General features: G+C 57.2%; 45 protein-coding genes and 6 pseudogenes (1 of these 51 running past the window's edge). 22 read left to right on the top strand and 29 right to left on the bottom strand.

Features of this window, described 5'->3' with window-relative positions; genetic code table 11:
* Positions 1 to 52: 52 nt before the first annotated feature.
* Entirely contained in the window at positions 53 to 1,051 is a 999-nt protein-coding gene (locus PPUTUW4_RS10960; RefSeq protein WP_015094703.1) for an NADP-dependent oxidoreductase, read from the top strand.
* Between the two features lie 298 nt (positions 1,052 to 1,349).
* Here PPUTUW4_RS10960 and PPUTUW4_RS10955 read toward each other — a convergent pair whose 3' ends face one another.
* Complete coding sequence (locus tag PPUTUW4_RS10955; protein WP_015094702.1) at positions 1,350 to 1,787, bottom strand: NUDIX domain-containing protein; 438 nt, start codon at positions 1,785 to 1,787, stop codon at positions 1,350 to 1,352.
* A 250-nt stretch (positions 1,788 to 2,037) separates the two neighbouring features.
* Here PPUTUW4_RS10955 and PPUTUW4_RS10950 point away from each other — a divergent pair, with 250 nt between their 5' ends.
* The gene (locus tag PPUTUW4_RS10950) at positions 2,038 to 2,844 is read left to right on the top strand and encodes a lytic transglycosylase domain-containing protein (RefSeq protein ID WP_015094701.1); all 807 of its coding nucleotides are present in this window, start codon (positions 2,038 to 2,040) and stop codon (positions 2,842 to 2,844) included.
* A 141-nt stretch (positions 2,845 to 2,985) separates the two neighbouring features.
* Here the strand turns inward: PPUTUW4_RS10950 and PPUTUW4_RS10945 are convergent, their stop codons facing one another.
* From PPUTUW4_RS10945 to PPUTUW4_RS10925, 5 genes are all read right to left on the bottom strand, one after another.
* Entirely contained in the window at positions 2,986 to 4,305 is a 1,320-nt protein-coding gene (locus PPUTUW4_RS10945; protein WP_015094700.1) for an outer membrane protein transport protein, read from the bottom strand.
* Between the two features lie 163 nt (positions 4,306 to 4,468).
* Positions 4,469 to 6,370, bottom strand: a complete 1,902-nt coding sequence (locus PPUTUW4_RS10940; RefSeq protein WP_015094699.1) for an acyl-CoA synthetase — start codon at positions 6,368 to 6,370, stop codon at positions 4,469 to 4,471.
* Positions 6,370 to 7,326: a fumarylacetoacetate hydrolase family protein gene (locus PPUTUW4_RS10935; RefSeq protein WP_015094698.1), complete on the bottom strand. Its 957-nt coding sequence runs from the start codon at positions 7,324 to 7,326 to the stop codon at positions 6,370 to 6,372. Before PPUTUW4_RS10935 ends, PPUTUW4_RS10940 begins: the two co-directional genes overlap by 1 nt.
* Positions 7,327 to 7,501: 175 nt before the next feature.
* Positions 7,502 to 8,593 carry a VOC family protein gene (locus tag PPUTUW4_RS10930; RefSeq protein ID WP_015094697.1) on the bottom strand — a complete coding sequence of 364 codons (1,092 nt, stop codon included), beginning with the start codon at positions 8,591 to 8,593 and terminating at the stop codon, positions 7,502 to 7,504.
* 85 nt (positions 8,594 to 8,678) lie between these two features.
* Positions 8,679 to 9,293 carry a TetR/AcrR family transcriptional regulator gene (locus PPUTUW4_RS10925; protein ID WP_015094696.1) on the bottom strand — a complete coding sequence of 205 codons (615 nt, stop codon included), beginning with the start codon at positions 9,291 to 9,293 and terminating at the stop codon, positions 8,679 to 8,681.
* 348 nt (positions 9,294 to 9,641) lie between these two features.
* On the opposite strand from PPUTUW4_RS10925, the gene PPUTUW4_RS10920 reads away from it, so the two are divergent.
* The gene (locus PPUTUW4_RS10920) at positions 9,642 to 10,880 is read left to right on the top strand and encodes an NADH:flavin oxidoreductase/NADH oxidase family protein (protein ID WP_015094695.1); all 1,239 of its coding nucleotides are present in this window, start codon (positions 9,642 to 9,644) and stop codon (positions 10,878 to 10,880) included.
* Positions 10,881 to 10,898: 18 nt separating this feature from the next.
* On the opposite strand, the gene PPUTUW4_RS10915 is transcribed toward PPUTUW4_RS10920, so the two are convergent.
* Together PPUTUW4_RS10915 and PPUTUW4_RS10910 are read right to left on the bottom strand one after the other, a co-directional pair.
* Positions 10,899 to 11,546 carry a TetR/AcrR family transcriptional regulator gene (locus PPUTUW4_RS10915; protein WP_015094694.1) on the bottom strand — a complete coding sequence of 216 codons (648 nt, stop codon included), beginning with the start codon at positions 11,544 to 11,546 and terminating at the stop codon, positions 10,899 to 10,901.
* Between the two features lie 2 nt (positions 11,547 to 11,548).
* Entirely contained in the window at positions 11,549 to 13,207 is a 1,659-nt protein-coding gene (locus PPUTUW4_RS10910) for a bifunctional 3-(3-hydroxy-phenyl)propionate/3-hydroxycinnamic acid hydroxylase (protein WP_015094693.1), read from the bottom strand.
* Between the two features lie 385 nt (positions 13,208 to 13,592).
* Here PPUTUW4_RS10910 and PPUTUW4_RS10905 point away from each other — a divergent pair, with 385 nt between their 5' ends.
* From PPUTUW4_RS10905 to PPUTUW4_RS10880, 6 genes and pseudogenes are all read left to right on the top strand, one after another.
* Complete coding sequence (locus PPUTUW4_RS10905) at positions 13,593 to 16,490, top strand: AAA family ATPase (protein WP_015094692.1); 2,898 nt, start codon at positions 13,593 to 13,595, stop codon at positions 16,488 to 16,490.
* Positions 16,491 to 16,604: 114 nt separating this feature from the next.
* Positions 16,605 to 16,820: a hypothetical protein gene (locus tag PPUTUW4_RS10900; RefSeq protein ID WP_015094691.1), complete on the top strand. Its 216-nt coding sequence runs from the start codon at positions 16,605 to 16,607 to the stop codon at positions 16,818 to 16,820.
* 218 nt (positions 16,821 to 17,038) lie between these two features.
* Positions 17,039 to 18,457 carry a TolC family protein gene (locus PPUTUW4_RS10895; protein ID WP_227698121.1) on the top strand — a complete coding sequence of 473 codons (1,419 nt, stop codon included), beginning with the start codon at positions 17,039 to 17,041 and terminating at the stop codon, positions 18,455 to 18,457.
* 30 nt (positions 18,458 to 18,487) lie between these two features.
* Entirely contained in the window at positions 18,488 to 19,600 is a 1,113-nt protein-coding gene (locus PPUTUW4_RS10890) for an efflux RND transporter periplasmic adaptor subunit (RefSeq protein ID WP_015094689.1), read from the top strand.
* Positions 19,597 to 22,692 carry an efflux RND transporter permease subunit gene (locus PPUTUW4_RS10885; RefSeq protein ID WP_015094688.1) on the top strand — a complete coding sequence of 1,032 codons (3,096 nt, stop codon included), beginning with the start codon at positions 19,597 to 19,599 and terminating at the stop codon, positions 22,690 to 22,692. The genes PPUTUW4_RS10890 and PPUTUW4_RS10885 overlap by 4 nt, the downstream gene beginning before the upstream one ends.
* A gap of 254 nt (positions 22,693 to 22,946) precedes the next feature.
* Positions 22,947 to 23,232, top strand: a pseudogene (locus PPUTUW4_RS10880) (lytic transglycosylase domain-containing protein); the annotation flags it as partial.
* A gap of 124 nt (positions 23,233 to 23,356) precedes the next feature.
* On the opposite strand, the gene PPUTUW4_RS10875 reads toward PPUTUW4_RS10880, so the two are convergent.
* A complete protein-coding gene (locus tag PPUTUW4_RS10875; protein WP_015094687.1) occupies positions 23,357 to 23,791 on the bottom strand; it encodes a GFA family protein in 435 nt (144 codons plus the stop codon).
* A 71-nt stretch (positions 23,792 to 23,862) separates the two neighbouring features.
* Entirely contained in the window at positions 23,863 to 24,804 is a 942-nt protein-coding gene (locus tag PPUTUW4_RS10870) for a carbon-nitrogen hydrolase family protein (RefSeq protein WP_015094686.1), read from the bottom strand.
* Between the two features lie 103 nt (positions 24,805 to 24,907).
* On the opposite strand from PPUTUW4_RS10870, the gene PPUTUW4_RS10865 reads away from it, so the two are divergent.
* The 4 genes from PPUTUW4_RS10865 to puuE all read left to right on the top strand — a co-directional run bounded on the left by PPUTUW4_RS10865 (position 24,908) and on the right by puuE (position 28,036).
* The gene (locus PPUTUW4_RS10865) at positions 24,908 to 25,609 is read left to right on the top strand and encodes a helix-turn-helix domain-containing protein (RefSeq protein WP_015094685.1); all 702 of its coding nucleotides are present in this window, start codon (positions 24,908 to 24,910) and stop codon (positions 25,607 to 25,609) included.
* Positions 25,610 to 25,704: 95 nt separating this feature from the next.
* A complete protein-coding gene (locus PPUTUW4_RS10860; protein WP_015094684.1) occupies positions 25,705 to 26,157 on the top strand; it encodes a thiol-disulfide oxidoreductase DCC family protein in 453 nt (150 codons plus the stop codon).
* 113 nt (positions 26,158 to 26,270) lie between these two features.
* The gene (locus PPUTUW4_RS10855; protein WP_015094683.1) at positions 26,271 to 27,143 is read left to right on the top strand and encodes a GNAT family N-acetyltransferase; all 873 of its coding nucleotides are present in this window, start codon (positions 26,271 to 26,273) and stop codon (positions 27,141 to 27,143) included.
* Positions 27,143 to 28,036, top strand: coding sequence for an allantoinase PuuE (gene puuE, locus PPUTUW4_RS10850; RefSeq protein ID WP_015094682.1), 894 nt, complete (start codon positions 27,143 to 27,145; stop codon positions 28,034 to 28,036). The genes PPUTUW4_RS10855 and puuE overlap by 1 nt, the downstream gene beginning before the upstream one ends.
* A gap of 348 nt (positions 28,037 to 28,384) precedes the next feature.
* On the opposite strand, the gene PPUTUW4_RS10845 is transcribed toward puuE, so the two are convergent.
* The 3 genes from PPUTUW4_RS10845 to PPUTUW4_RS10835 all read right to left on the bottom strand — a co-directional run bounded on the left by PPUTUW4_RS10845 (position 28,385) and on the right by PPUTUW4_RS10835 (position 31,258).
* On the bottom strand, positions 28,385 to 29,758 hold the full coding sequence (locus tag PPUTUW4_RS10845) for an IS1182 family transposase (RefSeq protein WP_015094673.1): 1,374 nt from the start codon (positions 29,756 to 29,758) through the stop codon (positions 28,385 to 28,387).
* A gap of 179 nt (positions 29,759 to 29,937) precedes the next feature.
* Entirely contained in the window at positions 29,938 to 30,465 is a 528-nt protein-coding gene (locus PPUTUW4_RS10840) for a hypothetical protein (protein ID WP_015094681.1), read from the bottom strand.
* A 154-nt stretch (positions 30,466 to 30,619) separates the two neighbouring features.
* Positions 30,620 to 31,258 (bottom strand): hypothetical protein, encoded by a 639-nt coding sequence (locus tag PPUTUW4_RS10835; protein WP_015094680.1) that lies wholly within the window; start codon positions 31,256 to 31,258, stop codon positions 30,620 to 30,622.
* Positions 31,259 to 31,648: 390 nt separating this feature from the next.
* Here PPUTUW4_RS10835 and PPUTUW4_RS10830 point away from each other — a divergent pair.
* Positions 31,649 to 33,024 (top strand): annotated as a pseudogene (locus PPUTUW4_RS10830) (IS1182 family transposase).
* Positions 33,025 to 33,591: 567 nt separating this feature from the next.
* On the opposite strand, the gene PPUTUW4_RS28000 reads toward PPUTUW4_RS10830, so the two are convergent.
* From PPUTUW4_RS28000 to PPUTUW4_RS10820, 5 genes are all read right to left on the bottom strand, one after another.
* Positions 33,592 to 34,524 carry a radical SAM protein gene (locus tag PPUTUW4_RS28000; RefSeq protein WP_265102322.1) on the bottom strand — a complete coding sequence of 311 codons (933 nt, stop codon included), beginning with the start codon at positions 34,522 to 34,524 and terminating at the stop codon, positions 33,592 to 33,594.
* A 50-nt stretch (positions 34,525 to 34,574) separates the two neighbouring features.
* Entirely contained in the window at positions 34,575 to 34,874 is a 300-nt protein-coding gene (locus PPUTUW4_RS29130) for a hypothetical protein (RefSeq protein ID WP_144443085.1), read from the bottom strand.
* Between the two features lie 14 nt (positions 34,875 to 34,888).
* A complete protein-coding gene (locus PPUTUW4_RS27625) occupies positions 34,889 to 35,818 on the bottom strand; it encodes a radical SAM protein (protein ID WP_015094678.1) in 930 nt (309 codons plus the stop codon).
* Positions 35,819 to 35,820: 2 nt separating this feature from the next.
* A complete protein-coding gene (locus PPUTUW4_RS29125; RefSeq protein WP_144443084.1) occupies positions 35,821 to 36,648 on the bottom strand; it encodes a hypothetical protein in 828 nt (275 codons plus the stop codon).
* A 157-nt stretch (positions 36,649 to 36,805) separates the two neighbouring features.
* Positions 36,806 to 37,255: a PqqD family protein gene (locus tag PPUTUW4_RS10820; RefSeq protein ID WP_015094676.1), complete on the bottom strand. Its 450-nt coding sequence runs from the start codon at positions 37,253 to 37,255 to the stop codon at positions 36,806 to 36,808.
* 427 nt (positions 37,256 to 37,682) lie between these two features.
* On the opposite strand from PPUTUW4_RS10820, the pseudogene PPUTUW4_RS27995 reads away from it, so the two are divergent.
* The 4 genes and pseudogenes from PPUTUW4_RS27995 to PPUTUW4_RS10805 all read left to right on the top strand — a co-directional run.
* A pseudogene (locus PPUTUW4_RS27995) lies at positions 37,683 to 37,856 on the top strand (IS30 family transposase); the annotation flags it as partial.
* Positions 37,857 to 38,219: 363 nt separating this feature from the next.
* Positions 38,220 to 38,993 (top strand): class I SAM-dependent methyltransferase, encoded by a 774-nt coding sequence (locus PPUTUW4_RS10815; RefSeq protein ID WP_015094675.1) that lies wholly within the window; start codon positions 38,220 to 38,222, stop codon positions 38,991 to 38,993.
* Position 38,994: 1 nt separating this feature from the next.
* Positions 38,995 to 40,038 carry a ThiF family adenylyltransferase gene (locus tag PPUTUW4_RS10810; protein ID WP_041474833.1) on the top strand — a complete coding sequence of 348 codons (1,044 nt, stop codon included), beginning with the start codon at positions 38,995 to 38,997 and terminating at the stop codon, positions 40,036 to 40,038.
* 148 nt (positions 40,039 to 40,186) lie between these two features.
* Positions 40,187 to 41,560, top strand: a complete 1,374-nt coding sequence (locus tag PPUTUW4_RS10805) for an IS1182 family transposase (protein ID WP_015094673.1) — start codon at positions 40,187 to 40,189, stop codon at positions 41,558 to 41,560.
* Positions 41,561 to 41,973: 413 nt separating this feature from the next.
* On the opposite strand, the gene PPUTUW4_RS10800 is transcribed toward PPUTUW4_RS10805, so the two are convergent.
* From PPUTUW4_RS10800 to PPUTUW4_RS10785, 4 genes are read right to left on the bottom strand one after another with little or no spacing between them, the layout of a single operon-like run.
* Entirely contained in the window at positions 41,974 to 43,170 is a 1,197-nt protein-coding gene (locus tag PPUTUW4_RS10800; RefSeq protein ID WP_015094672.1) for an ABC transporter permease, read from the bottom strand.
* Positions 43,170 to 44,381: an ABC transporter permease gene (locus tag PPUTUW4_RS10795; protein WP_015094671.1), complete on the bottom strand. Its 1,212-nt coding sequence runs from the start codon at positions 44,379 to 44,381 to the stop codon at positions 43,170 to 43,172. Before PPUTUW4_RS10795 ends, PPUTUW4_RS10800 begins: the two co-directional genes overlap by 1 nt.
* Positions 44,381 to 45,067: an ABC transporter ATP-binding protein gene (locus PPUTUW4_RS10790; protein WP_015094670.1), complete on the bottom strand. Its 687-nt coding sequence runs from the start codon at positions 45,065 to 45,067 to the stop codon at positions 44,381 to 44,383. Before PPUTUW4_RS10790 ends, PPUTUW4_RS10795 begins: the two co-directional genes overlap by 1 nt.
* Positions 45,064 to 46,215 (bottom strand): efflux RND transporter periplasmic adaptor subunit, encoded by a 1,152-nt coding sequence (locus PPUTUW4_RS10785; protein WP_015094669.1) that lies wholly within the window; start codon positions 46,213 to 46,215, stop codon positions 45,064 to 45,066. The genes PPUTUW4_RS10790 and PPUTUW4_RS10785 overlap by 4 nt, the downstream gene beginning before the upstream one ends.
* A gap of 363 nt (positions 46,216 to 46,578) precedes the next feature.
* Between PPUTUW4_RS10785 and msrA the strand changes: the two genes are divergently transcribed.
* Both msrA and PPUTUW4_RS30210 read left to right on the top strand, forming a co-directional pair.
* On the top strand, positions 46,579 to 47,085 hold the full coding sequence (gene msrA, locus PPUTUW4_RS10780; RefSeq protein WP_015094668.1) for a peptide-methionine (S)-S-oxide reductase MsrA: 507 nt from the start codon (positions 46,579 to 46,581) through the stop codon (positions 47,083 to 47,085).
* A gap of 186 nt (positions 47,086 to 47,271) precedes the next feature.
* Positions 47,272 to 47,416, top strand: a pseudogene (locus PPUTUW4_RS30210) (hypothetical protein); the annotation flags it as partial.
* A gap of 85 nt (positions 47,417 to 47,501) precedes the next feature.
* On the opposite strand, the gene PPUTUW4_RS10775 reads toward PPUTUW4_RS30210, so the two are convergent.
* Complete coding sequence (locus PPUTUW4_RS10775; RefSeq protein ID WP_015094667.1) at positions 47,502 to 48,356, bottom strand: SDR family oxidoreductase; 855 nt, start codon at positions 48,354 to 48,356, stop codon at positions 47,502 to 47,504.
* A gap of 146 nt (positions 48,357 to 48,502) precedes the next feature.
* Between PPUTUW4_RS10775 and PPUTUW4_RS10770 the strand changes: the two genes are divergently transcribed.
* On the top strand, positions 48,503 to 48,850 hold the full coding sequence (locus PPUTUW4_RS10770) for a helix-turn-helix domain-containing protein (RefSeq protein WP_049810830.1): 348 nt from the start codon (positions 48,503 to 48,505) through the stop codon (positions 48,848 to 48,850).
* A 141-nt stretch (positions 48,851 to 48,991) separates the two neighbouring features.
* On the opposite strand, the pseudogene PPUTUW4_RS30205 reads toward PPUTUW4_RS10770, so the two are convergent.
* From PPUTUW4_RS30205 to PPUTUW4_RS10760, 3 genes and pseudogenes are all read right to left on the bottom strand, one after another.
* Positions 48,992 to 49,156, bottom strand: a pseudogene (locus PPUTUW4_RS30205) (beta-ketoacyl-ACP synthase II); the annotation flags it as partial.
* 27 nt (positions 49,157 to 49,183) lie between these two features.
* Positions 49,184 to 52,276 (bottom strand): efflux RND transporter permease subunit, encoded by a 3,093-nt coding sequence (locus PPUTUW4_RS10765; protein ID WP_015094665.1) that lies wholly within the window; start codon positions 52,274 to 52,276, stop codon positions 49,184 to 49,186.
* A complete protein-coding gene (locus PPUTUW4_RS10760; RefSeq protein WP_015094664.1) occupies positions 52,273 to 53,382 on the bottom strand; it encodes an efflux RND transporter periplasmic adaptor subunit in 1,110 nt (369 codons plus the stop codon). Before PPUTUW4_RS10760 ends, PPUTUW4_RS10765 begins: the two co-directional genes overlap by 4 nt.
* Positions 53,383 to 53,553: 171 nt before the next feature.
* Between PPUTUW4_RS10760 and PPUTUW4_RS10755 the strand changes: the two genes are divergently transcribed.
* Entirely contained in the window at positions 53,554 to 55,014 is a 1,461-nt protein-coding gene (locus tag PPUTUW4_RS10755) for an efflux transporter outer membrane subunit (protein WP_015094663.1), read from the top strand.
* Positions 55,015 to 55,149: 135 nt separating this feature from the next.
* Here PPUTUW4_RS10755 and PPUTUW4_RS10750 read toward each other — a convergent pair.
* From PPUTUW4_RS10750 to PPUTUW4_RS10740, 3 genes and pseudogenes are all read right to left on the bottom strand, one after another.
* Positions 55,150 to 56,182 (bottom strand): annotated as a pseudogene (locus PPUTUW4_RS10750) (outer membrane protein transport protein).
* A gap of 199 nt (positions 56,183 to 56,381) precedes the next feature.
* Positions 56,382 to 57,008, bottom strand: coding sequence for a TetR/AcrR family transcriptional regulator (locus tag PPUTUW4_RS10745; protein ID WP_015094662.1), 627 nt, complete (start codon positions 57,006 to 57,008; stop codon positions 56,382 to 56,384).
* Between the two features lie 119 nt (positions 57,009 to 57,127).
* Positions 57,128 to 57,671: the 3' portion of a LysR substrate-binding domain-containing protein gene (locus tag PPUTUW4_RS10740; RefSeq protein WP_015094661.1), read on the bottom strand. 371 nt of this gene lie beyond the right edge of the window; 544 of the gene's 915 nt are visible here — the last part of the coding sequence; the start codon falls outside the window, past its right edge; the stop codon is at positions 57,128 to 57,130.

Below are 57,671 nucleotides of genomic sequence, written 5' to 3'. Positions count from 1 at the left end.
TCAACACCGAAAACGTACCGCCCCCCCTCCAACCGACAAGAGCCGCACCACGATGAAGGCATTTCTAATTGATCGCTATGGCAAGAACAACGGGCGCATTGGCGAAGTGCCCGTCCCTGAAGTCGGCGCCCACGACGTCTTGATCGAGGTACACGCCAGCAGCGTCAACGTGCTGGATTCGAAGATCAGCAAAGGCGAATTCAAACTGATCCTGCCCTATGCATTTCCGCTGGTGCTGGGCAATGATCTGGCTGGCGTAGTGGTTCAGATTGGAGCACAGGTGACGGGGTTCAAGCCGGGAGACGAGGTCTACGCTCGCCCGCCTGAAGCACGGATCGGAACGTTCGCCGAATTGATCGCTGTGGACGAAAACGCGGTCGCACACAAACCCGCCAATACCACCATGGCACAAGCCGCGTCCCTCCCCTTGGTTGCACTGACCGCCTGGCAAGTACTGGTCGAAACCGCCCAACTGAAAAAGGGCCAGAAAATACTGATCCACGCCGGCTCCGGCGGCGTCGGCACACTAGCCATCCAGCTCGCCAAACACCTCGGTGCCTTTGTCGCGACTACCACCAGCACCGCGAATGTCGAATGGGTGAAGGCACTCGGGGCCGATGCAGTGATCGACTACACACAGCAGAACTTCGAGAGTGTCCTGTACGACTATGACGTGGTGTTGAACAGCCTCGGCGCCGATGTACTGGAGAAGTCACTCAAGGTCCTCAAGCCCGGCGGCCAACTCATTTCCATCTCAGGTCCACCCACTGCACAGTTCGCGCAGGAACAAAGGTTGTCCTGGCCATTGCAGCAAGTCATGCGCCTGCTGAGCCTTGGCATTCGTCGCAAAGCGCGCAAGCAGGATGTCAGCTATGCGTTCGTGTTCATGCGGGCCAATGGCGCTCAACTGCAACAAATCACCGCGCTCGTTGAGGACGCAATCATCAAACCTGTGGTTGATCGCTCCTTCACCTTTGAATCAACGGCAGAGGCGTTGAAGTACGTCGAGCAGGGACGCGCCAAGGGCAAGGTCGTTGTTACGCTCAAATGACGACGCCACAGATCGATGAGCTAACCGCAGGGGCTGAGCAACTTTCACTGCCTCAGCAGTCATCATCCGGGGTGACCTCGCCAGAGTCGCGAAAACAGCAATGGCCGCAACCGGACGTTGTGTTCATTGAACCGCCAGTGATCGTTTGGCGCAGTTTGATGCTTGAGCAGCAGGAAACCGGTTGCATGAAGGGGGTGCGAGCATGGCTGGCTCCAACTATCGCTAACGCAGACTCACTATCTGAGGGCGGCAGAATCGGGTGACGCTTCCAGCCAAAAGCAGTCGTTCGCCAGCTGAATCAAGGATGCTTGTCCATCAAGTGACCACGCGCCTCTAAGACCTCACACAAAAAGACCAGCGCTCGACGAAAAACAGGGTGGCAATCTTCATAAGGTAAACGGTCGAGCGAAGCCCAGAAAAACTCGAAGAGGTGGCCATGGTCATCGAGCGTCTGGTGTGACCATTGTTCAGGTAGTGGTCCACCCGCGTGGCAAAGTTGAAACGACCAGATCTGACCGTGATGACCGGACTGCCAACATCCTAGATCGTCTTCGATTGCGGCGGTGCTTATACCCGATTCTTCCGCCAGTTCACGCAGGGCTGCTTGACCCGGTGCTTCTCCCTTTTCAATGGTTCCCTTCACCAGTTGCACCCCAGCCTGAGGATGACGGAACAAAAGGATTCTGGGGAGCCGCGCGTAAGAAAGCACTACTGAGCAGGCCTTGTCGGGAAGCATGGCGATTTCCTTATCGGTAATGAAGGCTCAGCATCATACGCTTTCAGCTATTGCGTAACGGGTGTGGGATTGCATCGTGATTGTCAGCCTGGGTCGCAAGCAGCCCGTACGTCAACGCAAGTTCCAAGACCGGTAACAAGGGGTATAACTATCAGAACAAAAGGCGGGTCACCCAGAACAGGCCCTCCAACGGCAGCGCCCGGACCAGGCGCCCCAAGCCTGATCGGCGCCTGCGGCGCGGAGCGATGTGATGAGTTCCAGTGCATGGCGATGGGCTCGCAAGAGCCTTCTTGGCTGCATCGAGCTGACCTTGCTGGTCGCTCCACTGTGCGCCAGCGCCATGTACAAGTGCCAGGCCAGGGACGGTGCCATCAGCTACACCAGCCAAGCCATCGCCAGCGCCCGCTGCACTCGCCTCAATGGCATGGCAGGCGCCGGTGTCGACGCCAAGGCAATGGCCCTGCCACGGAGTCTGCGGGACGACAACTCAGACGCGGTGCGGGTTCGGGTGTTCACCTTCATCCACAGGGGTGTTCGTCAATATGTGAGCCGGCGCCCCGTCGGGATTTCCGCACGGGTCGATGTCATTGATCTCTATTACATCAAGGGCTGCTATCTGTGCAGGGCGCCGAAGGATTTCAAGGTCGCCTCACTGCGCCTGGACACCCAATCCTATCGGCGGGAGATCGAAGCCGCTTCGGGTCTTTATGGTGTCGACCGGGCGCTGGTCCGCGCCGTGATACATGCCGAATCGGCGTTTCGCCCCTACGCCATTTCCGAAGCCGGCGCCCAAGGGCTGATGCAGTTGATGCCCGCCACCGCCGAGCGTTTCGCCGTGGACGATCCGTTCGACGCACGACAAAACATTCGTGGCGGCGTGCGCTACCTGGCCTGGCTGCTCAAGCGCTTCAACGGCAACCAGGTGCTGGCGTTGGCAGGTTACAACGCCGGCGAAGCGTCCGTGGTCGAGTACAACGGGGTGCCTCCCTACGCCGAGACGCAATCCTACGTCACCCTCGTGCAGTCCTTGACCGAACGCTATCGCAACCATCGCTAGTACTGTAGGGCGCATAACCCGCAACAGGTAATACGCCGGGCGGGGAATGGCTCAAGCGAACTTCACGATCAGCGGTCGCTATCGGCTGTGGATTCAACCGGTCGTTGCAACACAAATTTATTGAAAATGGAGTCGTGTCGCTTAGTACCGATAGGTTGCCTGCACTGAAACGCCATGCGCACTATTTTGGTAATTGGCACTGTATTCCGGTTGAACACCGGAGTTGTTCGACTGCTTCACCGAGACTTTGGAATCCCAGAGATAACCGTAAGCAAAGTCGATCGTCAGATCTGGACTCGGCGAATAAGCCCCCCCCAGGGTCACGGCCTGGCGATTGCCAACCGGAACGCGCACGCTGCGATCGGCATTTCTGATGGGCGAAGGATCATAGGCGTAGCCCGCGCGCAGCAGCCATTGTTGGTTCAATTGATACGAGGCGCCAACGGCGGTGCTCCAGGTGTCCCGCCAGTTCATTTCTTCGATCACATGTCCCAGGCCAGCCGCCTGGCCCAAGGGGGTAAGACCGCTGTTGACTGCCTCGACCTTCTGGATCCGGCTCCAACGTTTCCAGGTGGTCCCCAGGTAGCCCGTCCAGCGACTATTGAAATGATGGGTGATAGACGTGTCCACGGATTCGGGCATCGTGAGGTCTATCTTGTTGTCATAATTTCCGTCCAGCGGAATAACGCTCGGGGAGCCAGAAACCTCAGTATGCCCCTTGAGTTCATAGTCCACCTTCGAGTGGTAGTTGATTCCCCAACTGGTTGCCTCAGTAAAGTCGACCAGGATGCCGACGTTGTAGCCAAGTGCCGTGTCATCGCCTTTGACGGTGACCAGTGTGTCCTCGCCGTTGTTCAGGGCGCCGGTGGCCAGGTAGTTCTGAAGCTTTGCATTGAAACGGTTTATGGTCGGTCCGCCACCAATGGACACGTAATCATTGATCCGCCAGGCAATGGTGGGCTGCAGGGTGACTTCTTTGGTCGTGCTATAGGAACCATGGTAGCGGCCCTGAAAAGAGCCCTCGTAATCATTGATCAGACCACTCGGCGCATAGAGGCCCAAACCAATCGAAAAACGATCATCAAGTGGCGTCGACATATAAGCGAAGGGCACGACCCCCAAAGGTACCGAGTCCCCCTCATTCGTTCCTGGGGCGCTGCTCTGCGCATCACTGATATCGTCGCTCACCGAGACGACCGCGGCTCCGCCGGAAATCTCACTACGCTTCAACTTGGTCAAGCCCGCGGGGTTTCCAAAAATGGTGCTGGCGTCCAGCGCGGAAGACGACCTTCCCGCATAGGCAGTTCCTGCACTGCTTGCACTTTGTTCGTTCAGGGCAATGCCATTGGCGCTTGCAATGGTGGAGGCGCTGAGTAGTGCGATGGCACTGCTGAATTTAATCCAGACAGCACACTTACGCTGCCCAGAGAGACACGGGATCACGCGGCTATTCAGTTTCATTATCCACCTCTTGTTTATTGTTTTTGTTGGTTGCACGCAGGCAAGGCTTCGCCGTCCCGTGCACTTCTTAGTGCCGGTTGGAGTTGATTGATGTTGTGTAAAACACCCTGACTGAACAGCGCCAGGGCATGTCTGCCGGACTTACAGATTACAAATCAGGAACTCAATTGATCCACTCCACATGAAAGCTGTAACGCCCCAGGAGCGGAGCCAGCACTTGCTGGCCAGTGCCGGCCCTGACGCAGGCAACCTGCCCACGACGATTGTCCTGCACGACTTCAACAGCAATATCCGAAAGCCCCAGTCGTTCCACTTCCTGCTGAACTACTTTGGCAATTTCGCGCTGCTGCAAAGCGGGCTTGAATATCTTGCCCACGGCAGTCAGAGGCAGTGCTTCGAGGATTTCAATTCGCTTGGGAACGGCTGCCCGCTCGCTGATGTTGAGATGAGCGAACGCCTCAAGTTCTTCGGCATTGCACACTTGCCCGGGGCGTAGTTGAACGTAGGCGACCGGCACCTCGCCCGAGTAGGCATCGGGACTGCCGATAGCGGCGGCCAGAGCGACGGCGGGATGCGCCTGAAGCGCCTCCTCGATTTGCTTGGGATCGATGTTGTGGCCGCCACGGATAATCAACTCCTTCTTGCGCCCGGTCAGCCAGAAATAACCCTGCGCATCCTGGCGACCCAGATCGCCCGTATTCAGCCAGCGCTGACCGTCGATGTCGATCCAGAGGCCGTGGTTATGACGCTCCTCCAGATAACCCTCGAAGAGGTTCGGACCGCAGATTGTGATCAGACCGATCTCATCCACGTTGGCGTCGCGCAGATACTCTCCCGAATCATTGAGCACGACCGCGCGCATATTCTGATAGGCGATCCGTATCCCGATAGAGCCAATATGGCGCTCGCCATGGGGCGGATTGATTGATGAGACGCAGGCGCCCTCAGTGAGGCCGTAACCTTCAAGGATTTTTACCCCGGTACGGTTCTCGAACTCTCGGAAAAGCTCAGCCGGCATGGGTGCTGCGCCACACATGGCAAAGCGAAGACTGGACAGGTCGCGGCCCTGCCATTCATTTTGCAGAAGTGCGGCATAGACAGTTGGCACGCCGGAAAAGAGGTTGATACCGAAGTGCTCGACCATCTCCCAGAATCGTGGGATCACGCCCTCGCCACGATACCCTTGAGGCGTGCCGAGAATCACATGGTCGCCTTGAGTCCAAGGCATCAGCCCAGTCACCAGCTGGCCATTGACATGAAACAGCGGCAGGCCACAAAAGATAACCTGGCCACCATTGCGTGGCTGCAAGTGAGCGGCCACGGCCCATGCATTGAATACTTCAGAGCCATGGCTACGCGCGGCGATCTTGGGAAGTCCCGTGGTGCCGCCCGTACAGATGTAGGAGGAGCACTCATCCTGGCGAATTTGCCGTCCGCTCTTGAGGTGCGTGTGCGGCTGGGCATTCATCAGCGTTTGCCAATCGTGGATCGCAATATCGCTGTGTAAGTCTCGTTCCTTCAGTGCCACGGCTTTCAGGGCCCCACGCACTGGTTCGTCGACATAGGGCGCCATGCTGACCCAAACGACAGACCTGATCCCGGGCAACTGATCCAGCTGCGAAGACAGTTTCGGCCACAAGTCGCTGCCTGGAGTCGGCGCGAGAGTCACCACCACCGATGCCTTCGCGGCATTCAGCAAGCCAGCCATCTGCTTGGCCTCAAGCAGAGGATTGATCGCCATGACGATCCCTGCCGCCTCCCCGCCCCATATCGTGAAATGGGTTTGCGGCAGGTTGGGCAGGATGAAGGCAATCACCTCGCCCGGTTTTATGCCCAGGTCATGGAAGGCATTTGCCGCGCGGGTGATATCCGCCAAGAGTTGGGAGTAGTTCCACTCGTGGGTGCGCTTGAAATCGGCGGCATCGACGAAGAAACTGAGCGCCGGTGCCTGAGGGGTGCGCTCGGCCGCCTGACGCAGCGCTTCATAAGTGCTGCAAGCCAGACCACGCTCCGACAAGGGGACTCGTTCGAGGCTTTCGATGTCATTCAGGGTCTGCACGACCATCAGGCTTCCCCCACGACTCGGTTGCGTTGTACGCCGAGGTCGACCACACCATCGGCACTGCGAATACGCGCCTCGACCACGTCACCGGCGTTAAGGTACTGCGTCCGGCCCTCTTGTGCCTTGAGGAAGAGTTTCCATTTGGTGGCTTCGGGCAGCAGGGCTGCTATGCGCATTTTGGCGGGTGAAGGGATCGTCAGGGCACAGCCGGCAGGCGTACCGGTGGCGATCAGGTCTCCAACGGCGAGATCTTGCAAGGCAGAAAGTTCGGTCAGGGTTTCAGCGGGGCCGTAAACCAGGTTGGCCGTGCTGTCGTCCTGTCGCACCTGGTCGTTCACCGTCAGGCGTAGCTGCAGTTCCTTCAGGTAATGAATGTTCGAGGCATCCAGAAGGCACAGGTACGGGCCGACCGGACCGAAAGTGCGGTAGCTCTTGCCCTTGTAGAACTGCATCTGGGGAATCTGAATGTCACGCGCCGAGTAGTCATTGACAATGACGACACCTGCAATGAACTCATGCAGATTGGCGTCGGTGACAGCAACAGCGCCGGTGATCGAGCGCTTCATCACAAGGCCCAGCTCGATCTCGTAGTCAAGGAAGCGCACGTGGCGCGGCTTGATCAGGTCGCTGTCAGCCGCCACCAGGCAACTCGTCGCCTTGGTGAAGATCATGTTGAATTTCTTCGCATCAGGGTCCATGCCAGACTCGATCATGTGCTGACGGTAATTGGCACCCTGGCAGACAAACTGCTGGTTACGGGTCACCGGCGACAGCAGTTTTACTTCGCCCGCCTCCAACTCAGAACCTTTCAGTTGAGCGAGGTCGTCGAGACTGTTCTGGCTAATGAAGTCACCGGTGGTTTCGAAAACACCAGGGACAATTGTGATACGGCCCTGGCGAAGCACGCCCCAGTGGATACCGTTCTGATATTCAAAGCGGACTACGTGTACAGCAGACATTGAAGGTACTCCTGGAGCGGCGTTTGTCCCGCGTTCGGTGGCGCGGGAACTGTGGTGTTGTTCTGAAGGCGGGCTGGAAACGGTGTACACCCACGCACCGCCAGCAATCAAAGCGCCGGCTTTAAGCACGTCCCGCCGGCCAAACCGGGTTGAGTTGTCCGACATGGCGGCAGCTCTACCCAAACATCCGCATGAGTGTTATCAGCTTGCGAATGGTCAGGTCCGGGCTGCGTCGCAGGTTGCGGATCAGCAGCAGCACATTGGGTAGGGTCAACTTGGGTTTGGTAAAGCTCTTGGGCATGCGCTGCCCCCACTGCGCCATTGCCTCGGGACTCACCGGATGAATGCCGGTAGGCCGAGTGGCCGTGAAAACATCTCCGTCGCAGTAATGCTCGTGCTTGTCGCCCCAAGGGTCTTGCCAGTAATCGAAGATCTGACTGCCCAGAATGTGCCGGCCGATGCCCCATGAGTGCGCCCAACCCCGCTCCCGCAGGACGCGCTGCCCCATGCCCACGGCGTCTGCATCGACAACTTCATAGGCGCTATGGCTGTAGGTGGCCATGAACCCTTGCGCAATCGCGAGCGTATGGTGAGCCGCGGGAATGTCACCGAGATCAAGGCGCATGAAAGTGACGATAGGCGTGCCGTCGAGGAGTACCTGCACATCGCTGGGAATAAACCCGAAATGCTGCGTATACCATGCACAGGTCGCTTGATAGTCGGCCACTTCAATGACGATGTGGCCCAGTTTGAGGACTTCAGGGGGAGCAATCGGCGGACGCTGCGTGGCGTTGATCCGCGGTTGTTCCTGCGCCTGATTCCAGATGAGAGGAGCTCTATGTGCCAGCGTCTTGCCCGGCGTCTGATCGCAGACGGCTTCCACAATGAAACCGGACGGATCCGTCAGTCTGACGCAATACCCTTTACCGGGATGTTCCGATTTCTCGACCGATGACGCACCCGGGATTCGAGTGAGCTTTTCCAGATCTTCCAGGGACTGCACGGCAAGTCCGAACCCGATAAAGCGCGCATGTTCGCCACGTTGGACACGGTAACAATAGGCAGTGGCTTCGGTGGCCCGCATATAGAGCGTATCGGCCTCCTGCCGACTGACCGTCAGGCCGAAGTCAGTCAGGAAACGCGCCGCCTCATTCAAGTCCGGCCGCTGGAAGATCAGGTGAGTCAGATCCTGGGCCTTTACCGTCGGCTGCGGATGCCGCGCAGGGTGTGGTGTCGTCAACCGGTGCAATTCGTTTTTGTTGTTCATTGTTTTTGTTTTCCGGGTTTTTAGGGCAAAGCTGTCCCGCCCCCCTGAAAAATCGGGGGTTTATCCAGTCAAATCAGTTACGGACTCAGTCGAGAGTAGGCAGTACCGGCAACTCCTGGATCGCCAACAGACGAGCCTCCTCTGGCGGCACACCCAATGCCCGCAACACCAGCTCAGCGGTGTCAGAGCCCGATTCGCGCCACGTTTTGTGACCTTCCAGTACCAGGAAAATCGAGCCAAGCACGCTGCTCGATATCAGCGTCAGTACCGAGAGCAATTGCTCCTGCGCAAACGTGTAGCGCCCAGTAGTAAGCCCGCTCAGAAGATCCTTGGTCGCCTGGCTGCTGAACATTTCGCGCAACGCCGAATTGCTCATGGCGAATTTATGGATGAACGCGCCCCACTGGGAGTCTTCATGCGCTCGGCGAATGAAGAATCGAATGCCATTGGCAAGGCGATGAGCAGGATCCGAGAGGGAATCGAAGCTCTTGTTGATGCGCTCATGCATCTCCCTCGCGAGATGGCTGGCGACCGCCTCGAACAGGTTTTCCATGCTGTCGATGTTGCTATAGACCGTTCCGCGCGCTACGCCTGCCTCTTGTGCGAGATCGAGGATGTTCACTTGTGAGGTGCCTCTCTCGGCGAACAGGCGAAAGGCAGCTTGATGAATGCGGCGCTGTGTTGCACTCAGGGATTGCACGGTTCTCTCTCCAGGATTACCTCATGAATACATTGAACACTTGTGTTCACTTATCGTCAACCGCATTTTTATGCATGTTGGATTTTTCGTCTGAATATGGCATTCAACCCTAATAATCTAGATACCCTGATCGACGTCGCCGGATCAACACAAGTCCTTCACATTGACATAATTGAACACTCGTGTTCAATTATGTCACGATCTGGCTCGCCCTCTCGGCAGCCTTCAAACCGGCCCATCGATGGAATGCAGGAGCTCAACCTCTGAGCAAGTACTGTGCATACAGCGCTCAAACGGTATGACCCTCAGCGATCGCTGGCCGACTTTTCATTAGCTGAAGGACAGAACATGACCGGCTCAAATATCTTCAAACCGCTTCGATTACCCAACGGCACGGTGATTCCAAACCGAATCGCCAAGGCTGCTATGGAGGAGAACCTTGCCAATGAGGAACACGCTCCAGGCGAAGCGCTGATTAAGCTCTACCAGCGTTGGGCGGAGGGTGGAGCCGGCCTGATCATCACTGGCAACGTAATGGTTGACCGCCACGCCTTGACCGGCCCAGCTGGCGTAGTGCTTGAGGACGATCGGGACCTGGGTAAATTCAAGCTATGGGCAGACGCTTGTCGCAGCCGTGGAGCCCAGGCCTGGATGCAAATCAATCATCCCGGACGGCAGCTCTTGGCTTCAATGGGGCAATCGGCAAGGGGCCCCTCCGCTGTTGCGGTCGATATTCCCGGACTTTCAAAAGCGTTTGTACTGCCCAGGGCTTTAGAAGAGCAGGAGATCGAAGAGCTCATCGGGCGCTATACCCAAGCGGCGGTGCTGGCGGAGCGTGCCGGATTCACCGGCGTGCAGATTCATGCCGCGCATGGCTATCTATTCAGCCAATTCCTTTCGCCCTTGACCAATCGGCGTGATGACTGCTGGGGCGGTAGCCTCGAAAATCGTGCAAAAATCCTATTGAAAACTATCGACGCAATTCGCCAGCGAGTGGCGCCGATCTTTTGCGTCGCTGTGAAGCTCAACTCGGCGGACTTTCAGCGCGGCGGGTTCGATGCCGAGGATGCGGCTCGCGTAGTGGAAATGCTTAACGCCAAGGCGGTCGACCTGGTCGAGTTGTCGGGTGGCAGCTACGAAAGTCCGGCCATGCAGGGGCAGACCCGCGATGGCAGCAGCCTGGCTCGAGAAGCCTACTTTCTCGAGTTCGCAGAAAAAATTGGAGAAATAGCGCGCATGCCGTTGATGGTCACCGGCGGCGTGCGCAGAAAGGAGGTCGCGGAGCGTGTGGTGAGCGGCTCGGTGTCGATGGTCGGACTTGCCACTGCACTGGCAATCGAGCCAGCCCTGCCGAAACAGTGGATGGCAGGTCGGGACATCAAGGTGGAGCCCATCGTCGTCCGCTGGAAGAACAAGACGCTGGCATCGCTGGCAGTGGCATCGGTGATCAAGAAGCAGCTCGGCTTGCTAAGTCAAGGGAAACGGACAAAACCCGGGACGTCGCCACTCATGGCATTGATCGGCAATCAGTTGAAGGCCCGTCGCCAGGCGAAGAGCTATCGGCAATGGATCGATCAAGCCAGGTAGATCAAGAACGATATCGGATCAGGCCGGTAGCGGCTTGCTGGCGATTTCCCTGGCTCTGGCAGGTGTGACGCCCAGAGCCTGGAGAACCATTTCGGCGACCCGTAGATCGTGCTCCACTACTGCCCGCCCCTCGACAACCGAGCGCATTGCTCCGGTTGTGCACGACAATACAATATCCAGGGCGACCCCTTCGTCCTCGTAAGCAAGCGCGCCCGCACGCAGCCCCTCACGCAGATCGCCCAGTACATGTTCAGCCAGACGCGAGCGCATCGCCTGGTCGAAATGGATGATACGCAGCAACGCATTCGCCCATTGGTGGTCGGCAGCGGCCCGGCACACAAACATGCGCACACCGATCGAAAGCCGCTGTGCTCCGCAGTGCACATCCGCGTTCAGGACGGCAATGGCGTCGGAGAACTCGGCGGCCATGGCAATGCCCACTGCTTCGAAGACTTCGTCGCGCGTTCGGAAATAGTTGTAGATGGTGCCGTTGGATACCTCTGCCTCCGCGGCTACCTCGAGCAGTGTGATTTCCCCCGCCTCCTTACGTGCGACAAGGCGCAATGCCGCGTCCATCAGGCCACGACGGGTGCGCTCACGCTTCTTGTGCCCCCGAGTGAGAGGTACTGGTACAGCAGCTTCTAAAGGAGGTGTGGGGGAATGCATGATCAAGCTCGTAATCTAATCGGCTCGTTGATGGTAATGGAAGCGCTGTCAGCAGTGGCGTCATCACTCATCAGCAGGTCCCGGCAGTCTTGAAGGAGTCTGCTGGCCTCTGTGCCAGGGGCGTGGTGCATGATGATACGGTCAGGACGAACGGCGACCAATGTTCCTTTTGCAGCCAGCGACAGGATCTCATGGTTCATGTCTTCAATGAAGTCACAACGGCCGTCGGAGCGTAGGCCACGGGGTCTGACTTCCAGGAAGTGGCCGCCCATCTTTTCCCAGGCAACGATTTGATCAGTGGTGAGCAGTGATAAGGGGTCGACACCGAATCCAACCAGGGTCAGGTTGTCGCCCAGCGCATCGTCGCTCAGCGTGATCTGCTTTTGCAGGGTGCGAACCCAAGCCTGGGGAAACAGGCTGCCACGTACCAGCTTATCGCCGCGACGATGTGGCACGAACAAGCCTTTCTTGAAGGTGTTCTTCGGCTTGATGTCCAACTGCTCGAAGTACCTTCTGGTGGCGGGGGTCAATCCCAGCATGCGCATCAAGCCGTGGATAAAGAACGCTGCGATCTTGTTCTTGGGCATGACCAGGCGACCCATGAGTTTCGCCAGATTAATCATGGCCTGAGCATGTGGTCGCCGCTCTACGTCATAAGTATCGAGTATCGCCGGCGCGGCATGACCACGAAGAACCCAAGCCAGCTTCCAGGCCAGGTTGGCGCCGTCACGAAGGCCCGCTACGAGACCTTGTCCCACAAAAGGGGGGGTGATGTGTGCGGCGTCGCCGACCAGGAAAGTACGCCCCTTACTGAATCTATTGCAGCAACGCGCGTGGAATCGATAGACCGCCTTGCGCTCGATTTCCAGTTCCTGCGGATTGACCCATGGCGCAATGAGCCGCGCGATGCTTTCCGGGCTTTCCAGCTCCTCCCGGGATTCGCCGGGCTGCAGCATGAATTCCCAGCGTTCCCTGCCACCGGGGGCGGGCATGTGCGGCGTGGGCCGTCGCGGATCACAGATAAACTCAATGTGATCAATGGCCGACTGATGCCGGTTCCTGGCATCGACAATCAACCAATCCTCAGCATAGGTTTGCCCTTCAAATTCCTGGCCGATCAGCGCCCTGACCCGGGAGCTGGCACCGTCTGCACCAATCAGGTACTGGGCGCGAACAGCATGCGACTGCCCATCTTCACCCCGCACGGTGGCAACCACGCAATCCGCTTCCTCAACCAGACTCTCCAACTCGAAACCACCCAGGCTGGTCACTGATTTCAGTCGGGAAACCTGGCCACGCATCGCGCGTTCCAGATCGGGTTGATAGAAGGTCACAAGCTTGGGATGGCCGTCGATGCATCCTTCGGTATTGGCGCGACCAAATTGCCCGAGGACCGGAGAGTGCATCTTCACTTCAGGGATAACGATCTTCTCGAAAGCGTCCTCCGACAATCCGGCGAGTTGCAGGATGCGCAGGGCCTCGTTGTCCAGAGCAATGGCACGAGGCATCAGTACGATTTCATGGAGCTTGTCCAGCACCAGGGTCGTAACCCCGTAGCGGCCGAGCAGCGCCGCGATTGTCGCCCCTACCGGACCGTTACCGACGATCAGTACATCGACGGTGGAGGTAGGCAATTCGGAAACGTTCTTGTTGTTGTTCATCTCGAGCCCTTGTTGTGATTGAAGTCGTGAGGCGCATAGGTCTCATCGTCAGGCGGAATCAAGATAAGCAAAATTGAGATATATTTCAATATTGATGAATTTGTCATATTTTTTTGAGATAATTGAAAAGCCGTGATGTGGTCGAACGAACCAGCGCAGAGGCCAGGTGTCACTGCCCGCGTTTAGGCAAACAAGGCTCGTGGCATAAAGTTTTGGGTACGCCAGTTTCCGACCGACGACGCTTGGCGTCAGGGTCGATCAGGGGTGTCATGGGAACAGTGGCCCATGACTAAAGCGCGTCACTGCGAGGGACCGAGGCTAGATCGAAGACGATCGATACCGTGCGAATTTTCAGCACCACGTTTTAAGTTTTCAGGAATTACCCGTGGCCCGTCCGCAGCCCCATCCAACCCCCGTCCTGCTGAGCTTCGGCGAGTTCGAGCTCGATGAGGCCAACGCTTGCTTGTTCCACGCTGGGCAAGCGGTGGCTTTGGCGCCGACCCCTTTCCTGTTGTTATGTGTGCTTGCCCGCCAGCCGGGGTCATTGGTATCCAAGGACTCTTTACTGGATGCGGTGTGGGGGCATCGGTTTGTCAGTGATTCAGTCCTGAAAACGGCCATCAGTGACCTGCGCAAGGTATTGGGCGATGACCCCAAGCACCCTCGTTTTATTGAGACGGTGTCGCGGCGCGGCTATCGCTTCATCGCCGTCTCGTCTCTTGCTGCTTCGGTGCCTCCTGCATCTACGGCAGTCCCGGAAGCCGGCTCACCTCAATTGCCGACATTCATCGGTCGCATTGCCGAAGTCGCCAGGCTGCAACGGGCGTGGGAACGGGTTAGTGGAGGCCAGCGGGCCGTAGTTTGGCTGGCTGGAGAACCGGGGATCGGCAAAACCACATTGATCGAGCATTTTCTTGCCGGTCTTGGCGGCATCGCCTGCGCCCGCGGCCATTGCATGGAGCACTTCGGCACCGGTGAACCGTACCTGCCGGTACTGGAGGCGTTGGCCGATCTGTGCCGCAGCGACCCGACCCTGCCGGCGTTGTTGCGCGAAGTAGCACCCACCTGGCTGTTGCAATTGCCGTGGCTGAGTAGCACGCAGGAACGAGACACATTGCGGCGCGAGCTGGCCGGCGTCGGCCCGGAACGCATGCTGAGGGAATTTGGTGAATTGTTGGACCGCTTCACAGAACTGCGCCCGCTGTTGCTGGTAACCGAAGATCTGCACTGGAGCGACCGGGCGACGGTTCAGTTGATTAACTACATGGCGCGACGCCGTGGCCCCGCACGGCTCATGTGGCTATCAAGCTTGCGTCTTGCCGAAGTGGTGGCTCTCGAACATCCACTCAGCTCATTACGTCACGAACTGCGTCTGCAACGCTTGTGCGAGGAAGTAGTACTCGACCCGTTTTCCGAAACCGAGGTCGCCGACTATGTGGCGTTGCGTTCAGCCTCACTGGCATGCAATGAAACCTTCGTGCGCGCCCTGCACGAACGGACCGACGGCGTACCGTTGTTCGTTTCCTCAATCATCACTGAAGTGATGGATGTAAAAGAGGACGAAACCACCATCGAAGCTCGGCTGGCGGATCTGGTAGTTCCCGAGAACCTTGCGGCCATCATCGATCACTACATTGCCAAGCTGGCTCCCGAGCAACGAACACTTCTCTGCGCGGCTGCGGTGTGCGGGTCCGATTTCCGGATTGAGACGGTTTCGCTCGCCCTCGAGCGCAATCTCTCTTCGGTGATCGGGGCCTGTGAGGAACTGATGCGTGAGCAGGTATGGCTCACACAATCGCGGACACCCGATATTGACGAAGCGGTAGAGCGGCCTTACTCGTTCCGCCATGCCCTTTTTCGTCAGGTGCTGTACGAACGCACGCCTCGTCCGTTGCGCATCGATCTCCATCGCCAGGTTGGCACTGTCCTCGAACGCGAGCGCTCGACCGGTGTGCCGGTTGCGGCCTCGGAACTGGCGATGCACTTCGACCGTGCTCGGCTACCGATGATCGCGCTGCGCTATTACGCTGAGGCGGCAGAAGCCGCGCTACTGCACTTCAGCCCGGACTTGTGCATCGGCCTCACTGAGCGCGCCTTGGCCCTACTTGTGCAGGCCCCCGAAGGAGCGGAACGCGATACGCTCGAAATTACCTTGGCCACGTTGCAGGGGGTTTCGGCTTTCCACATGTTCGGTGTCGGCAGCAAGGCAAAGGGCGCTTTCGAGCGGGGTTACACTCTGCTAGTGGAAGTCCCCGAGCACCCCATGCGCGGTCGCCTTTTGCACGGATTCGGCTATCTACTCGGTCTACGCGGCGACTATTTGCAGGCGTTGGAAGTGGCAGAGCGTGCTGAAGCTCTCTCCCTTAACGCAAACGACCAAGAGCTCATGCTGGCGGCATGCATCGTTCAGGGCGAGGTGCATCACCTCCAGGGCCGCACGAAAATGACACGCAGCTGGTTAGAGCGCGCCCTCGCGATCGCCGAGCCGCTGGGCATAGGGACAAACGAGATCTTTGCGGCAGATCCCCAGGTCATGCTGCACGGCATGCTGGCCATCGAACTGGTTCGGTCTGGTCTGATTGAGCAAGGGCGAACCCATATGCAGCAGGCACGAACCCGCGCGCATACGCTTCGACAACCTATGACATGGCTGGTCGCTACCTGGCAGGAGGTGTTGATCGAGGTACGACTGGGAAACTCTGTGCGGGTGGCAGCGCTGGCTGATGACATGCACAAGCTCGTCGATGAATATTCGCTCGCGCTTGGGCGCACGGCTTGCCGCTGGTGGCGCGGCTGGGCCGACGCGCGCAACGGTGCCCCCCACGACGGCTACCGTCACATCCGTGAGGCCTACGAGGAACACACTGGACTCGGTATGCGCTCCGGAGCCAGCGAGGTACTCGGCTACGCCGCCGAGGCGCTGCTACTGACAGGCGATTACGACGCAGCGCACGTTGAATTGCAGGAAGCCCTCCGGGTGGGAGAGGAATTGGGCGAACGCGTATACCTGCCGCAACTGTTGCTGTTGGAGGCCGCGATCGCTCGAGCTCAGGATCGGTCGGATGCCAGTAACGCGGCGGTACGGGCTGCGATTGAAGAGGCGCGCGACCAGGAAGCATTGTGGCTGGAGCTGCTCGCGCTGGTTGAATTATGTGAGTACCACGACGCCGTACCAGCGGATCGCCAAGCATTGGTGATGCTGATTGATCAGTTACCCGAAACGCATGCAACCGAACAGGTCAAACGTGCACGCTCGCTGGTTGAGGCTGCTAAACGGGCTTGAAGTGACGGTTGTGGGAGCGGAGGTCATCCGACCGAAGTCTGACCTTTTGCTTACGACTCGAACCAGGGGGACGGCTTACGCTGGCATCGAACCTTCTAGAACCCCAGGTCTGTGATGAGCCTTAACCCTGAATCCAAATACCCGAGCCGCCGCGCATACGTCGTCAAGCTGCGCAGTGATGCCGGACCGGAGGCCCTGATGGGCCGACTCGAAAACCTGGTCACCGGACGTCAGCGCGAGTTCTCGTGCGCCGAAGAGTTGCTGGAGTCGATTGGCGAGGATCTGGCGACAGCAGTCGGTGAGCAGGCGATAGAAAGCGATGGTGAATGATCCTTTCCAGCATCGACAGACAAAGCGCATGGCGACCGAACGCTGACGGTTCGCTGACGACTTTGCGCACGCAGTCCCCCTACGCTGACGCCACCTCGAACTACACGAGTCCATTTCCAATGCCGCGACTTTCCACCCCCCATCCGCTGCCCCGCCATGCGGATGGGACATCCTTGCAACGCACCAAGTGCCCAACCGCGTTCGCCCTAGCGGCAGCCTTGGCCACTTCGATCGCCATCGCCCTTTCCGGCTGCTCCACACCGGTTGTCAAGCCCTCGGTCGACTTGCCGAGTAACTTCACCGCGAGTACGGCGTCCGAGATGGAGCCCGAGGCGGCCTGGTGGGAGGTCTATCACGACCCATTGCTGACGGACCTGGTCCGTCGAGCCGCGCGGGAGAACCGCGACGTCAAGATTGCCGCCGAACGGTTGCGTGCCGCGCGTGCTGGAGAAACGGTCAGCCAGTCCTGGCTACTTCCGAGCGTCGGTGCGTCGGTCTCCGGCAGTGACCGCAGCACCGGCTTCAATTCGGCCATAAAACAGGGGTATCCGGATATCAAGACCGCCAGTGCGGGCTTGGACGTCTCGTGGGAACTCGACCTGAGTGGCCGCCTTAGAGCCGGTGCGGCGGCGGCTGACGCCGATGCGCTAGCCGCGGAACACAGCATGCGGGGAGTACGCCTGCTGGTGATAAGCGATGTCGTCAGCAACTATTTCACACTGGTCGGCGCGCAACGCCAGGTCGCAACGCTACGAGCAATCTCGGCGATGCAGGATGAAACGCTGCGCTTGGTTACCGCACGTCAACAGGTGGGGCTGGCATCCGCCTTCGACGTCGAACGCGCCCAAACCGACGCCTTGTCGGCGCGGGCGCAGATTCCGCCGTTGGAGACCCAAGTGGCGGTGGCCCGCCACCGTATCGCGGTGTTGATCGCCGACCAGTCTTTCAACAGCACCAACATTCAGCCCTCGAGCGGCGATATGACTGATGTGCCTGAGGCCAAGCCCGGGCAGCCGGCCGAATTGCTGCAACGCCGACCTGACGTGCTGGCGTTGATGGCTCAACTCGACGCTGCCAATGCACGTCGTCAGCAAGCGAAAGCTGAGTGGTTCCCGCAACTTTTTCTCGGTGCGTCCTTTGGACGCCAGGGTCTGAACCTGAACGGAGCCGATCTTGGTGCTGCGCGCTTCACCAATGTCGCGGGTCTGCTGGCAATGCCGCTCTTCAACGCGGGGCGCACGCAAGCAATCAACGATGCGGCCGAAAGTGCTCAACAAGAGGCCGTACTACGTGCCGAAGACGGCATCGTGCGTGCGCTTGAGGATGTGGAAAACGCCTTGGTCACGCTTGCGCAGGAACGCCGCCGTTGCGGGTCGCTGCAATTGGCCGCCGCTTCCGCAGAGACGGCGCAAAGTCGCGCCCAGTCGCTCTATAACCGCGGACAGATCGACCTGTTGCCACTGCTGGACTCGCAGCGCGCGCGCCTGGCGGCACGCCTGAGTTCCAACGAAAGCAACACCCGCCTGCTGCTTGATAGCGTGCAGCTCTACAAGGCACTGGGCGGGGGCTGGCAGGTGTTCGAACCCCCCTCCAACCCAACCGCATCCGCCAAAGCCAAACGGCCACCACTTTCCTAAGAATCTGTCGTTTTCCAAAGAGGAACCGTCTTGAAGAATTCCCTTACTGCGGCCGGCGCCTTGGCCGTAGCGGTCATGCTGTCCGCGTGTAGCCCCGACCAGCCCTCTGTGCAGGCACCACGACCGGTGCGCACCGTTGCAATCAGCTACGACAATGCCCGCGACATCAGTCGCTATGTGGGCACCGTACAGTCGCGACATGAGGTCGACCAGGCCTTCCGCGTGGGTGGCAAGGTAGACCAGCGCAAGGTCGATGTAGGCCAGTTTGTGCGTGAAGGCGACATCCTGGCTGTGCTGGATGATAGCGACTACCGCCTCGCTGAAGAAACGTCGCGACAACAGTGGTCGGTTGCCGTCGAGCAGACTCGCCAAGCCGACTCGGACAATCAGCGCCTGTCCGCGCTGAAGACTGACGGCTCGGTCAGTGCGGCCGATGCCGAGCGCGCGCATACCAATGCCCAAACCGCGCATGCGACCGCCGAGGCCGAAGCGCGAAAGCTCGAACTCGCGCGCAACCGGCTCAAGTACACCGTGCTGCGCGCCTCGCGTAGCGGCGTCGTCACGGCTGTGCGCTTTGAGGCAGGGCAGGTCGTGCCGGAGGGTCAACCGGTTATCTCGATCGCGAACCCGGGCGAATCCGAGATCGTCATCGACGTGCCCGAGGATCAACTGGCTGTCTTCAAGGACGCGCGCTTCAAGGCCTCGCTGGCCAGTGCGCCGAACGAGATCTTCGATGTCACGCTGCGCGAGCTGTCGCCACAGGCGGCAGCGCAGACACGTACCTATCGCGCGCGGCTCAAGCCGTTACAGGCACTGCCGCTGGGCGCCACCGCCACGGTGATGGCCGAGCGAGTCATGACCAGTGTATCTGTGGCGGCAGTGCCAGCCACGGCATTGACGCAGAACGGCGGTCAGCCGGCGCTGTGGGTGGTCACGCCCACGGGCAAGGACCCCGTAGGCATCGTCGATCTGGAGCGTGTGGCAGTTTGGGGTTACCGCAACGACCAGGTGCTCATCTCCGGGCCGCAGGCTGGCGCATTGATCGTCACCGCCGGTGTCCAGAAGATGACGTCCGGACTGAAGGTCGCGCTTCCCGGTGCGGCGATTGTTGACGCGAATACCACGCTGCAGGCCACTCGATGAACAATTTCAACCTCACCGACTGGGCGCTGCGCCATCGCGCCATCGTTCTGTTCATGCTCCTCATTGTCGCGGTGGCCGGCGCCTTCAGCTTCACCCGGCTCGGCCAGCTCGAGGATCCGAACTTTTCCGTGCCTTCCATGACCGCCATGGTCATCTGGCCGGGCGCCACTGCCCAGCAATTGCAGGACCAGGTCCTCAACCGTATGGAGAAGAAATTCGAGCAGATCGACAACTTCGAGAAGGTTGTCACCTACGCGCGGCAAGGCTATGCCGGCATGACGCTCACCGTGCGCGGCGGCACTTCCAAGGCTGAGCAGCGCGAAGCCTGGTACCAGGCGCGCAAGAAACTCAACGACCTGAGCCTCGAGATGCCTGACGGCGTGATCGGCCCGATCCTCAACGACGAGTACGGCGACGTGTATGGCCTGATGTACGCGGTCAAGGGCGACGGTGTCGGCCACGCCGACCTGTCGGACGCGGCCGAGGACATCAAGCGCCAGATGCTGAAGGTGCCGATGGTCAAAAAGATCGATCTCATCGGCAAGCAGGCCAAGCGTGTCTACGTCGAGTTCTCACACGAACGCCTGGCAGCGCTGGGCATTACACCGCTGGCCATCACCGAAAGCCTCAAGAGCCAGAACGCGATGTTGCCCGCAGGCCAGATCGACACCCGAGGCGACCGCGTCATGGTGCGCGTGAGCGGCCAATTCGCCAGCGAAGAGGCTATCCGCAATGTGCCCATCTCCGCGGGCAGCCGGCTGATCAAGCTCGGCGACATCGCAACCGTTACACGTGGCTTCGAGGATCCGCCGACCTACACGGTACGTCACAATGGCCAGCCCGTACTGATGCTCGGCATCACAATGACCAGCGACGGCAACATCGTGGACCTTGGCAAGGCGATGGACATGGCAGTCGCCAAGATCCAGTCGGAACTTCCGCATGGTGTGGAGCTGGAACTCGTGGCCGATCAGCCCACCACGGTGAGGGATGCAATCCTGGACTTCGGGCGCGCGCTAGTCGAGGCGCTGGTCATCGTGATTGCGGTGAGCCTGGCCAGTCTGGGCTGGCGCGCAGGCCTCGTGGTCGCAGCCACGGTGCCGTTGGTGCTGGGCGGCGTGGCGCTGGTGATGTTGGCGATGGGCTGGAACCTCGAGCGCATCTCGCTCGGCTCACTGATTATCGCATTGGGACTACTGGTGGATGACGCCATCATCGCCATCGAGATGATGGTGGCGAAGATGGAAACCGGCATGGACCGCGTGAAGGCCGCCGCCTTCTCCTATCAGTCCACCGCCATGCCGCGCCTGACCGGCGCGCTGATCACGGTCGTGGGCTTTCTGCCGATCGGCCTGTCGAAGTCCACCACCGGCGAGTACGCGGGGGGCATTTTCTGGATCGTCGGCGCCGCGGTGCTGTTCTCGTGGATCTGTTCCGGCATCTTCACACCGTACCTGGCGGTCAAGATGCTGCCCAACGACTTGGGCACGCACCAGCACGCTGATCCACACGACACCAAGTTTTACCGCAGCCTGCGCCGCCTGATCGACACCGCCATCGAGCGTCGCTGGGTGGTCATCGGTGCGACGGTGGGTGCTATGGTGCTCGCTCTGGCCTGTATCAAGCTGGTGCCGCAGCAATTCTTCCCCAACAGTTCGCGTCCTGAACTGGTCATTGACCTGCGTGTCAAGGAAGGCTCCTCGTTCGCCGCGACGACCGAGCAGGTCAAGCACATGGAGGAGATCCTGGCGAAAGACAAGGACGTGCGTTTCTATACCGCCTACACCGGCGCCGGCGCACCGCGCTTCTATCTCTCGCTCAACCCCGAGCTGCCCAATCCGGGGTTTGCCCAGTTCGTTGTGATGACCAAAGACCTGGAGGCACGCGAGCGAGTACGTGCGCGGCTGGTGGCCTCGGCTGACCAACAATTCCCGCAGGCGTGGGTGCGCGTGACCCGGCTCGAGTTGGGACCGCCTGTCGGCTACCCGGTGCAGTTCCGCGTCGTAGGCCCCGATACCCAGGTGGTGCGCAAGATCGCCCGCGACGTAGAGAATATAGTGGCGTCCAATCCGAAGGTGCGCGACCTCCAGCTCGACTGGAATGACCCGGTGCGAACACTGAAAGTGGAGCTTGATCAGGACAAGGCGAGCGCGCTTGGCCTCACGCCGGCCGACGTGTCGCTGGCGACCCAGACCGTGATGAACGGCGCAGCCCTGTCGCAGTTGCGTGAGCGCGAGGACCTGATCGACATCGTGGCCCGTGCCGTGCCAGAGGAACGCTTGAACCTCGACACACTGAAAAACATCAACCTTTACACACGCCAAGGCACGGTGGTGCCGCTGTCGCAAGTCGCCCAGGTGCGCGCTGAACTGGAAGAGCCTGTACTGTGGCGCCGCAACCGCGACATGGCGATCACTGTGCGTGCCGACGTGAAGGATGGTGAACAGGGTGTATCGGTGACGCAGGAAATCCAGCCGTTGCTCAAGGACATCGAAGCCAAGCTGCCGACCGGATACCGCATCGATGTAGGCGGAGCGGTTGAGGAAAGTGACAAGGCCAACAAGGCGCTGCTCGCGGTAGCCCCGTTGATGCTGGTCACTATCCTGCTATTGCTCATGCTGCAATTGCAGAACTTTTCCCGCATGTGGATGGTGATGCTGACCGCACCGCTGGGCTTGATCGGTGTGGTGCCCGCGCTGCTGGTGTTTCAATCGCCGCTGGGCTTCGTCGCGATCCTGGGCATCATCGCACTGGGTGGCATGATCATGCGCAACGCGGTGATCCTGATCGATCAAATACAAATCGAGATCGCTGAGGGCCGCGCCCCCTGGAATGCTGTGCTGGATGCCGCCATTCACCGAGCGCGTCCGGTGATGCTGACGGCGCTGGCCACCGTTCTTGCAATGATCCCGTTAACGCGCAGTGTGTTTTGGGGGCCGATGGCGATCGCGATCATGGGCGGCCTCACTGTGGCGACGCTGCTGACAATTTTCTTCGTCCCGGCGCTGTACGCCGCATGGTTCAAGGTGGATCGCCAGACGACCACTGATACCCAAAAGGTACGGGGGAAGGCCATGCTTGCTTCTGAGTGATGAGTGCCGTGGCTTTTGTCCCCGGCCTCACCGCTGTTAGAGAAGTTTTTTCAGCACGGTTTCTGAAACAACCGAGGTCAGCCGTGGGGGGGCCTGCGAAAATTCCTTTTCTTTCGCACTTCGCGGCTCACAGGCAAGGCTGATGGCCATAATAGCTGCTGACCGCATAGCCCACGATCAGCATGCGGATCATCAGCTCAGGGTCAATCGAAGGACGCCCAATTGGGCTTTAAAAATCGGCGAGGTAATGGCGCAAGTCGCTGGTCCGCGCAGTGATACATGCCAAATCGGCGTTTCGCCCCTACGCCATTTCCGAAGCCAGCGCCCAGGGACTGATGCAGTTGATGCCCGCCACCGCCGAGCGCTTCGCCGTGGACGATCCGTTCGACGCACGACAGAACATTCGTGGCGGCGTGCGCTACCTGGCCTGGCTGCTCAAGCGCTTCAACGGCAACCAGGTGCTGGCGTTGGCAGGTTACAACGCAATCCTACGTCACCCTCGTGCAGTCCTTGACCGAGCGCTATCGCAACCATCGCTAGTACCCTGGGGCGCATAACCCGCAACAGGTAATACGCCGGGCGGGGAATGGCTCAAGCGAACTTTCACGCTCACCGGTGGCTATCGACCCATAGCGACCCGTCACAGCGTCTGGAAAACCTGACGCTACTCATCCACGCTGACACCCGATCCGCCTGATTCGCAGGGGACATCCTTCAGCTTGGGCAACCCGTCCTTGATGCGCAGCCTGGCCTCCTGATAGTGAACATGAACGCCTGGCGAATACACGAGATCCGGGATGACGGCGGCATACACGTCGATGAGCCCCATCCCCGGGTGTTCGGTGAAGAGGTGCCCGCCGCAACGCTTGCACCACTTGCGATAACTCTGCGGTGTCTTGTTGTAGGTGCCAATGTTGTCAGCCCCCCGGGTTACTTGCACCGCCTCGGGTTTCCACAGCGTGAAGGCATTGACCGGCGCTGCTGACCAATGTCGACACGACTCGCAATGGCAATAGCCCATTGCGGCCGGCTCACCGCTGACGGTGAACTCGACTGCGCCGCAAAAACAACTGCCTTTGTAAGACCTTTGAATGCTCATGGAATGACTCCTTCATCAGTTGTTACGCATACCGTCGAAGTTGAGATGGATCGCCTGAGCGTTGGTGACTTTCACCCGTCGATATAGCGCACCGCTGTCGCCGGCGTGCGTCGAACCTGCAGTTCGAAAATGTCAGGGCGCGCATAGTGCCCGGTGACGTCGAGCGTGCGCCGCGCTGGCGCCACGAGTGAGACGTCGATGTCCGCATACAGAATGCCTGTCTCTCGGTGCAGTGGACCGGCTGTGATCCGGCCTTGAGGGTTGACCACCACCGAGTCGCCGTCGTTGATCCACTCTTGCGGATCGGGAAACAGTTGCGTGCGAGCCGGAAAGTCATCGGGAATGTCGCTGCCGCGCAGTGAGGTACCACTGCCGAGCACCCAGCATCGACCTTCGAGTGCAATGTGACGCATCGTGCTGATCCAGCCCTCGCCGGTGTCGTACGTGGGGGCGACGTAGATTTCCACTCCCTGGGCATACAATGAATAGCGCGCCAGGGGCATGTAGTTTTCCCAGCAGATGAGCGTACCAATGCGGCCGACAGGTGTATCGACCGTACGCAACCCTGACGCATCACCGAAACCATGGACCATGCGCTCGGGGTTCGTTGGCATCAGCTTGCGATGCCGGTTGAGCACTTCGCCGTCCGTACCGATAACGACTACGCTGTTGTAGAGCGTGCCGCCTCCATTACGCCGTTCGCATTCATTGATCCCGCATACGATTGTCACGGCGTTGGCGCTGGCGACCTCGCACAATGGGTTCAGGTCACCGTTCGCGATATCGACGGCGTTGGCCAGCAGACGCGTGTGCAACTGGCCCATTAAAGCTCCGTCTTTTCCCGCCGCCAGCCGCCAGATCCACGACGGGTAACCTGGAATGTACGATTCGGGTAAAACAATCAACGAGGCTCCCGCCGCCGCGGCCTCAGCGACCGATTGCACGGCTCGGGCGATCGTCGCGCTGCGATCGAGCAGCACCGGCGGCCGCTGAATGATGGCTATCTTGGTCATGACGTTCTCCTGAGACGGTGGATTTCGCAGGTTTGAGCGTGCACGTGGCGAAGTCGCGAGACTAGTTCAGAAACTGAAGCGTTGTAGTTGCGGAGTACAGGCGATGGATGAAAGCTACGGTCAGTTTTGTACGGTCGCGCGCGGTGCTGAAGCACTGTGCGAGCGCTGGACGCCTTTGGTCGTGCGCGAGCTGCTATGTGGCAGTAAGCGCTTCAATGAACTGCACCGCGGCGTACCGCGAATGTCCACCAGCTTGCTGGCACAGCGGCTGCGCCACCTGGAAGCTATCGGTGTGGTACATCGCACGGCCGCAGGCAAGGTCTGGGAGTACAGCCTGACCGAGGCAGGCGAGGATTTGCGCCCCATCATAATGGCGCTAGGCCATTGGGGCGCGCGCTGGATAGGTAGCCGCCTTCGCGATAACGAACTCGACGCGGGCCTGCTCATGTGGGACGTGCGCCGGTTCGCGCGCATCGAGATGTTCCCGTCCCGGTCGGTGGTCATCCACTTCAGGTTCCGCGACGCGCGCTCCGGCGAGCAGGAGTGGTGGCTCGTGGTCGAACATGGTGTGGCAGATCTGTGCCGCGATGACCCCGGACGCGAACTCACGCTCGTCGTAGACTCTAGCGTGCGCGCGTTGACAGAAGTGTGGACTGGCGACCGCACACCCAGGGAGGTTCTTCAGTCGCGGGAGCTGCGTGTAGACGGCGCTGTGCAGGATGCGGAAAACTTGTGGCGCTGGCTTGGCACGAGTGCGTTCGCCGGTTCCCGGAGCGCTGCAATCCAGCCTTTGCAATCGCCATAGAGAACTGTCCGCTTGTGGCCATCAGCCAATTGCAGACTTCAACGCCGGCGCACGGTTATGATCGCGGAGACCCAGGCGCCCTTGGACCCACGCTCATGCCAGCCTCGAAAACCCTCCCCTCCCCCGCGCCGCTGCTCAAACCCGGTGAGACGGTGGTGTTGTTCGACGGTGTCTGCAAGCTGTGCAATGGCTGGGTGAGGTTCGTGATTCGCCATGACCGCCAGCGGCGCGTGCGGTTGGCGGCGGTTCAGTCACCCGAGGGGCAGGCGCTGCTTGCCTGGGCAGGTCTGCCCATGGATCAATTCCACAGCATGGCGGTGATCCGCGACCGATACTACTGGGAGCGTTCGCAAGCATTTTTCGAAGTCTTTGCCCAGTTGCCCGCCATCTGGCGCCCTGTGAACCTGTTACGCATCATCCCTCGCCCACTTCGAGATTGGGCCTACGACCGCATTGCGCTCAATCGTTATCGGCTCTTTGGCAAATACGACACCTGCCTGTTGCCGGATCCGGATCATGAGCAGCGCTTTTTGAAAGCGCCCCGGTGAACGCCTTGAGGCGACGTGACGAGCTGGATCATTACCCGGCTTGAAGCTATACCGAAAGGGTTCCGGGCGGGGATGGACCACACACTCGATTAGCGTCTGAGGAGAATTTCACGGTGTCGAATCAGCTGGTCATACGCAACATGACCCGTCCCGAACTGGACGAACTCGTCGAGTGGGCTGCCCGTGAGGGCTGGAACCCCGGCCTTCACGATGCCGAGCTGTTCTGGGCCACCGACCCTGCCGCCTTCATCGCGGCGTCCCGGGGCGAGGAATTGATCGGCGGTGGCGCCATCACCTCCTACCATGGCGAATTCGGTTTCATGGGTTTTTTCATCGTCCGGCCTGAGTATCGCAGCCAGGGCCTGGGCAATACCCTCTGGCACGCACGCCGCGAGCGGCTCCTCGCCCGCCTGCGCCCGGGCGCGAGCATCGGCATGGACGGCGTCTTCGCGATGCAGGACTACTACGCCAAGGGTGGTTTCGTCTTCTCCCATCGCAACCTGCGTTTTCGTGCCGAAATCACCGAGCGCCCGACAACCTCGCAGGCGGACGTCCAGGACATCGTCCCGTTGGCCTCCTTCCCGTTCGATCAGGTGCTCGATTACGACCGCACCTGCTTCCCCGCCCCGCGCGCAACCTTCCTGAGCGGGTGGATAACCCAGGCCGATGCACTCGCCGTGGGTTGTCGGCGCGAGGGCAGGCTGAGCGGCTATGGCGTGATAAGGCGCTGCCGGGAAGGCTGCAAGATCGGCCCCCTGTTCGCCGATGACGCCCTGGCGGCCAATGCCCTCTACGCGCGCCTGGCGGAATTTGCGCAAGGTGGCCCGCTGTTTCTCGATGCCCCGGAGAACAACCCCGCCGCCATGGCGCTCGTGCGCCAACAGGGCATGACCGAGGTGTTCGGCTGCGCACGCATGTACCTCGGCCCTCCTCCGGCGATCGCGCACGAACGTGTGTTCGGCGTCACCACCTTCGAGCTGGGCTGATGTCCGCCCGCGACCTCATCGGTTATGGCGGCCGCCCACCCCACCCGCGATGGCCCGGTGAGGCACGTGTCGCTGTCCAGTTCGTACTCAACATCGAAGAAGGCGCGGAATCCTGCGTCCTCAATGGCGATCCCCAGTCCGAAGCCTGGCTTCACGAGCTACCCGGCCGCCCGCCGCGTGTAGGGGAACCGGACTTGAGCGTCGAAGGCATGTACGAATACGGATCGCGCGCAGGAGTCTGGCGCATCCTGGAACTGTTCGGCGCCCGAGGCCTGCCGCTGACCGCCTTCGCCGTCGGCCGGGCGCTGGAACTCACCCCGGCGATCGGCCAGGCGCTCTGCGCGGCCGGGCATGAGATTGCCGGGCATGGCTACCGTTGGCTGGACTATCGCGACATGCCTGAAGACCAGGAACGGCACCATATCCGCCTCACCCTCGACGTGATCGAGCAGATCTGCGGTAAACGCCCCGTCGGTTGGTACACAGGAAGGGTCAGCCAGAACACCCGTCGCCTGTTGCGTGAGGAAGGTGGGTTTCTCTACAGCTCGGACGCCTACAACGATGACCTGCCCTACTGGCTCCCGGGCTCGCCCGCCCACCTGGTGATCCCCTACACACTGGTCAACAACGACGCCCGCTATCTGCTGCCGACCGGTTTCGCCTGCGGAGAAGACTTCTTCCAGCTGCTCAAGGATGCGTTCGACCTGCTGTGGCAGGAGGGCGCGCAACACCCGAAGATGATGAGCGTCGGCCTGCATGGGCGGATCAGTGGCCATCCCGGTCGTGCGATGGCGCTGGCGCGCTTTCTCGATTACGTGCAAGGCCACGACGCGGTGTGGATCTGCCGGCGCGAAGAGATTGCCAGGCACTGGATAGCCCGGTTCCCTGCCTGAGTGGGGTTCGGAACGGGCTGAGCCTCGCAGGCTTGTCAAAATCCCCCGTTGTGCATCAGGCGCCCTGCTCCGCCTTGAACATCGTCGAGGCGTTGCCTGCCACTGATGTGCGTTTTGGGTCGGTTTCAGTCGATCATGGAAGGCAGAAACCGACCCAAAGCTGATGGTGGCGACAGGCAGAAATCGGCCGATTCTGTTGAAAAAGTCTGATTTGCAGATCGGCTGAACTCACGCACGATCTCCACCGGAGAACCTACTCACCACATTGAGTGGTTTTTCGGCCCTTCGTTGAGCTTTGCAGCTCGGTTATTGGGTTGATTTGAGGTTTTTTGCTTTGTGCAGACGCACCTATCCCGTAACCGGTGGCCCTTGAGAAGAAAATTTGGCCAGCCGTCGCAGGTTCTGCACCGCAGCAGCCAGCGTGAATTCATCAGTCGCGCCACTCATGCCACGTAGTCGCAAGCGATCCAGTTTCAGGATGCGCTTGAGGTGGGCAAACAACATTTCGACCTTCTTACGTTCGTGGCGAGAGCGCACATACTCCGGCGTCGCTGCGATGCGTCTAGCCACATCACGAGCGGCTTCATGGACGCTGCGGACGATCTTGCGAAACGCAGTGTTTGGGCAACACTTGGCCTTCATTGGACAGGCTACGCAGTCGGCCTGTCGGGATCGGAAGATGATGGTGTTGGCTTTGGTGACGTGCGAACGCTCGTTTTTGAAGGCTCGCCATTCGCTACGTAATGCATTGCCGGCCGGACAGCGGTATTCCTCAGCCTCTTCATTCCAGTGGAAATCGTTGCTCGAAAAACTGTCGTTCTTGCGCTCGGTTTTGTCCCACACCGGCACATGCGGCTCGATGTCCTTTTCCTCTACCATCCAGGCCAGCATCGGCGCGGTTCCGTAAGCGGTGTCGCCAATAAGGCGCTCCGGCTTGATGTCGAACTGCGCCTCGACCCGCTCCATCATGATCTTGGTGCTCTCGACTTCGGCCGTGCGATGAGCCGGTGTGGGTTCCACATCCACGATGACACCGTGCTCGGTATCGATCAGATAATTCGTGGAGTAAGCGTAGAACGCTGGGCCACCTGGAGCGGCGGTCCAGCGAGCCTGAGGATCCGTCAGCGACAGGCGCTTCGGTAGCGTTTCGGCCAGAGCCTCTTCATCGAGTGCCTCAAGATACTCACGCACGGCGCGGGTGCTCAGGGCCGGATCGCTCCAGTTGACCTGTTCATCTCCCGGTACGCCGCGCTGCCGACTCGCATCCGCTTTGATGATGCTGGCGTCCACGGCAAAGCCTTCGCCCTTCACCAACCCCGCATCCATGCAGCGACGCAGCACTTCATTGAACAGCCAGCGAAATAGATCGCTGTCCCGAAAACGGCCGTGTCGATTTTTGGAAAAGGTCGAGTGATTGGGCACTTCATCTTCAAGGCTCAACCGGCAGAACCAGCGATACGCCAGGTTCAGATGGGCCTCTTCGCACAACCGCCGCTCTGAGCGAATGCCGTAGCAATAGCCCACGATCAGCATGCGGATCATCAACTCTGGGTCAATCGAAGGACGCCCAATTGGGCTGTAAAAATCGGCGAGGTAATGGCGCAAGTCGCTCAGATCGAGACACCGATCAATGCTGCGCAGAAGGTGATTGGCGGGGATGTGATCTTCAAGGTTGAACGAGTAAAACAGTCGCTCCTGCCCACTCGATAACTGTCCCATCATACTGCGTGTTTCCCTGCTGGCCGATGCGCGAATTTTGCCGCAGGCCAGACGGGGGAGCTACTTTTTCAACAGAATCGGCCAGAAGCTGCCGTTCGCGCACCTCAGCTTTGATCCCATGGTCCTAACGTTTAACAGGAAAGGCGGCTGGCTTGCCGGACGGCTTCCTCCCGATGGAAGGGTTAGGCGTACTTCACCGCCGTCTTCAGGAACTTGCCAAACGCAAAGAGAGCCGTGTCAACTTTCCTCTGCTCCATCCCACCAAAGGCTTTGAAGAAAGGGATGTACTCTTGTTGGTAAACCTCGTACTTTCGCTTGCTTGTTCCTGGAATCTCTTCAATTTTTCCGGTCTTCATGTAGCGCATGGCTCTGAAGACATGTTGATCGAAAATTGGCCACTCGCGTGGCAATAAGCAATGGAGGTAGAAGATATTCCAGATCGCGCTGCCGCTTTGCTTGTGATCGAGGTAGCGCGTCGCCGGATCGTCTTTGAAGGACGTGTTGTAGTTCGCTGCAATGCTTTGAACCTTCCGCCCCGCGATCTTTTCGATTCCATTTTTCCATTCGAAGAGTTGCCTCAATGACTCCTCGGTCAATGGATTTCCAATGTTATCTGTATACTTTTCTTCGCTCTTATATTTGTACTTTGACGACCAGTGATCAAAGAAGCTAGGCAAGTCTTGAAACTGGATCTGAAAGGAAAGATGCATTTCTGTCACCTCAAAAGCCCCTGAAGATTAATCTAATGGACAAACAATGAACTGCTTTTTGGTTTCCGTGAGCGATGTGAGCAACGGCTGAGCGCATTGTTCGGTGATCATTTGCCAAAAGCTGCCGGGCGGACGCCATAACGCCACTCCCTGACTATGCCACCAAGCCCGCCTTCAGAAACAGCTGACAGAGTTTGGTCGGGAGAATGGCACCGCCGTCAAGGCCGCCATTGTTCATTCCCAGGCCGGCGTTCACAAATGCAAGCAGAAGAGACTCATCCATTTTGACTGCATCTTCGATTTTCGCCCTGGAAAATTGGCCAATTTTTTCAATGTCAAAGGACGGGATTCGCTCAAGAGCGAATAGGACACGGCTAAGCTCTTCAATCGAAATGTCTTCTCTGGCATAAGCCGCAAAACATTTTGCTGCCAATTCAGGCTTTTTCGCGCTCTCCATTCTTTCCAGAATCTCGATTATTGTCTCACCTACTCTTCCCGCGAACTTTTCGTTTTCTCCAAGCTTGCGAAGCATTTCATTTCGCTTGTCTTCTGAAATCTCGGAGAACTGGCTGAGAAAACGGAGAAGCTTGCCGCCGAAAATGTGATCCCTGATAGATAATGTCGCGCTGAAGATTCCGGCTATGGTGCTAACTACCGGGATTGATTTCGAAGCCTCAGAGGCGAGCAAGGCATCTATTCCGAGCTCGACATATTCCTTTGCCACGTCTCCCATTGCTCCGGATCGTATTACTTTCGCGAGTTCTGAACCTCGCGGTGAGTCTTTTTTGTCCATGAGTTTTCCTCTATTTTCACGTGAAAATTATCAGGATGCTTACCCCTCGCAAATATTAAGCTTAGAGTCCATTTTCCAACTTTGGTGAAGAATGATCACAACGTAGAGAAAAGTTGCTTGTCGACGGATCCTACAATAAAAAAACTGCTACGGCTTATGTCGCTGCAGATCTATGATCGCTTGCAGGTGACGAAACGCTTCGAGTCGTGAACCTCTAAGGTGCAATACAAAAGGCAGCTTTTGGCCTCTCTCTGCCCGATGGCTCAGGCGGGAGTCGGCCATTTGCGGTCGTTAACGAACGTCTGCAATGGGTCGATTCTGTTGAAAAAGTAGCTCCCCCGTCTGGCCTGCGGCAAAATTCGCGCATCGGCCAGCAGGGAAACACGCAGTATGATGGGACAGTTATCGAGTGGGCAGGAGCGACTGTTTTACTCGTTCAACCTTGAAGATCACATCCCCGCCAATCACCTTCTGCGCAGCATTGATCGGTGTCTCGATCTGAGCGACTTGCGCCATTACCTCGCCGATTTTTACAGCCCAATTGGGCGTCCTTCGATTGACCCAGAGTTGATGATCCGCATGCTGATCGTGGGCTATTGCTACGGCATTCGCTCAGAGCGGCGGTTGTGCGAAGAGGCCCATCTGAACCTGGCGTATCGCTGGTTCTGCCGGTTGAGCCTTGAAGATGAAGTGCCCAATCACTCGACCTTTTCCAAAAATCGACACGGCCGTTTTCGGGGACAGCGATCTATTTCGCTGGCTGTTCAATGAAGTGACTGCGTCGCTGCATGGATGCGGGGTTGGTGAAGGGCGAAGGCTTTGCCGTGGACGCCAGCATCATCAAAGCGGATGCGAGTCGGCAGCGCGGCGTACCGGGAGATGAACAGGTCAACTGGAGCGATCCGGCCCTGAGCACCCGCGCCGTGCGTGAGTATCTTGAGGCACTCGATGAAGAGGCTCTGGCCGAAACGCTACTGAAGCGCCTGTCGCTGACGGATCCTCAGGCTCGCTGGACCGCCGCTCCAGGTGGCCCAGCGTTCTACGCTTACTCCACGAATTATCTGATCGATACCGAGCACGGTGTCATCGTGGATGTGGAACCCACACCGGCTCATCGCACGGCCGAAGTCGAGAGCACCAAGATCATGATGGAGCGGGTCGAGGCGCAGTTCGACATCAAGCCGGAGCGCCTTATTGGCGACACCGCTTACGGAACCGCGCCGATGCTGGCCTGGATGGTAGAGGAAAAGGACATCGAGCCGCATGTGCCGGTGTGGGACAAAACCGAGCGCAAGAACGACAGTTTTTCGAGCAACGATTTCCACTGGAATGAAGAGGCTGAGGAATACCGCTGTCCGGCCGGCAATGCATTACGTAGCGAATGGCGAGCCTTCAAAAACGAGCGTTCGCACGTCACCAAAGCCAACACCATCATCTTCCGATCCCGACAGGCCGACTGCGTAGCCTGTCCAATGAAGGCCAAGTGTTGCCCCAACACTGCGTTTCGCAAGATCGTCCGCAGCGTCCATGAAGCCGCTCGTGATGTGGCTCGACGCATCGCAGCGACGCCGGAGTATGTGCGCTCTCGCCACGAACGTAAGAAGGTCGAAATGTTGCTTGCCCACCTCAAGCGCATCCTGAAACTGGATCGCTTGCGACTACGTGGCATGAGTGGCGCGACTGATGAATTCACGCTGGCTGCTGCGGTGCAGAACCTGCGACGGCTGGCCAAATTTTCTTCTCAAGGGCCACCGGTTACGGGATAGGTGCGTCTGCACAAAGCAAAAAACCTCAAATCAACCCAATAACCGAGCTGCAAAGCTCAACGAAGGGCCGAAAAACCACTCAATGTGGTGAGTAGGTTCTCCGGTGGAGATCGTGCGTGAGTTCAGCCGATCTGCAAATCAGACTTTTTCAACAGAATCGGCTAGGAGCAGACGTTCGCATAGGGACTGCTCCCCGGCAAAAAGCGGGCATTCCCTACGGGCCGCGCTGATTCTGGACATCGACTCTCAATCTGGATATTCAGCTTCTTCTTTCGATTGAGTGCTATGCCACTTCGACCACTTCTTAATTTCATTCCTGCAGTGTTCTTGAGAGACTGTGCGCTGTCTAATAATGTCAACACTCAGCAGTGTCAACAGAACATTATCGGTAGGACACGACCAAAAGCTACCATGTCATCAAAACAATTTTTAACACTTGGGGGCAATTTCTGTGTAAATACTTGGCTTATATAATCAGTAACTTTTCGTAAGCTATAAGTGTTTATGGGCGGTCGACAATAGCATTAATCGCGGGATGTTTTAATGAGTGTGGCGCCATAATATAAGTCATAAGAATAGTTCGGTGAATTTATTAGATATGTGCTCCCAGATGCTATAATAACCCCCGATCTCGCCAGACACACAGGCGCAATATCTATTCGCGCCTCGCACGTCTTGGTTTCCATTCGCGTCGACCCTATGTTGCGGGCAACCGTTATGGCACAAATGATGCCATCTACACTTAGCTGCGGTTGTGTCTTGGGCATATTGATCCCACTCTCTAAAGCGTGAGAGATTTGGGCCTAACTGAGATCCAAGGATGAGATTACTAGTCAGATTACCAAACGTATGCAAGGTTCGATCAAATGGACGCGTGCATGGAACCAAATCTCCGTTTGCTTCCACAGCGAGAATGCTTCCGCATGTTCCAGAAAAGTAGCAAGTTTCCGGAGCGGTAAAAAAGTACCCCCTTATAAAGTCATCAAAAAGATTTATCCTAATGTCCGATTTTTTTAGCGAAAGCCACTCTTCAAATAATTCGATTGCAAAATCTGAAAATTCAATTGCACTTAGGTCCGAGTCACTTTCACCATTTCCGAGGTTAGGGTGGATGTCGATACTGTTGATGCCCAAGCATTCAATAGCCTGTAAATATTCACGCGCTCTACCTATATGTTGTTTGTGAATAACCGTTATAACCCCGAAAGGTATGCCGTATTCTTTTAGGCGCTGTATGGATTTGGAAACTCGTTCGAATGTTCCGACTCCGTTAGAATCTATTCTATAGTTGTCATGAATATCTTGAGGAGCATCAAGACTTACGCCTATAGAGAACCCATTTTCCTTTAAAAAACTAAGCCATGTATCATCAAGCATCAGACCGTTAGTCTGAATGGAGTTGTAGATTTTTACTGCTTTTGGTTTGAGTTTTCTTTGAAGGTCTAGCCCTTTGATGAAGATTTCTTTACCCGCCAATAGTGGTTCTCCACCATGCCAAATAAACTCAATTTCGGCTCCGCAGTTTTCAAAAGCCAGCCTGATTGTTTTTTCTAAAATTGCAGCAGAAATTTTTTTGTTTTAAATCTGGATTTATCTGACCCCTCATAGCAATAGGTGCAGCGCAAGTTGCAGTGATCGCTAACAGGCTTGATTAAAATTGCGCGGATTGGCTCTTTTACTGCGCCTAAGTCAGCGCTTACGAATTTTCCTGTTTGCGAAACATATCGATCAGCTACGAGCTGGGTTGCAGCTCTTAGCTTCGCCTTAGGTGAAAGTGATAAATCTTCAATGGGTGATTTAAAGATAGCAATTCGTACGTCCCGAGAGGGGTATCCTGCGATTAATTTCATTTTTCACCACACCACTATCCAATATAAGTTAATCGCATCGCAGCCAAACTTCTTTCAGGGCCGCGGGCTGTCCTGATAAACTTGTCTACTATCGATTTGGAAAGTCTGTCCTGGCTAAGAATTTCTCTTAAGCTCTCGCTGTTGACGTTTCCTAACGCCCCTAGCTCTTTGTCCTCGTCCCCTTGAAAGGTATAAGGGTAGACGGTGCCATCGCTGTATATATTTAACACATCAAATGCCAAGTCGTTGATCTGCTCAATACGCCATTTTTCAAGGAAGTTGAGATGGTTGCCACCAAAAAATAAAAAGCGATATTCTTGTGTTTCAGGATCAGGCTGACTCGAATAATTAGACCAAAATTCAAGAGCTCTTCCTGTCTTAGCAATAGGCTCTATTTTCATCTTTCGTATGCCCAGATCTTCGGCTAGGCTAAGCACTTTTGGTAACCCATCAACTCCCTCCGGAGGTATCATGGCGAATAATTCGATATTCTCCAGAGGGAACCCAGAGTTTTGGAGGTTTTGTATCCCCTTAATGCTTTTTTTAAATGATCCCTTTCCGCGAATTAGATCATGCGTTTCAGCGCTATATCCGTCCAGGCTAATTCGAATCGTCATGTTCAGCTTTGAAAGCTTATCTGCCATTTTTTGTGTGATCAGCGTACCGTTGGTCAAAAGGAGTAACGGATGCAGCTTATTGGCTGCCTCAAGAAAATCCAACGCATCTTCAGATCTAGTTAAAGGTTCGCCTCCACTGAGGGCAATCCGAACAGAGCCGAGTTCAGATTGAATTTCTTTCAATAGATGCCGCATTTTTCCAATATCGAAACCAAATTCGCCATGCGGCGAGCTGGTCACATAGCAATGTCTACATGACAAATTACATCGGTTTGTCATGAGAAATAGAACCATTTTGAAACAGCCCTTGTCGATTGTTGGAGTCATGGCTAAACCCCTCTAGTCTGATTTGTAATTTGTGAAACTGCTAGATCTATGTCTCCATCAACAAGGTGAAGCTCATTCCATTTTCCTGACCCCACTAACTGAATAATTTTCCGACTAAATTTGGCATCACTCTTTGGGTCATCAAATAAGCGTGATCTATACAAATAAGACAGTATCATCTCCGCTCCAAGTGAGATGATGCCGCTTTTATTCTCTCCTCTACGCAGTACGTAATAGCTTCGTGAGTTGAGGCCCGTATTTTTTAAGATGCAAGCGTTATTGAAATTTGGAGCTGAGTTAAACATGGAAACTCTAGGGAAGCTCAAAAATATTTCTCTTGATGGATCCCAAGGGGCGATATCATCTGTCAATAAAGTCCATCCGTTTTCGCACAGAGCTTTCGATAAAGTACTTTTCCCCATTCCCGAGTCACCAATAAGCACAATCTCTTGATCGCTTTTTTGAGCAACTGCAGCGTGGAGGAATATTAAGTCGGCTGCATGCTCGGATATATGGTAAACGATCTCTCTATCCATGGCTGCAACTAATAGATTAGTTATGCCGGGATTATTTTCAGGTGTTTTGGGGCCGTTTTGAATATAACCGCACCAACTTCCAGCCTCACTGAGCTCTCCGCGGTAATCACCCCGTGCAAAGTGAATTTTACCATCCTTTCGGACTATCTGTGACTCAGCCCACTGAGAGGAAATCCTCATATGGACTTCCTCACTAGAATCAGTGATCCTTCCTAGAACCATTACATCAGCTTCATTGTCATTTAGCCGCGATTGCATGGATGCGGGGTATCTCGCTAAAAAAGCTTTGCGCATCAATACGTCACAAATATGTAATCGAATTCGTATAGAATCGAAGCAGAGCTCTCCTTCCCAACACTCTTTGTCCGCATGGAAAATGCATGGTTTTCCCAATCGCCCAACTAAGGGTTGGGTTCCAACTGAGTACAAGGCGGAGAGCTCTGCAGGTCGATTAGTCACATGCGGGGCCCCAGCGATCAGAAAATTTTACTGATAAGTAGGCGCTGGGGTGATTAGCTTTCATCCAGGCACTTTTGTATGAGATTATATTCGGTGTCTCATACATCAATGGATGAGCGTGGGGGCTGAGTTTGACGATTTGTTTCACAGGGTATCGTAAGCCCCTTTGCTTCAACTCTAGAACTTCTTTAGCAGATAAATCATTTATCGCACTTTTGATATCCGCTTTGAAATTTCCGGGGTCAGCGCCAAAGAACTGGATATAAGTTTGTAATATGTCATTTTCAGTTCCGCCCATTTTGAAGGTATCCCAGATCAGCTTTGCAGCTAAATTTAGTGCGTGAAATTCGTCATCAACTGGGTCGTAAAGAAGGATTTGATCTCCGACTTCACTCTCTCTATAGTTCGTATTAATTGAATAGTTTCTCGTTATCTTTGCCATGCTCTGCATCCTCATGGAAGAGTTGTGAGATTGCCCTAAACCACCTTGTCGTCACAGATGGAAAATCACAAACTTCTAACCATCAGCATTGCGACGTGCTGGCTTTTTCAGTAAAGCAGCAGTCTAGTGGTTGTCAATTTTTCGTTAAATTCGATTTTTAGGGTCTACAGTTTCAAGCCGGCTTTGAATATTTTTGCGCGGTTGAACGGAGTGCAGAATGCCTGAAAGGAAAAGCCTTTCGAAGAAGGACTACCTCAGAGATCCGTAACTGGTTGATTTTCCATGATGCCTTTCTATAAAACCTGTTTTTCAGTTAAAGAACGTCACGCCCGAACATCATCAGTGAAGGTTACTTAAAGCTTCAAATGGATTGAGGGGTGACGTGTTTAGCTACTTGCCCGCTTGGAGGTCCTCGTGTGGGTTTTACGATCTCACCAACGGGTTGTTAAGGCAGTACTTCCCGAAAGGGACCGACCTGGCGGAGCACTCGCAAGCCACGCTCAATGAAGTGGCAAGGCAGCTGAACAGCCGTCCTCGGAAAACACTAAACTACGAAACGCCCGCTCAACGATTTAGCCAATCTGTTGCGTCGACCGGTTGAATCCACAGCCATAAGCAGCCAGCCAGATGCGCCAACGAAACCAGGACCGGCTCAAGTAGAAAAGAACCGCCATTAATGACCGTCAGACGACCGCCCAGTCGGTGAAAAAATATTTTAGACAGGATTGACAGACAAAATGCATACAAAAATCGTTCGCCTAAGCAAATTTTAGAATCGCCTTATTAAAAGTTTTGGTCTCCCTACCCCCTGACAACCCATGACTAGCCTTACGCCTACCACGTCAACATGTCTGGGACACTTGAAGGCTCGACCCGACTGGACAGCCTTTATTTTTACGCTATATACATATGGTCAAGCCCATAACCGATATCTCTTTAAGCGACTTTACCAGAGGGACCTGAGATGGCAAATTTTATCGATCTTGTTGCAAAGCTAGGCGACCCTAACGAAGCACCAGGTGGAAATATATTTTTAAGGCGTGCCCTTTCGTTACTACCATACCCCAACGGAGCATTGGATATTCTTGATATCGGTAGCAATACCGGATCGTCAACCATTACTATTGCGGAACACTTCGAAGCCTCAAGAATTACTGGCATTGATATAGAAGAAGCGATGACAAAAATCGCCATTAAAAATATAAAGAGAGCCAAGCAGAATAGCCGCATTTCATTCGACACAGGTGACGCCCAAGCAATGCCATACCAAAATGAGTCATTTGATTTAGTGGTTTCTTCTGGTTCATTTGCATTCATAGAAAAACCAGAGGTAGCCATTGAGGAGTGTTATCGAGTGTTAAAGCCCGATGGCTTTTTAATTGCAACAGAATACTTCTACAAAGACACTCCCCCAAGAGCACTACTAAACAAAATAACCCAACACATTGATGTTGACGTGTCTAAGTTTACATTCGATTATTGGGTTGATGCATTTATAAACTCAGGACTAGGCCTGGAGGGCATTGAACAGTCTCCTCCACCAATATTCTCACCAAAAATCCGTTTAGCCCAACAAGAATCTATCAAAAGGAAACTCGGACAAGCTAACGCAAACAAAATATTAGAGATGGATTTGGATTTTATAGATAACAACAAATATCTGACTATCGGCACATTTTTACTAAGAAAGCCAGGAGTAATAGAAACTTTCGGTGCTGACAGACCTACGCGAAACTGATATGACAAAAAAACTATATCTTAAGCCATTTATTGCTGCCAAGATAATTGGCAGCAACAAGGTGTCAGTGGGATTGACCGGTAGATTCAAGATACTTATTCATGGTCAGCCAGAGTTAATCATAAAATTTCTAAACCTGTTAAGGGGCGGTGTTTCCACTAATAAAGAACACAGAAATATTGAGCTATCCGGATTGACAGAAAATGAAAGTGAACGAGAGTTTCTTACATTGGCATTTGATAGGCTGCAGTGCCAGAAGATGCTTTGCGATGTAGCAGTGCTGAAAAGCCAGCAAAACTCTCGTGTGATTTCTTTTTATTCTTTGCTATCTGAATCCCCTGAGGAATTACTAAAAATCTTGCGTTCAAAAAAAGTAGCCATTATCGGTTGTGGCGGCCTCGGCACAAGTATAATACCCTGCCTTATAAACTCTGGAGTCCAGTCACTTTTGATTGTGGACCATGACAAGGTGGAACAATCTAATATTACCCGCTCACCAGTTTTCAGTATTTCCGACGTAGGAAGGTTTAAAGTTGATGTAATAAAGAAGTGGATTTGCAATAAAATAGAAAATAGTAATATTTCAGTCTCAAAGAAGAAGATCACAACTGAATTCTGGGACTCCAATGATCTTGATGGCGTGGATTTCATCGTTTGCACAGCAGATGATGAAGATGGCTTTTTCAAATCAAGAATGGATCGTTATATCTATCAGCGTGGCATACCGTATTTATATTCAGGTTACTGGGAAGGGTTGGCCATGTTCGGACCGATCCTAAAAAAGGGAGATACTCCGTGTTATTTTTGTAGCACTCAGCAGGACATTGCGACAACTGACACCAATTTCGACTTTGACGATCTTGTTACACCCTCATTTTTGGCTGTGAACTCAATACTCGCGGGAAGCATAGCCTTAGAAATAGTTAAATATTTCTCCTCTTTTGATAGAACTTACTACAGCCAGATTTCTGTATATGATTTGCACGGTGGTAGATTTGAGTTCGGCTCAGTAGGAGACACCAATCATTGTATAATTTGTCAGTAGTTTCTATGGGGGATGGTAGCGTCGAGTGAAAAGTATTCTCTTGCTTACTAATCTTAATGTCCGCTTCGGGTCGATTCTGTTGAAAAAGTAGCTCCCCCGTCTGGCCTGCGGCAAAATTCGCGCATCGGCCAGCAGGGAAACACGCAGTATGATGGGACAGTTATCGAGTGGGCAGGAGCGACTGTTTTACTCGTTCAACCTTGAAGATCACATCCCCGCCAATCACCTTCTGCGCAGCATTGATCGGTGTCTCGATCTGAGCGACTTGCGCCATTACCTCGCCGATTTTTACAGCCCAATTGGGCGTCCTTCGATTGACCCAGAGTTGATGATCCGCATGCTGATCGTGGGCTATTGCTACGGCATTCGCTCAGAGCGGCGGTTGTGCGAAGAGGCCCATCTGAACCTGGCGTATCGCTGGTTCTGCCGGTTGAGCCTTGAAGATGAAGTGCCCAATCACTCGACCTTTTCCAAAAATCGACACGGCCGTTTTCGGGACAGCGATCTATTTCGCTGGCTGTTCAATGAAGTGCTGCGTCGCTGCATGGATGCGGGGTTGGTGAAGGGCGAAGGCTTTGCCGTGGACGCCAGCATCATCAAAGCGGATGCGAGTCGGCAGCGCGGCGTACCGGGAGATGAACAGGTCAACTGGAGCGATCCGGCCCTGAGCACCCGCGCCGTGCGTGAGTATCTTGAGGCACTCGATGAAGAGGCTCTGGCCGAAACGCTACCGAAGCGCCTGTCGCTGACGGATCCTCAGGCTCGCTGGACCGCCGCTCCAGGTGGCCCAGCGTTCTACGCTTACTCCACGAATTATCTGATCGATACCGAGCACGGTGTCATCGTGGATGTGGAACCCACACCGGCTCATCGCACGGCCGAAGTCGAGAGCACCAAGATCATGATGGAGCGGGTCGAGGCGCAGTTCGACATCAAGCCGGAGCGCCTTATTGGCGACACCGCTTACGGAACCGCGCCGATGCTGGCCTGGATGGTAGAGGAAAAGGACATCGAGCCGCATGTGCCGGTGTGGGACAAAACCGAGCGCAAGAACGACAGTTTTTCGAGCAACGATTTCCACTGGAATGAAGAGGCTGAGGAATACCGCTGTCCGGCCGGCAATGCATTACGTAGCGAATGGCGAGCCTTCAAAAACGAGCGTTCGCACGTCACCAAAGCCAACACCATCATCTTCCGATCCCGACAGGCCGACTGCGTAGCCTGTCCAATGAAGGCCAAGTGTTGCCCCAACACTGCGTTTCGCAAGATCGTCCGCAGCGTCCATGAAGCCGCTCGTGATGTGGCTCGACGCATCGCAGCGACGCCGGAGTATGTGCGCTCTCGCCACGAACGTAAGAAGGTCGAAATGTTGTTTGCCCACCTCAAGCGCATCCTGAAACTGGATCGCTTGCGACTACGTGGCATGAGTGGCGCGACTGATGAATTCACGCTGGCTGCTGCGGTGCAGAACCTGCGACGGCTGGCCAAATTTTCTTCTCAAGGGCCACCGGTTACGGGATAGGTGCGTCTGCACAAAGCAAAAAACCTCAAATCAACCCAATAACCGAGCTGCAAAGCTCAACGAAGGGCCGAAAAACCACTCAATGTGGTGAGTAGGTTCTCCGGTGGAGATCGTGCGTGAGTTCAGCCGATCTGCAAATCAGACTTTTTCAACAGAATCGGTCGGTTGCAGCCCTTCGTTACAGGCCTCAACCGACCCTAAGCGATCACTCGAAACATTGATCAACGTAAACCCGTAGAAATTTATCCTCTAAGGACACTCTGAATTCCGAGGACTTGCTGCCGGAGTTTTGCACTCGGTTTTAGCCGCCGCCAACCCATTAAAATCACCGGCCCAGCGCCGGCGTTTTCGTTTTCGTTTTCGTTTTCGTCACCCAGCGTACAACCAGCCCGTCAGGCTCATTGGCCTGGCTGCTATTCACTGCGCAGAGCCGCCACCGGATGCAGGCGGGCCGCCCGCAGTGCCGGAGCCAGGCCGGCGAGAATGCCGAGCACCGCCGCCAGCAGCAGTGCCAGCAGCAGAAACAGCGGCTGCAACGCCAAGGGCAGGCTCGGCATGGCCAGGTGCAGTAGCCCGAGCAGCAGGCCCATCAACAACAAACCCAGCAGACCACCGGCCAGGGACAGCAGCGTCGCTTCAGCGAGAAACAGCCCGAGCACCTGCCGCGGACTGGCACCAATCGCCCGCAACAGGCCGATTTCCGCCGTGCGCTCGCCCACAGTGGTGGTCATGATGGTGAGAATGCCGACGGCGCCGACCAACAGGGAAATGCCCCCCAAGGCACCGATGGCCAGGCTCAGGGTGCCGAGAACGCGGTTGAAGCTGCGCAACATGTCGTCCTGGGTGCTCAGGCTGAAGTCCTCCTCGCCGTGCCGTTCGCCGAGCACCTGGCGAATCTGCTGACTCAACGCCCGCGAAGTGGTGCCGGTGCCGAACACCACATGGACTTTGACCACCCCGGTGCGGTTGAACAGGCTTTCGGCCCAATCCACCGGGATGTAGGCGATATCGTCGAGGTTGAAGCCGAGCAACTGGCCCTTCTGCGCCATTACGCCGATCACCCGGAAACGCACGCCACCGACGCGGATCAGCTCGCCCAGCGGATTGCGTGCACCGAACAACTCGACTCGCAGCTGATGGCCGAGCACCACATAGGGCGGCGAACGACCGTCACGGGCCACGGGCAGGAACTCGCCCAGGCTCAGTTGCATGCGCCAGGCCTGCGCCAGCTGATGGCCGCCACCGAGAATGTCGCTGCGCCGGCTCAGTTGACCGAACTGGATATCCCCGCTGCCCGGAATGATCGGCACCGCCGCCTCGACATGCGGCAAGCGCCGCAGGGCGTCGGTATCACTGATGGTCAGTGGCCGTACGCTGCCGAGCAGACCGCCGAGGCCGCTGGTCTGGGTCTTGCCCGGGCGCACGGTGATGATCCGCGTACCAAACTGCGAGAAGTTCTCCAGCACGTAGCCGCGCACGCCTTCGCCTATGGCCGTGAGCAGCGCCACGGCGGCTATCCCGATCGCTACCCCGAGCAGGGTCAGCAGGCTGCGCAAGGGGCGACAGGTCAGCGCCGAGCTGGTCAGCCGGAAACCATCTTGCCAGCGCATCAGTGCGCTCCCGGCGGGCGTAGCGCCGCCACCGGCTCCAGCGCCGCGGCCCGAGCGGCCGGCAGCCAGGCGAACAGCAGCGCCGTGACGAGTGCCAGCAGCACCGCGCTAGCCCGCGCCCACCAGGGTGCATAGAGCGGCAGATCGAACGCCAGGCGCCCCAGCCAGAGCAAGGTTTCGGCCAGCAGCAGCCCCGCCAGCGCCCCCGCCAGGGCGAGCAGCGCCGCCTCGCCGAGGAACAGCAGGCGCAACTGCGCCGCCGTCACACCTATGGCTTTGAGCAGGCCGATCTCGGCGCTGCGCTGGCTCACCGCAATCCAGGTCACGTTCATGATCAGGATGCCTGCCACCAGCAGGCTGATCGCGGCAATCCCGGCCACCGCCAGGGTCAGCACCGTGAGTATCTCGTCGAAGGAACTGAGCAGGCTGTCCTGGCTGATCAGGGTGATGTCTTCCTCACCCTCGTGGCGCTCCTTGAGCGCGGCGAGTATCAGCCGCTTGCTGCGCTCGAGAAAGCTCGGTCCAGTCACCTCGACAAACACCCGCAACAACCCTTCGCGATTGAACAAGGCCTGGGCACTGGCCACCGGGATGATCAACATTTCGGCGAAATCCATCCCCAGGGATTCGCCCCGCTCACTGAGGATACCGACCACCCGGAAGCGCCGGTCGCCGGCGCGCAACCATTCACCCAGGGCCGGGCGCGCACCGAATAGCTCGCGCCGGAGTTTGCCGCCGATCACGCAGACGGCCTCGGCCTGCCCAGGGTCCAGCTCCGGCAGGGGCTGGCCCTGGACGACCGTCAGTTGGCGAATGGCGAAGAAGTCTCGCGTGGTGCCCAGGGTCAGCACCTCACGATTGCGGTTACCGACTATCACCTCCATCTGCCCGGCCTGCATCGGCGCGACCCGGCGGATGCCCGGCAACCGGGTGATGGCCTGGACGTCCTGCAAGGTCAACTCGTGCGGCGTCAGGCCGGTGAGCGGCGGCATGCGCCCCGTGGTTTCCTTGCGGCCCGGGAAAACGATCAGGATGTCGCGCCCGAGCAGCGAGAACTCGTTCAGGACGAAGGCCCGCGCGCCCGCGCCGAGACCGGTGAGCAGATTGACCGCCACCACCCCGATAGCGATGGCCAGCAGCAGCATCAGACTGCGCGAGCGATGCCCACGCAAGGCGCCGAGCCAGAAGGCCAGGGCATCGGCGGCGCGCATCAGGCCAGCGCCTGCTGCGACGCAGCACTGTGGATCCGCCCGTCACGCATGTGTAACTGGCGGTGCGCGCGGGCGCCCAGGCTGGCGTCGTGGGTCACCACTATCAGGGTCAGCCCCTCGTCGTTGAGCTCCTCCAGCAGGCTGAAGACTTCGGCGCCGGCCTGGCTATCGAGATTCCCGGTGGGCTCGTCGGCCAACAACAGCGCCGGTTGCATGACCATCGCCCGGGCGATGGCGACGCGCTGGCGCTGTCCACCGGACAGCTCGCCCGGGCGGTGGGCAATACGATCGCCCAGCCCCAGGCGCGCCACCAATTGGCTGCTGCGCTTGTGCCGTTGCGCCGCGCCGATGCCGGCGAGGACCATCGGCAGCTCGATGTTCTCCAGCACCGTCAGCCGTGCGATCAGGTGGTAGGACTGGAACACGAAACCTATCAGTTGGCTGCGCAATTGGGCGCGCCGCGCCTCGCTCAGCGTCGCCGTGGCCTCGCCCTGCAGCCAGTATTCGCCGGCGCTCGGCGCATCGAGCAAACCGAGGATGTTCAGCAGGGTCGACTTGCCCGAGCCCGACGGGCCCATCACCGCCATGTAGTCACCGGCGGCGATGTCCAGGTCCAGGCCGTCCAGCCCCATCACCTTCTGCTCGCCCAACTGGAAGCTGCGGCTGCCGCCGCGCAGGCGGATCATTGCTCAGTCTCCGCCGCATCCACCGGTATCACCGACACGGTGTCCTTGAGCCCTTCCTGCTCGAGGCTGGCGACTATGCGCGCGTCCTCGTCCAGCCCTGCGAGCACCTCGGTCCAGCGCCAGTTGCTCAACCCGGTTTGCACCTCCACCTCGCGCAACACCCGGGCGCTGGGGTCATAGCGCAGCACGCGCTGCCCCTCCAGCAGGGTCTCGGTGGGGATGCGCAAAGCACGTTCGCGCTGCTCCAGGAGGATCTCGACATCGGCGCTATAGCCGGTGAGCAGAACCAGATCGGCCGGCGGCTGGTCGAAGCGCACCTCGACATCGACGGTACGCGCCTGCTTCTCCAGTTCACGCACATAGGGCGCGATGCGGCTGACGCGGCCAGCGAAATGCTGCCCACGGAAAGCATCCAGGCTGATCCGCACCGCGGTTCCGGGGCGAACCCGGGCAGCGTCCACCTCATCGATCGGCGCCTCGACATACAGGCAGCTGTCGTCGATCAGGTCGACCGCCGGCGGCGTGGGAATACCCGGCGGCGAAGGGGTGACGAACTCGCCGAGTTCGCCGTTGATTTCTGCAACTATGCCGGCGAATGGCGCACGCAGGGTCGTCTGCTCCAGCAGTGAACGCTGTAACTGCAGGCTGGCGTCGGCCTCGCGGATCAGCACGGCACTGGCATTGCACATCAGCTTCGCCAGGTTAGCCTTGGTCTCGGCCTGATCGAGGCGATCGGCGGCAACCAGCTTGCGGTCGGCCAGTTGGCCCAGGCGATCGAGGTCGCGCCGGTCCAGATGAGCCTGCTGGCAGCGCTGTTCGCGGGCGTTGCGTTGGGCCTCCAGTCGCGCCTCGGCCTCCTGCAACCGGGCCTGCTGCTCGACCTGCCGCAAGCGCATAAGCACCTGACCCGCCTGGACCCGCTGGCCCTCGGCGATCAGCAACTCGGCAACCTGGCCGCCGACATTGAAGGACAGATGCGAGCGCCGACAGGACTTCAGCGTACCCGCGCGGGTGTTGGCCACCAGCGTCTCCACCGGCCCGCGCTCAACCTCCAGCAGCCTGACCGGCAACGGCTGTGGTCGACTCAACCAGCCGCCCAGCACCACCAGACAGGCCAGCATCGACGAGCCAATCAATAATTTGCGCATGGACTTCACCTCCTCCCCACATGGCTTGAGCCTAGGTCAGGAGGGTAAAAGAACAACGCGAAACGTCATTTATCCGACGCTTTTCAGACGAGCGTCAGAAGAGCGTCAGATAAATGGCGAATGAGATTTATTTCTCTCACAACGGCTGTTCGCCAGCCATGCCAACTCAATAAGATTCCTTGCCGCGGCGGCACTGCGACGTCGAAATATCTCCGCAAACTGTGCCACGCTTTGCCCATACCCGAATGTCTTCAAGCGGCCAGGAGCGATCATTCCGGTCCTGTTTGCGCGAAACCTTGGAATTGGCCAATACGCCCTCATAACAGTGGCTATACACAACGTCCCCGAGAGGAAGGACAGACCATGACCAGACAAACCGAAACTGCCATTCTCGCCGGCGGCTGCTTCTGGGGCATGCAGGATCTGCTGCGGCGCTATCCCGGTGTGCTGCACACGCGGGTCGGTTATACCGGCGGCGATGTGCCGAATGCCACCTATCGCAACCATGGCAACCACGCCGAAGCCATCGAGATCGTCTTCGACCCTGCCGTGATCAGCTACCGGCAGATCCTTGAGTTTTTCTTCCAGATACACGACCCAAGCACGCCCAACCGTCAGGGTAATGACCAGGGCCCCAGCTATCGTTCGGCGATCTACTACCTCAATGAACAGCAACGCGACATTGCCGAGGACACCGCTGCCGATGTCGATGCTTCACACCTTTGGCCAGGCCCAGTAGTCACCGAAATAGAACCGGCCGGGCCTTTTTGGGAAGCGGAACCAGAGCACCAGGATTACCTCGAACGCATACCGAATGGCTACACATGCCACTTCATCCGCCCGAACTGGAAGCTCCCCAAGCGCGCCTGAAAGTCGAGTTTATGAGGCGCAGAGGCGACCGACTCTGACCGCTAGCTGCCTTTCGCGAAGGGCAGCTTTGGATTGGCTCCTGACTTCAAAACCATCGCAGACTTTCGCAAAGACAACGGCAAAGCCATTCGCAGCGCCTGTCGTCAGTTCGTAGTGCTTAGTCGCAACCTCAATCTTTTCTCTGCGATGAGGGTTCGCCGACAGACAGTTGAGCATCCTTACGGACCACTCAAATATTGGATGGGAACCACCCACTTCCTGACTAAAACTCTGCCAAGGTACCGAGATGAGCCTTCATGTGCTCGCCTATTTTTCGAGGGTGGCTATTTAGCTGCCTCGCTACTTATTGAGCGTGGACAGCTTTACTCGATGCGGCTTGAACGCATCAAGCAAAGCTGTTGCAGGCTAAAACGATATCAGTGCTTAAGCGCCGCGCTGACGGATTGAGCAATCGGCGTCGTTGGACGGCCCAACAACTGACTCAGTTGGCGAGAGTCATCAAACAGATCACCTTTAGCTGCGGCGGCATCAGAATCCGCGAGCAACGCGGCGAACCCCTCTGGTAGTCCCATTCCAATAAGTGCCGCTTTGTATTGCTCTTGTGGAAGATCGTTGTAAACGACGGTTTTACCGGATTGTTTGCCTACTTCCACGGCCAGTTCTGATAACGAGTAACTCTCATCACCTGCCAACTCGTATACCTTGCCTGCCTGATCTTCACTGGTCAGCACTACGGCTGCGGCGTCAGCATAATCTTCTCGGGCTGCGGAGGAGATTCGACCTAGTTGCGCACTACCCAGAATAGATCCGTGCTCGACAGCCGGCGGCACGCTGGCTGTGTAGTTCTCGCTGTACCAACCATTACGCAGCAATACGTAACCCAATCCGGACTCTGCGAGAGCCTGCTCTGTATCCCGGTGCTCGACTGCCAGGCCCAGTGTCGAGCTGCCTGCATGCAGCAGGCTCGTGTACGCCAGAAGTTGTACGCCCGAAGATTTGGCCGCCTCAATGACGGCACGATGTTGTGCCTTACGCTGACCGACTTCGCTTGACGAAATCAGCAGTAGACGCTGAATACCGACAAGGGCGCTGCGGAGGGTTTCAGGCTGGTTGTAATCTGCTTTGCGCACGACAACGCCTTTGGTACTGAGATCCTGAGCTTTGAGTGGATCACGTACCAGCGCGACGATTTCGTTTGGGTTGACGGTTTTAAGCAGCGCATCGATAACAAGTCGACCCAATTGGCCGGTAGCACCTGTGACCGCAATCATAAGAAGTACCTTGATTCTTAATGGAGGAGTGGTCATCCTACGGCCAAGGCTAACTAATAGTAAGTACGTACAAAAAGGTAAGTGCCGTGAACACCCAGGATGATATCCCTCGCCCTTTTTCCGAAAAAATACGTCGCGGCGAACTGATGCAAGCTGATTGCCCTTCCCGGGAGGTCCTCAAGCATATGACCAGCCGCTGGGGGGTTCTGGTGCTGGTTGTTCTCTTGGGGGGCACGCATCGCTTTAGTGAATTACGTCGAAAAATCGGTGGAGTAAGCGAGAAAATGCTTTCGCAGACACTCCAGGGGCTGGAGAGCGATGGGCTTGTCCATCGGTTCTCCCGACCGATAGTCCCCCCCTATGTGGAGTACACATTGACGCCCTTGGGAAATGCTGCAGCGACCAAGGTTGAGGCAATGGTCGACTGGATTGAAGATAATCTGCACGAGATTATGCAGTTCAGGAGAGAAAACGCGGTTGCAGAAAGGATCTGAGTTGACCATGGTGCTCAATCATGGGTGCGACGAAGCCCTGGCTATTCAGGGCTTTGTAGTTTCTGAAGTTTGCGTTTTCCACTCAGTCTTTTTGGATCCTTTGCGCATCTTTTCAGTCGTTTGCGCAACGCCAGACCTCCGCTACCAACTCCCCCCACCAAATCCGAACCCATTCGAAAGCACATGCGTTATTGCCATCTTCCTGGGCTTCAGGCCGACCAGGTCGAGCCCGGTTGCCGCGTCATCGGGATTCACAGGATTAAGCGTTGGGGGCACGACCTGATCGCGTAGCGCCAATACGGTGAAGCCCTCTCTTTAAGTGGATCCGAGCGCTTAGGTCACTTCTGCTGTTTCAGTTTGCCTCTGACTGACATGACTGATCTTGAACCAGATGGAATACATCGCCGGCAGGAACACCAGTGTCACGATGGTTCCCACGAACGTACCTCCGATCAGTGTGTAAGCCAGGGTTCCCCAGAAGACGGAGTGCGTCAGCGGAATGAACGCCAGGATGGCTGCCAGCGCTGTGAGCAGCACCGGGCGAGCGCGCTGTACTGTGGCTTCGATCACTGCATGGAACGGATTCAGTCCTTCTTGTGCGTTGTGATGGATTTGCCCAATCAGGATCAGCGTATTACGCATCAGAATGCCCGACAGGGCGATCAGCCCCACCAACGCATTGATACCAAACGGCTGCTGGAAGACCAGCAGTGTCGGGACCACACCAATCAGCCCGAGTGGCGAGGTGAGGAACACCATGATCATCGCCGAGACCGAACGTACCTGCAGGATGATGATCAGCAGCGTGACGGCAATCATGATCGGCAACAGCGGCAGTATCGCCTGACCGGCCTTGCCCGACTCCTCGATAGCCCCCGACTGCTCGATACGATAGCCATCCGGCAACTTGCCGATCACCGGTTGCAGTTCCTTCATGATCACGCTTGAGACGTCCGGTGGCTGCAAGCCTTCGGCAATGTCGCCACGCACAGTAATGGTCGGCGTGCGGTCACGACGTCGAAGGACGGGATCCTCCATGCGCACGTCCACTGCCCCTACCTGGGACAGCGGAATCCGCTGGCCCGCCGTGCCCACTAGCGTAAAGCCTTCTATTTTTGCAGGGTCGAGCCGGATATCACCCGCAGCACGTCCGATCACTTGCACCGAACGAATGTCTTCGCGAACGGCCGTGATCGGCACCCCTGCCAGCAGGAACTGCAACTGCTGTGCGACAGCACTGGAGGTCAGCCCCACCGCCTGCAAGCGGTCCTGATCCAGGGTGAAATGCAGCGTTGGTGTCAGCGGCCCCCAGTCAGTGTTGACGGTTCGCATCAAGGGGCTCGCCTGCATCACTGCCTGTACCTGAGCGGCGATCTCGCGCAATGTCGACGGGTCAGGCCCCATCACCCGATAGGCGACAGGAAAAGGTGAATATGGACCAAACACCAACTGCGTAACCCTGACACGCGCTTGTGGGGCAAGCCCTTCAGCGACGGCCTCGCGAATACGGAACTTGAGGGCCTCCCGTGCCTCCTGACTCTCCGTCAACACCACAATCTTGGCGAATGACGGATCAGGGAGCTCCGGCGCCATGGCCAGGTAGAAACGCGGCGCACCTTGTCCGATATAGGCCGTGACGATTTTTGCTTCATCCTGCTTTTGCAGCCAGGCCTCAACTTTGGCGGTGGTGAGGCTGGTCTGCTCGATTGAGGTTCCATAGGGCATTTGCACTTCGACCAACACTTCAGGTCGATCCGAGGTGGGGAAGAACTGCTTCTTGACCAGGCTCATGCCGACAATCGCCAGGACAAACGTTGCGATAACAGTACCGGCCACCAGCCATTTGTGGGCGATGACGCGCGTCAAAATCCGGCGGAAACGGTTGTAGTTGGCGGTGTTGTAAATGGCCGCCCGCCCCCCTTCGACCTTTTCGATCTTCGGCAACATATTCACACCCAGATAGGGGGTAAAGGCCACCGCAACCACCCATGAGGCAATCAGGGCAATGCCCACGATCCAGAACATGTTGCTGGTGTACTCGCCGGCAGTCGACTGTGCGAAGCCGTTGGGCAAAAAGCCGATAGCGGTCACCAGGGTGCCGGAAAGCATCGGTGCGGCCGTATGACTCCAGGCATAGGCGGACGCTTTGATGCGGTCGTAGCCTTCCTCCATTTTCACCACCATCATCTCGATCGCAATGATGGCGTCGTCCACCAGCAGCCCCAGCGCCAGAATCAGCGACCCGAGGGTAATACGGTCAAAGTTCTTGCCCGTGGCCGCCATCACCACAAACACCACGGCCAGGGTCAGCGGCACCGCCGCCGCCACGACAATACCGACATGCCAGCCCATGCTGAGAAAGCACACCAGCATCACAACCAGCAAGGCGACGAAGAACTTGATCATGAATTCGTCGACGGCCGAACTGATATTCACAGACTGATCGGTGACCTTGGTAAGCGTCATACCCAGCGGCATGCCTTCATTGATCCTGGTCGTCTCCACGTCCAGTGCCTTGCCCAGATCAAGACCGTTCCAGCCCTCGCGCATCACGACACCCAGTAACAGCGCTTGCTCACCGTTATTACGCACCAGGAAGGTCGCCGGATCTTCGTAACCACGCTCGACCGTCGCCACGTCCGAGAGCTTCAAGGTTCGCCCCTGAATCGCAAGCGGTGTGTCACGAATCTTCTGCATCTTGTCGAAGGCACCGTCAAGACGCAGGAAGACTTCTGGCCCCTTGGTTTCAATGGAGCCGGCTGGCGTGAGCACATTCTGATTATTCAGCGCGGCAAAAAAAATATCCTGGGGAGATACGCCCAGCGTGGCCAGCCGATCATGGGAGAAGGAGACAAAGATGCGTTCACTCTGCTCACCAATGATGTTGACCTTTTTCACACCCGGCACATGCAACAGGCGCTGGCGCAGCGATTCTGCATCACGTACCAGCAATCGCTGCGGCTCGCCTTTGGCTTTCAAGGCAAACAGAGCAAAGGTCACATCTGAAAACTCGTCGTTGACCATCGGGCCAATCACACCGGCCGGAAGTTTGATCGCCTCATCGTCGAGCTTTTTGCGCGCCTGGTAGAACTCCTCCTGCACTTGGGAGGGCGGAGTGCGATCGAGCAGTGTCACCACGGTGAAGGCGAGACCCGGACGGGTGTAGGTTTCCGTGCGGTCGTACCATTTCAATTCTTGCAGACGTTTTTCCAGTGGCTCGGCGACCTGGTCCTGCATCTCCTGCGCCGTAGCGCCCGGCCACGCCGTGATGACCGTCAGCTGCTTGACCGTAAACGGCGGGTCTTCCGCACGCCCCAGTTGGAAAAACGCCAGGATCCCTGCGACACCGATCAGGAAGATCAGGAACACCGTGATCGAACGCTCGCGAACGGCGAGCGCCGAAAGATTGAAGCGCCCCTGGCTCATGGATGGCTCCCGGCAACTTCGACGTCACCCTGTCGAGTCAGCCTCACCTCTTCACCCTCACGCAGCAGATGTGCACCTAACGCGACAACTTGCTCCCCGACCTTGAGATCACCTGCAACTCGTGCTGCCTCATCGCCCACGCTCAAAATACGGACAGGTCTCCAAGTCACCTTCGCGGGGTTGCCCGCAACAATCCAGACGCCGGCACCTTTGCCCGGGTCATAGACAGCAGCCAGCGGCACTTGCAACACCTGACCATTTGCGCTGCCTTCGGCGATCCGCAGAGTGACAGTGGAACCTAACGGCGCATTGGCCAGCGCGCCCTCGAGCACATACCGCGCCTCAAAGGTGCGCGTCATGCGATCGGCCGAATCGGAAAGCAACCTCAGCCTGGCTGTCACTGCATCCGTGGCGTTGCCATAAAGCGTTGCCTGCGCGGTGGAACCTGCCGCCGGACGCAGCGTTTCGGGCAAGTGCACAATGGCTTCGCGCTGCCCTGCCCGCGCCAGTCGAACCACAGCCTGCCCCGGGCTGACGACTTGTCCTGGCTCGGCAAGTGTCTCCACCACTACTGCGTCGGAATCAGCAAACAACACGGCGTAACCCGACGCATTGCGAGCGACGTCTGCCTGCGCTTGCGCCGCACTGAGCTGTGCTTTTGCGGTATCAGCCGCGGCTTTGACCTGATCGTACGCCGAGGCAGAAATGGCTCCGGCGGCAACCAGGTCGCGATATCGAGCCTCGTCATCCGCTGTTTGTCTGGCTCGCGCCCGAGCGGCCATGACCGACTCTTGCTGTGCCCGCGCCTGCAACCCGAGATCGATCGGGTCGAGGCGCATGAGTGGCTGACCCCGCTTGACCGTCTGGCCAGTGTCAACCAGGCGCTCAAGTATCTTGCCCGAGACCCGAAAGCCCAGGTCAGCCTGAACGCGGGCGACCACGATGCCAGTGAAAGATCGTGAAGCCTCGGACGCCCCCTGAACCGCAGAGGACCTCACCAAAGGAGCGTGCGTGCGTGGGTCATCAACGACGGATGAGTCGCCACACGCCGTCAGGACGAGAGGCAACAGACAAACGGCAATCGGGACAGGTAGAAGCCGGCGCATGGGTTCCCTTACTCAACAATTGGACATGCCCAGTATTTTCTGCACGGTGACCACTTATGTCAATGGTCACAAGATAACTGAAAGACAGCGACAAACAATAGACTTCATTGATTGACAGAATGTGACCTTTAATTAATATGGTCACAATCAATCCTCATTGAAGGAACCCAAATGCCTCCTCTGCACCCTATCGCTCTTTTGGTGACCGCCAGTTTGATGGCCGGCTGTGCGGTCGGTCCGGACTATCAACGACCGACCCTCCCTCTTTCCGATCGTTATCTGGGTCAACCAGCTGTCGAGCACAGGCCCGCAACCGTGCCGACCAGTCTCGTGAGCTGGTGGGATAGTTTTGGAGATCCCGTGCTGACCGACTTCGTCTCCAAGGCTCTTGAACAGAACCTGGATCTGGCGCAAGCGGCAGCGCGAGTCACACAGGCACGGGCAGGATTGGGTGCCGCAAATGCCGCCTTGCTGCCCTCCGGGAGCATCGATGGCCAGGCCGCGCGCTCCTACCAATCCATCGAGACGCCACTCGGCCAGGTTTTGAACTCGATGCCTGGCTATGATCGGTACGGAAGTTCTTACGAGCTCAACCTCAATGCTGGCTGGGAAGTTGATGTCTTTGGCGGCCTGAGACGCGGACGCGAAGCCGCACTCGCCGAGTACCAGGCCTGCGAGGCGGGCGCGACCGCCACGCGATTGGCGGTTGCAGCACAGACGGCCGATATCTACATCACTATCCGTGGATTGCAGGCCCGGCTGGACATTGCCAAGCGACAAGTCGAAACCCGGCAGGGACTGCTGGAGAAAGTCCGCTTGCTCTACGGCAAGGGCCTCGCTGCCAACTACCAGGTTCAGCAGACTGAGGGAGAGTTAGCGCAAGTCCAGGCGACAGTACCAGTGCTCCAGACTGGCCTGGACGCTGCCATGAATGCACTGGATGTCATGCTCGGCACACCGCCTGGCACTCACCGCACGCAACTGGCAGATACGGGGAGCATTCCTCTTGTGCCGCAGATCAAGGTCTGGGGAACACCGGCCGATCTGCTGCGCCGCAGGCCAGACCTGATCGTGGCTGAACGCCGCCTGGCAGCCTCGAATGCGCGCATTGGCGTGGCGATTGCCGAGTACTACCCGAAATTCTCGCTCAGCGCATTGCTGGGTAGTGCCACAGCTGTATCCGGCGGCAACCTTTTCACCGGCGGCGCCAATCAGTCGGCGGGTGCACTGGGGCTGCGCTGGAGGCTTTTTGACTTTGGCCGCATAAACGCTCAAATCGATCAAGCCAAGGGACAGGAAGCCGAAGCGCTGGCCGCTTACCGCCAGTCGGTTTTACGCGCCACTGAGGATGTCGAGAATGCCTTCTCCGCTCTGGTGAATCGCGACACTCAGGCAACCACTCTCGCTGGAGGCGAGGCCTCTCTGACACAGGCTCGCCAATCGTCGTTCATTGCCTACGAAAAAGGCACGGCCAGTCTGATTGATGTTCTGCACGCCGACGAAATGATGCTGCAGGCTTCCGATGCCCGAGCGCAGGCGCGGACGGAATCGGCACGGGCCGCGGTTGCGGCATTCAAGGCGCTCGGCGGCGGCTGGCAACCTCCTGAAACCCTGCCTGTTGCGTCGCGATGAAGCTCGCCAGCGGTGCACTGTCCAGGCTTCAACCTTTCTCTCTGAGAAATGGCCCGATATACAGGTCCTTGAGCGTCTGGATTCGGGAGGCAACACGCACTCCCGACCCGACATTTGCGATGTAACAACGCTCAGCTAGAAACGGTAGCTGACGGAAGTACCGAGCCCGCTCGCACTGTTCTTGTATTTGGCACTGTATGCACCTCTCGTTGCCGAGCTGTCATTGACCTCTACGCTCTCCTCCCAAAGGTAGGAATAAGCGAGGTCGATCGTGACATTTTCCACCGGCGTCCAGCCGGCACCGAAGCTGACAACCTTTCGGTCGCCCGTAGGAATCCGGGGCCCGCGATTGGTGTTGTTGGTGGGTGACTGATCAACTGAAAACCCGCCACGAAGCACCCATTGATTATTCAATTGATACGCAGCACCGATAGCGTGAGCCCACGTGTCATGCCAGTTCTGCTCTTCGGTAATCGTGGTAACTGACCTTGGAGTGATAGGTCAGCCCCAGGCGGGTCTGATCTGTCGCCTGCACCAGCACACCGGCGTTGAATCCAAGTGCGGTGTCATCGCCAGTGCTTTTGAGCTTCCCGTCATTACGTCCCGGGCTTAGTGAATTGGGCACCATCCCCGATATCTCACCGCCGATACGGTTAATGGTCGGACCGAATCCGATCGAAATATTTTCGTTAAAGGCGTAGCTGATGGTCGGCTGGAAAGTCAGTGTGGTGACTTCGCTCTTGTTGGCGTAATAGCGTCCGGCAAAACCACTGCCGTAGTCGGTAATCAACCCAAAAGGCACATAAAACCCGACGCCGAATGCCCAATGGTCATCGATGGGTTTGACGTAATACCCCATTGGTACGGTGGTCGTGGGCACCATGTCGCCCTCTTCCGTCCCTCCAAACGTACTGCGAGTCTGGCTGATATCAGACTTGGCGAACAACGTAGCCGCCCCCACGTTGGCCTGCTCTCGTTTAAGCCGCGCCATGCCCGCCGGATTGCCGAAGAGGGTACTGGCGTCTTGCGCAGATGAAGATCGACCGGCAAAACCGGATCCCATCCCGCTGATGCTTTGTTCGTTGAGCGCGAAGCCACCGGCAAGCACATTGGAGGACGCAAGCACGACTGCCAGGCCAACGGGGCTCTTGAGTTTATTTTTTTTCATGGCCTGGACTCTATGGGTGTCACTGAAAGAGAACATCGAGAACTACAGCGCCCCATATTATCCACGTGACCAATTCGATCAATAGTCACAAACAGCAAAGTTGATAGTCTTCCCGGTACTCATGTACCGGGAACAGAAAACGCAATGAAGGGGATGTCGCCTCGACTCAAATCACCTGAATATTTTGTTCAGTGACGCGTCAAGGCATGAGGCTGCGCAAGATGAGGTTGGAGGTCAGCGTGGGCGCTTGCTCAATAAAGTCCAGATTGTGTTGCAGCAGCAGAGGATTGACGAAAGGTCGCAGCGCCAGATTGATCGACTCTACGGTTTCGTCCAGCGGGGTTTTGCGCTCGAACTCTCCAATTTCTCGCCCTTGACGCACGATCTCAAAGATAAAGCGCTTGATCTGTGCTTCATAAACCTGGGCACTGTTCCAGCCCTCCGAAGCGGAAAATGCCGCGATGTCGTAGAGCTTGCGATCATTGAAGAAGAGGTCCACACCCGTGGCAATGACGGTTTTTACCAGTCTGCGGAAACGCTCGGTTGGTGAAATCGCGTCTGCATTAACAGCCTGTTCGACTGCCGCAACAATCTGCCCCAAACAGTTTGAGCAGATCGCTTCGCCGATCGCCTGCTTGGAATCAAAGAATTTATAGATGTACGCTTTGGAAAAACCGATGGCCTTCGCCAGGTCGGAAACCGTGGTTTTACCGTAGCCATACTGACTGAAGTGCTCATTGGCAGCAGCGACAATCTGGTCTCGAATGTCGTGCTCCGCTGGGCCACGAGTGCTCGGCGAGGAGGTAGGTATTGATGGCTGATTCATGACAGCAGCTTACTCATCCTATCGTAGACTGACAACTCGTGACTCCACATGAATATGGTCACAATACCGCCGCCTTACGTTTTTTAGTAGTGGCCGTGCAGGGCGTCATGCCATCGGGGTCAGTAATTGAGGTCATGCCCTAACTCATTCTGCATCCATTCCAGAAATCTTCTCACCCTGGGAAAATTTGCATGGGCTCTGGGGAAAACCAGGTGGTGTGCAGTGATTGGGGCGCTCAACTCAGGTGCTACCTCGACCAGCGCGCCACGCGCCAGATAGTCCTGCGCAAGCAGCGTGCTTTCCAACGCAAATCCTAGACCGTGGCTGGCCGCCTCCAATGTCATGTAGGAGCGGTCAAAGCTGAGTGTGTAGGGTCTTTCAGGTCGTGACAGACCATGTTGAGCAAACAGCTGCGGCCACTTGATCAACGTGGCCTCCGACAGGATCAGATTGCAGTCCAGTAAATCCGCGACCGCCCGGATGGGGCGTTTTTCCAGAAGCTTCGGGGACGCCAGCACGGCAATCTTTTCATTGCGGATCGTCCGTACTTCGTAGCTGGGCCAATTGGGCATGCCGTGGCGGATGTCCACATCGATCTTGTCACGACTGAAGTGTAGCGACTCGTAGGAGCACGAGAGGTTGAGCTGGATATCGGGATGACTC

The sequence above is a fragment of the Pseudomonas sp. UW4 genome, from assembly GCF_000316175.1.
GTDB classification, from domain to species: domain Bacteria; phylum Pseudomonadota; class Gammaproteobacteria; order Pseudomonadales; family Pseudomonadaceae; genus Aquipseudomonas; species Aquipseudomonas laurylsulfatiphila.
Note: the sequence above shows the minus strand (reverse complement) of the source record. Positions and strands in the feature narration are given on the sequence as shown.

What these genes read in the sequence shown, in the direction of transcription:
- PPUTUW4_RS10960 (WP_015094703.1), top strand. Translation starts at nt 53, where the DNA reads ATGAAGGCATTTCTAATTGATCGCTATGGCAAGAACAACGGGCGCATT.
- PPUTUW4_RS10955 (WP_015094702.1), bottom strand. Translation starts at nt 1,787, where the DNA reads ATGCTTCCCGACAAGGCCTGCTCAGTAGTGCTTTCTTACGCGCGGCTC.
- PPUTUW4_RS10950 (WP_015094701.1), top strand. Translation starts at nt 2,038, where the DNA reads ATGAGTTCCAGTGCATGGCGATGGGCTCGCAAGAGCCTTCTTGGCTGC.
- PPUTUW4_RS10945 (WP_015094700.1), bottom strand. Translation starts at nt 4,305, where the DNA reads ATGAAACTGAATAGCCGCGTGATCCCGTGTCTCTCTGGGCAGCGTAAG.
- PPUTUW4_RS10940 (WP_015094699.1), bottom strand. Translation starts at nt 6,370, where the DNA reads ATGGTCGTGCAGACCCTGAATGACATCGAAAGCCTCGAACGAGTCCCC.
- PPUTUW4_RS10935 (WP_015094698.1), bottom strand. Translation starts at nt 7,326, where the DNA reads ATGTCTGCTGTACACGTAGTCCGCTTTGAATATCAGAACGGTATCCAC.
- PPUTUW4_RS10930 (WP_015094697.1), bottom strand. Translation starts at nt 8,593, where the DNA reads ATGAACAACAAAAACGAATTGCACCGGTTGACGACACCACACCCTGCG.
- PPUTUW4_RS10920 (WP_015094695.1), top strand. Translation starts at nt 9,642, where the DNA reads ATGACCGGCTCAAATATCTTCAAACCGCTTCGATTACCCAACGGCACG.
- PPUTUW4_RS10915 (WP_015094694.1), bottom strand. Translation starts at nt 11,546, where the DNA reads ATGCATTCCCCCACACCTCCTTTAGAAGCTGCTGTACCAGTACCTCTC.
- PPUTUW4_RS10910 (WP_015094693.1), bottom strand. Translation starts at nt 13,207, where the DNA reads ATGAACAACAACAAGAACGTTTCCGAATTGCCTACCTCCACCGTCGAT.
- PPUTUW4_RS10900 (WP_015094691.1), top strand. Translation starts at nt 16,605, where the DNA reads ATGAGCCTTAACCCTGAATCCAAATACCCGAGCCGCCGCGCATACGTC.
- PPUTUW4_RS10885 (WP_015094688.1), top strand. Translation starts at nt 19,597, where the DNA reads ATGAACAATTTCAACCTCACCGACTGGGCGCTGCGCCATCGCGCCATC.
- PPUTUW4_RS10875 (WP_015094687.1), bottom strand. Translation starts at nt 23,791, where the DNA reads ATGAGCATTCAAAGGTCTTACAAAGGCAGTTGTTTTTGCGGCGCAGTC.
- PPUTUW4_RS10870 (WP_015094686.1), bottom strand. Translation starts at nt 24,804, where the DNA reads ATGACCAAGATAGCCATCATTCAGCGGCCGCCGGTGCTGCTCGATCGC.
- PPUTUW4_RS10865 (WP_015094685.1), top strand. Translation starts at nt 24,908, where the DNA reads ATGGATGAAAGCTACGGTCAGTTTTGTACGGTCGCGCGCGGTGCTGAA.
- PPUTUW4_RS10860 (WP_015094684.1), top strand. Translation starts at nt 25,705, where the DNA reads ATGCCAGCCTCGAAAACCCTCCCCTCCCCCGCGCCGCTGCTCAAACCC.
- puuE (WP_015094682.1), top strand. Translation starts at nt 27,143, where the DNA reads ATGTCCGCCCGCGACCTCATCGGTTATGGCGGCCGCCCACCCCACCCG.
- PPUTUW4_RS10845 (WP_015094673.1), bottom strand. Translation starts at nt 29,758, where the DNA reads ATGATGGGACAGTTATCGAGTGGGCAGGAGCGACTGTTTTACTCGTTC.
- PPUTUW4_RS10840 (WP_015094681.1), bottom strand. Translation starts at nt 30,465, where the DNA reads ATGCATCTTTCCTTTCAGATCCAGTTTCAAGACTTGCCTAGCTTCTTT.
- PPUTUW4_RS10835 (WP_015094680.1), bottom strand. Translation starts at nt 31,258, where the DNA reads ATGGACAAAAAAGACTCACCGCGAGGTTCAGAACTCGCGAAAGTAATA.
- PPUTUW4_RS29130 (WP_144443085.1), bottom strand. Translation starts at nt 34,874, where the DNA reads ATGAAATTAATCGCAGGATACCCCTCTCGGGACGTACGAATTGCTATC.
- PPUTUW4_RS27625 (WP_015094678.1), bottom strand. Translation starts at nt 35,818, where the DNA reads ATGACTCCAACAATCGACAAGGGCTGTTTCAAAATGGTTCTATTTCTC.
- PPUTUW4_RS29125 (WP_144443084.1), bottom strand. Translation starts at nt 36,648, where the DNA reads ATGCGCAAAGCTTTTTTAGCGAGATACCCCGCATCCATGCAATCGCGG.
- PPUTUW4_RS10820 (WP_015094676.1), bottom strand. Translation starts at nt 37,255, where the DNA reads ATGGCAAAGATAACGAGAAACTATTCAATTAATACGAACTATAGAGAG.
- PPUTUW4_RS10815 (WP_015094675.1), top strand. Translation starts at nt 38,220, where the DNA reads ATGGCAAATTTTATCGATCTTGTTGCAAAGCTAGGCGACCCTAACGAA.
- PPUTUW4_RS10810 (WP_041474833.1), top strand. Translation starts at nt 38,995, where the DNA reads ATGACAAAAAAACTATATCTTAAGCCATTTATTGCTGCCAAGATAATT.
- PPUTUW4_RS10805 (WP_015094673.1), top strand. Translation starts at nt 40,187, where the DNA reads ATGATGGGACAGTTATCGAGTGGGCAGGAGCGACTGTTTTACTCGTTC.
- PPUTUW4_RS10800 (WP_015094672.1), bottom strand. Translation starts at nt 43,170, where the DNA reads ATGCGCTGGCAAGATGGTTTCCGGCTGACCAGCTCGGCGCTGACCTGT.
- PPUTUW4_RS10795 (WP_015094671.1), bottom strand. Translation starts at nt 44,381, where the DNA reads ATGCGCGCCGCCGATGCCCTGGCCTTCTGGCTCGGCGCCTTGCGTGGG.
- PPUTUW4_RS10790 (WP_015094670.1), bottom strand. Translation starts at nt 45,067, where the DNA reads ATGATCCGCCTGCGCGGCGGCAGCCGCAGCTTCCAGTTGGGCGAGCAG.
- PPUTUW4_RS10785 (WP_015094669.1), bottom strand. Translation starts at nt 46,215, where the DNA reads ATGCGCAAATTATTGATTGGCTCGTCGATGCTGGCCTGTCTGGTGGTG.
- msrA (WP_015094668.1), top strand. Translation starts at nt 46,579, where the DNA reads ATGACCAGACAAACCGAAACTGCCATTCTCGCCGGCGGCTGCTTCTGG.
- PPUTUW4_RS10775 (WP_015094667.1), bottom strand. Translation starts at nt 48,356, where the DNA reads ATGATTGCGGTCACAGGTGCTACCGGCCAATTGGGTCGACTTGTTATC.
- PPUTUW4_RS10770 (WP_049810830.1), top strand. Translation starts at nt 48,503, where the DNA reads ATGCAAGCTGATTGCCCTTCCCGGGAGGTCCTCAAGCATATGACCAGC.
- PPUTUW4_RS10765 (WP_015094665.1), bottom strand. Translation starts at nt 52,276, where the DNA reads ATGAGCCAGGGGCGCTTCAATCTTTCGGCGCTCGCCGTTCGCGAGCGT.
- PPUTUW4_RS10760 (WP_015094664.1), bottom strand. Translation starts at nt 53,382, where the DNA reads ATGCGCCGGCTTCTACCTGTCCCGATTGCCGTTTGTCTGTTGCCTCTC.
- PPUTUW4_RS10755 (WP_015094663.1), top strand. Translation starts at nt 53,554, where the DNA reads ATGCCTCCTCTGCACCCTATCGCTCTTTTGGTGACCGCCAGTTTGATG.
- PPUTUW4_RS10745 (WP_015094662.1), bottom strand. Translation starts at nt 57,008, where the DNA reads ATGAATCAGCCATCAATACCTACCTCCTCGCCGAGCACTCGTGGCCCA.